This is a genomic window from Cohnella thailandensis, assembly GCF_014212135.1.
Classification (GTDB): Bacteria; Bacillota; Bacilli; order Paenibacillales; family Paenibacillaceae; genus Cohnella; species Cohnella thailandensis.
In genome coordinates, this window is record NZ_JACJVQ010000011.1 from 57,672 (window position 1) to 115,342 (window position 57,671).

Annotated in this window: 48 protein-coding genes (1 of these 48 only partly in view); 16 read left to right on the forward strand and 32 right to left on the reverse strand. The window is 59.7% G+C overall.

Annotated elements, in window-relative coordinates; genetic code table 11:
• A protein-coding gene (locus H7B67_RS13560) for a YhgE/Pip family protein (protein ID WP_185120386.1) crosses the window boundary here: on the reverse strand, positions 1 to 1,669 show its 5' portion. It extends 455 nt beyond the left edge of the window; 1,669 of the gene's 2,124 nt are visible here — the first part of the coding sequence; the start codon lies at positions 1,667 to 1,669; its stop codon lies beyond the left edge, outside the window.
• Between the two features lie 74 nt (positions 1,670 to 1,743).
• Positions 1,744 to 2,331 carry a TetR/AcrR family transcriptional regulator gene (locus H7B67_RS13565; protein ID WP_185120387.1) on the reverse strand — a complete coding sequence of 196 codons (588 nt, stop codon included), beginning with the start codon at positions 2,329 to 2,331 and terminating at the stop codon, positions 1,744 to 1,746.
• A 236-nt stretch (positions 2,332 to 2,567) separates the two neighbouring features.
• Between H7B67_RS13565 and H7B67_RS13570 the strand changes: the two genes are divergently transcribed.
• Entirely contained in the window at positions 2,568 to 2,948 is a 381-nt protein-coding gene (locus tag H7B67_RS13570) for a PilZ domain-containing protein (RefSeq protein WP_185120388.1), read from the forward strand.
• Between the two features lie 123 nt (positions 2,949 to 3,071).
• Here H7B67_RS13570 and H7B67_RS13575 read toward each other — a convergent pair whose 3' ends face one another.
• Positions 3,072 to 4,259: an RluA family pseudouridine synthase gene (locus tag H7B67_RS13575; RefSeq protein WP_245363584.1), complete on the reverse strand. Its 1,188-nt coding sequence runs from the start codon at positions 4,257 to 4,259 to the stop codon at positions 3,072 to 3,074.
• A 283-nt stretch (positions 4,260 to 4,542) separates the two neighbouring features.
• Here H7B67_RS13575 and H7B67_RS13580 point away from each other — a divergent pair, with 283 nt between their 5' ends.
• Positions 4,543 to 4,827, forward strand: coding sequence for a hypothetical protein (locus tag H7B67_RS13580; protein ID WP_185120389.1), 285 nt, complete (start codon positions 4,543 to 4,545; stop codon positions 4,825 to 4,827).
• A 46-nt stretch (positions 4,828 to 4,873) separates the two neighbouring features.
• On the opposite strand, the gene H7B67_RS13585 is transcribed toward H7B67_RS13580, so the two are convergent.
• The 3 genes from H7B67_RS13585 to H7B67_RS13595 all read right to left on the reverse strand — a co-directional run bounded on the left by H7B67_RS13585 (position 4,874) and on the right by H7B67_RS13595 (position 10,096).
• Positions 4,874 to 5,542, reverse strand: a complete 669-nt coding sequence (locus H7B67_RS13585; RefSeq protein WP_185120390.1) for a tetratricopeptide repeat protein — start codon at positions 5,540 to 5,542, stop codon at positions 4,874 to 4,876.
• 248 nt (positions 5,543 to 5,790) lie between these two features.
• Positions 5,791 to 8,340 carry an ATP-dependent helicase HrpB gene (hrpB, locus tag H7B67_RS13590; protein ID WP_245363583.1) on the reverse strand — a complete coding sequence of 850 codons (2,550 nt, stop codon included), beginning with the start codon at positions 8,338 to 8,340 and terminating at the stop codon, positions 5,791 to 5,793.
• A 397-nt stretch (positions 8,341 to 8,737) separates the two neighbouring features.
• Positions 8,738 to 10,096, reverse strand: coding sequence for a TolB-like translocation protein (locus tag H7B67_RS13595; RefSeq protein WP_185120391.1), 1,359 nt, complete (start codon positions 10,094 to 10,096; stop codon positions 8,738 to 8,740).
• A 128-nt stretch (positions 10,097 to 10,224) separates the two neighbouring features.
• On the opposite strand from H7B67_RS13595, the gene H7B67_RS13600 reads away from it, so the two are divergent.
• The gene (locus H7B67_RS13600; protein WP_185120392.1) at positions 10,225 to 11,181 is read left to right on the forward strand and encodes a D-2-hydroxyacid dehydrogenase; all 957 of its coding nucleotides are present in this window, start codon (positions 10,225 to 10,227) and stop codon (positions 11,179 to 11,181) included.
• 49 nt (positions 11,182 to 11,230) lie between these two features.
• Here the strand turns inward: H7B67_RS13600 and H7B67_RS13605 are convergent, their stop codons facing one another.
• The 10 genes from H7B67_RS13605 to H7B67_RS13650 form a co-directional block, all read right to left on the reverse strand.
• Positions 11,231 to 13,060 (reverse strand): DUF2264 domain-containing protein, encoded by a 1,830-nt coding sequence (locus H7B67_RS13605; RefSeq protein ID WP_185120393.1) that lies wholly within the window; start codon positions 13,058 to 13,060, stop codon positions 11,231 to 11,233.
• Positions 13,061 to 13,085: 25 nt separating this feature from the next.
• Positions 13,086 to 14,204, reverse strand: coding sequence for a glycoside hydrolase family 88 protein (locus tag H7B67_RS13610; protein ID WP_185120490.1), 1,119 nt, complete (start codon positions 14,202 to 14,204; stop codon positions 13,086 to 13,088).
• Between the two features lie 23 nt (positions 14,205 to 14,227).
• A complete protein-coding gene (locus H7B67_RS13615) occupies positions 14,228 to 16,114 on the reverse strand; it encodes a heparinase II/III family protein (RefSeq protein ID WP_185120394.1) in 1,887 nt (628 codons plus the stop codon).
• A gap of 171 nt (positions 16,115 to 16,285) precedes the next feature.
• A complete protein-coding gene (locus H7B67_RS13620; RefSeq protein ID WP_185120395.1) occupies positions 16,286 to 17,887 on the reverse strand; it encodes a helix-turn-helix domain-containing protein in 1,602 nt (533 codons plus the stop codon).
• Positions 17,859 to 19,700, reverse strand: coding sequence for a cache domain-containing sensor histidine kinase (locus H7B67_RS13625; RefSeq protein ID WP_342592500.1), 1,842 nt, complete (start codon positions 19,698 to 19,700; stop codon positions 17,859 to 17,861). Before H7B67_RS13625 ends, H7B67_RS13620 begins: the two co-directional genes overlap by 29 nt.
• A gap of 93 nt (positions 19,701 to 19,793) precedes the next feature.
• Positions 19,794 to 21,215, reverse strand: a complete 1,422-nt coding sequence (locus H7B67_RS13630; RefSeq protein WP_185120397.1) for an extracellular solute-binding protein — start codon at positions 21,213 to 21,215, stop codon at positions 19,794 to 19,796.
• A gap of 128 nt (positions 21,216 to 21,343) precedes the next feature.
• Positions 21,344 to 22,132 carry a carbohydrate ABC transporter permease gene (locus H7B67_RS13635; protein ID WP_185120491.1) on the reverse strand — a complete coding sequence of 263 codons (789 nt, stop codon included), beginning with the start codon at positions 22,130 to 22,132 and terminating at the stop codon, positions 21,344 to 21,346.
• Between the two features lie 81 nt (positions 22,133 to 22,213).
• Positions 22,214 to 23,173: a carbohydrate ABC transporter permease gene (locus tag H7B67_RS13640; RefSeq protein ID WP_245363582.1), complete on the reverse strand. Its 960-nt coding sequence runs from the start codon at positions 23,171 to 23,173 to the stop codon at positions 22,214 to 22,216.
• 106 nt (positions 23,174 to 23,279) lie between these two features.
• Positions 23,280 to 25,025: a hypothetical protein gene (locus tag H7B67_RS13645; RefSeq protein ID WP_185120398.1), complete on the reverse strand. Its 1,746-nt coding sequence runs from the start codon at positions 25,023 to 25,025 to the stop codon at positions 23,280 to 23,282.
• Entirely contained in the window at positions 25,022 to 25,996 is a 975-nt protein-coding gene (locus H7B67_RS13650; RefSeq protein WP_185120399.1) for a phosphotransferase, read from the reverse strand. The genes H7B67_RS13645 and H7B67_RS13650 overlap by 4 nt, the downstream gene beginning before the upstream one ends.
• 254 nt (positions 25,997 to 26,250) lie before the next feature.
• Between H7B67_RS13650 and H7B67_RS13655 the strand changes: the two genes are divergently transcribed.
• The 4 genes from H7B67_RS13655 (at position 26,251) to nagA (ending at position 30,354) form a co-directional block, all read left to right on the forward strand.
• Positions 26,251 to 27,195, forward strand: coding sequence for a transposase (locus H7B67_RS13655; protein WP_185120400.1), 945 nt, complete (start codon positions 26,251 to 26,253; stop codon positions 27,193 to 27,195).
• Positions 27,196 to 27,575: 380 nt separating this feature from the next.
• A complete protein-coding gene (locus H7B67_RS13660; protein ID WP_185120401.1) occupies positions 27,576 to 28,439 on the forward strand; it encodes a MurR/RpiR family transcriptional regulator in 864 nt (287 codons plus the stop codon).
• Positions 28,436 to 29,164 (forward strand): glucosamine-6-phosphate deaminase, encoded by a 729-nt coding sequence (nagB, locus tag H7B67_RS13665; RefSeq protein WP_185120402.1) that lies wholly within the window; start codon positions 28,436 to 28,438, stop codon positions 29,162 to 29,164. Before H7B67_RS13660 ends, nagB begins: the two co-directional genes overlap by 4 nt.
• Complete coding sequence (nagA, locus tag H7B67_RS13670; RefSeq protein ID WP_245363581.1) at positions 29,161 to 30,354, forward strand: N-acetylglucosamine-6-phosphate deacetylase; 1,194 nt, start codon at positions 29,161 to 29,163, stop codon at positions 30,352 to 30,354. Before nagB ends, nagA begins: the two co-directional genes overlap by 4 nt.
• Positions 30,355 to 30,415: 61 nt before the next feature.
• Here the strand turns inward: nagA and H7B67_RS13675 are convergent, their stop codons facing one another.
• Together H7B67_RS13675 and H7B67_RS13680 are read right to left on the reverse strand one after the other, a co-directional pair.
• A complete protein-coding gene (locus H7B67_RS13675; protein WP_185120403.1) occupies positions 30,416 to 31,177 on the reverse strand; it encodes an SDR family NAD(P)-dependent oxidoreductase in 762 nt (253 codons plus the stop codon).
• A gap of 16 nt (positions 31,178 to 31,193) precedes the next feature.
• Positions 31,194 to 31,511 carry a Dabb family protein gene (locus H7B67_RS13680; protein WP_245363580.1) on the reverse strand — a complete coding sequence of 106 codons (318 nt, stop codon included), beginning with the start codon at positions 31,509 to 31,511 and terminating at the stop codon, positions 31,194 to 31,196.
• Between the two features lie 144 nt (positions 31,512 to 31,655).
• Here H7B67_RS13680 and H7B67_RS13685 point away from each other — a divergent pair, with 144 nt between their 5' ends.
• Positions 31,656 to 32,732 (forward strand): LCP family protein, encoded by a 1,077-nt coding sequence (locus H7B67_RS13685; protein ID WP_342592498.1) that lies wholly within the window; start codon positions 31,656 to 31,658, stop codon positions 32,730 to 32,732.
• A 16-nt stretch (positions 32,733 to 32,748) separates the two neighbouring features.
• Here the strand turns inward: H7B67_RS13685 and H7B67_RS13690 are convergent, their stop codons facing one another.
• The 6 genes from H7B67_RS13690 to H7B67_RS13715 form a co-directional block, all read right to left on the reverse strand.
• Positions 32,749 to 33,015, reverse strand: coding sequence for a DUF1294 domain-containing protein (locus H7B67_RS13690; RefSeq protein WP_185120404.1), 267 nt, complete (start codon positions 33,013 to 33,015; stop codon positions 32,749 to 32,751).
• Between the two features lie 188 nt (positions 33,016 to 33,203).
• Entirely contained in the window at positions 33,204 to 36,593 is a 3,390-nt protein-coding gene (locus tag H7B67_RS13695; RefSeq protein ID WP_185120405.1) for an Ig-like domain-containing protein, read from the reverse strand.
• A gap of 286 nt (positions 36,594 to 36,879) precedes the next feature.
• Positions 36,880 to 37,707, reverse strand: a complete 828-nt coding sequence (gene cobS, locus H7B67_RS13700; RefSeq protein WP_185120406.1) for an adenosylcobinamide-GDP ribazoletransferase — start codon at positions 37,705 to 37,707, stop codon at positions 36,880 to 36,882.
• 39 nt (positions 37,708 to 37,746) lie between these two features.
• Complete coding sequence (gene cobU, locus H7B67_RS13705; protein WP_185120407.1) at positions 37,747 to 38,325, reverse strand: bifunctional adenosylcobinamide kinase/adenosylcobinamide-phosphate guanylyltransferase; 579 nt, start codon at positions 38,323 to 38,325, stop codon at positions 37,747 to 37,749.
• A gap of 64 nt (positions 38,326 to 38,389) precedes the next feature.
• Positions 38,390 to 39,439, reverse strand: coding sequence for a nicotinate-nucleotide--dimethylbenzimidazole phosphoribosyltransferase (gene cobT, locus H7B67_RS13710; protein WP_281067837.1), 1,050 nt, complete (start codon positions 39,437 to 39,439; stop codon positions 38,390 to 38,392).
• Between the two features lie 354 nt (positions 39,440 to 39,793).
• A complete protein-coding gene (locus H7B67_RS13715) occupies positions 39,794 to 40,285 on the reverse strand; it encodes a DUF1904 family protein (protein WP_185120409.1) in 492 nt (163 codons plus the stop codon).
• A gap of 154 nt (positions 40,286 to 40,439) precedes the next feature.
• Here H7B67_RS13715 and H7B67_RS13720 point away from each other — a divergent pair, with 154 nt between their 5' ends.
• Complete coding sequence (locus tag H7B67_RS13720; RefSeq protein WP_185120410.1) at positions 40,440 to 40,637, forward strand: hypothetical protein; 198 nt, start codon at positions 40,440 to 40,442, stop codon at positions 40,635 to 40,637.
• Here H7B67_RS13720 and H7B67_RS13725 read toward each other — a convergent pair.
• Positions 40,623 to 42,890 carry a GH92 family glycosyl hydrolase gene (locus tag H7B67_RS13725; protein ID WP_342592508.1) on the reverse strand — a complete coding sequence of 756 codons (2,268 nt, stop codon included), beginning with the start codon at positions 42,888 to 42,890 and terminating at the stop codon, positions 40,623 to 40,625. The two genes, H7B67_RS13720 and H7B67_RS13725, sit on opposite strands and share 15 nt — an antisense overlap.
• Positions 42,891 to 43,306: 416 nt before the next feature.
• Here H7B67_RS13725 and H7B67_RS13730 point away from each other — a divergent pair, with 416 nt between their 5' ends.
• Complete coding sequence (locus H7B67_RS13730) at positions 43,307 to 43,642, forward strand: PadR family transcriptional regulator (RefSeq protein ID WP_185120412.1); 336 nt, start codon at positions 43,307 to 43,309, stop codon at positions 43,640 to 43,642.
• Positions 43,639 to 45,081, forward strand: coding sequence for an FtsW/RodA/SpoVE family cell cycle protein (locus H7B67_RS13735; RefSeq protein ID WP_185120413.1), 1,443 nt, complete (start codon positions 43,639 to 43,641; stop codon positions 45,079 to 45,081). The genes H7B67_RS13730 and H7B67_RS13735 overlap by 4 nt, the downstream gene beginning before the upstream one ends.
• Before the next feature lie 7 nt (positions 45,082 to 45,088).
• Here H7B67_RS13735 and H7B67_RS13740 read toward each other — a convergent pair whose 3' ends face one another.
• Complete coding sequence (locus H7B67_RS13740; RefSeq protein WP_185120414.1) at positions 45,089 to 45,562, reverse strand: GlcG/HbpS family heme-binding protein; 474 nt, start codon at positions 45,560 to 45,562, stop codon at positions 45,089 to 45,091.
• A 420-nt stretch (positions 45,563 to 45,982) separates the two neighbouring features.
• On the opposite strand from H7B67_RS13740, the gene H7B67_RS13745 reads away from it, so the two are divergent.
• A complete protein-coding gene (locus tag H7B67_RS13745) occupies positions 45,983 to 47,434 on the forward strand; it encodes an RICIN domain-containing protein (protein ID WP_185120415.1) in 1,452 nt (483 codons plus the stop codon).
• 40 nt (positions 47,435 to 47,474) lie between these two features.
• Here H7B67_RS13745 and H7B67_RS13750 read toward each other — a convergent pair whose 3' ends face one another.
• The gene (locus H7B67_RS13750; RefSeq protein ID WP_185120416.1) at positions 47,475 to 48,623 is read right to left on the reverse strand and encodes an MFS transporter; all 1,149 of its coding nucleotides are present in this window, start codon (positions 48,621 to 48,623) and stop codon (positions 47,475 to 47,477) included.
• A gap of 92 nt (positions 48,624 to 48,715) precedes the next feature.
• Positions 48,716 to 49,615, reverse strand: coding sequence for a DUF72 domain-containing protein (locus H7B67_RS13755; protein WP_185120417.1), 900 nt, complete (start codon positions 49,613 to 49,615; stop codon positions 48,716 to 48,718).
• Positions 49,616 to 49,744: 129 nt separating this feature from the next.
• On the opposite strand from H7B67_RS13755, the gene H7B67_RS13760 reads away from it, so the two are divergent.
• The 4 genes from H7B67_RS13760 (at position 49,745) to H7B67_RS13775 (ending at position 53,935) form a co-directional block, all read left to right on the forward strand.
• The gene (locus H7B67_RS13760; RefSeq protein WP_185120418.1) at positions 49,745 to 50,938 is read left to right on the forward strand and encodes an amino acid deaminase/aldolase; all 1,194 of its coding nucleotides are present in this window, start codon (positions 49,745 to 49,747) and stop codon (positions 50,936 to 50,938) included.
• On the forward strand, positions 50,935 to 52,248 hold the full coding sequence (locus tag H7B67_RS13765) for a D-arabinono-1,4-lactone oxidase (RefSeq protein WP_185120419.1): 1,314 nt from the start codon (positions 50,935 to 50,937) through the stop codon (positions 52,246 to 52,248). The genes H7B67_RS13760 and H7B67_RS13765 overlap by 4 nt, the downstream gene beginning before the upstream one ends.
• Before the next feature lie 30 nt (positions 52,249 to 52,278).
• A complete protein-coding gene (locus H7B67_RS13770; RefSeq protein ID WP_185120420.1) occupies positions 52,279 to 53,442 on the forward strand; it encodes an MFS transporter in 1,164 nt (387 codons plus the stop codon).
• Positions 53,443 to 53,638: 196 nt separating this feature from the next.
• The gene (locus H7B67_RS13775) at positions 53,639 to 53,935 is read left to right on the forward strand and encodes a hypothetical protein (protein WP_185120421.1); all 297 of its coding nucleotides are present in this window, start codon (positions 53,639 to 53,641) and stop codon (positions 53,933 to 53,935) included.
• A 504-nt stretch (positions 53,936 to 54,439) separates the two neighbouring features.
• On the opposite strand, the gene H7B67_RS13780 is transcribed toward H7B67_RS13775, so the two are convergent.
• The 4 genes from H7B67_RS13780 to H7B67_RS13795 form a co-directional block, all read right to left on the reverse strand.
• Positions 54,440 to 55,372 (reverse strand): transposase, encoded by a 933-nt coding sequence (locus H7B67_RS13780; RefSeq protein ID WP_185120422.1) that lies wholly within the window; start codon positions 55,370 to 55,372, stop codon positions 54,440 to 54,442.
• 406 nt (positions 55,373 to 55,778) lie between these two features.
• Positions 55,779 to 56,417: a PAQR family membrane homeostasis protein TrhA gene (gene trhA / locus H7B67_RS13785; protein WP_185120423.1), complete on the reverse strand. Its 639-nt coding sequence runs from the start codon at positions 56,415 to 56,417 to the stop codon at positions 55,779 to 55,781.
• A gap of 123 nt (positions 56,418 to 56,540) precedes the next feature.
• Positions 56,541 to 56,738: a type II toxin-antitoxin system antitoxin gene (locus tag H7B67_RS13790; RefSeq protein WP_185120424.1), complete on the reverse strand. Its 198-nt coding sequence runs from the start codon at positions 56,736 to 56,738 to the stop codon at positions 56,541 to 56,543.
• A gap of 12 nt (positions 56,739 to 56,750) precedes the next feature.
• Positions 56,751 to 57,623: an SPFH domain-containing protein gene (locus H7B67_RS13795; protein WP_185120425.1), complete on the reverse strand. Its 873-nt coding sequence runs from the start codon at positions 57,621 to 57,623 to the stop codon at positions 56,751 to 56,753.
• Positions 57,624 to 57,671 lie beyond the last annotated feature (48 nt).

Consider the following 57,671-nt stretch of genomic DNA (forward strand, 5'->3'; position numbering starts at 1 on the left):
CGACCGGAGCGAACAGCATCAGCTTCGACAGATACCATCTCCAGCCGCTTCGAACCCGGCCGGCCGCGTCCCTGAGCGGCAGGATCACCGTCGACATGAGCACGCCGACATAGAGGCCCAGCGACAGGAAGTACGGAGCCATCCCCGTTCCGTAGTTCGGAATGTTCGCCAGTTTGTTCTCCGACAGCGATACCGGACCCGCGAACATCGCCGCCTGCTCGTCATTGCCGCCCAGCGACGAAGCTTCCTTCGATGCCTCGCCCAGCTTGCCGGCCAGCTCGGTCGAGCCGTCGCCCAGCTTCGCGATGCCTTCCTCCAGCTTCTCCGAGCCTTCGGACAGCGAGGACGATCCTTCGCTGACCGTGAGCAGGCCGCTGCCGGCTTGCTTCAGCCCCGCGCGAAGGGATTCCGTGCCGGCAAGCACCTGCTTCACGCCTCCGGACAGCTCCTTGGCCCCGGCAGACGCTTCGTTCAGCTTGCCGTTGAACGTCGCGAGCCCCGAGTCCAGCGTGCCGACCCCGCTCTGCAGCTGAGCCGCGCCGGATGCCAGCGCCTGCTGCCCCTCGCTCATTTGCTCGGCGCCGGAAGAGACGCTCGCGACGCCTTGCCGGAGCTGATCCGCGCCGGAAGAGACGGCTTCCGCCGCCGCGATCAGCTTCTGCAGCGCCGCGTCGTCCGCCAGCTCGCCGTGGGCCGCGGCGTATTGCTTCAAGCCGGCGGCCAGCTCGCTTGCGCCGCTCGCCACTTGCTCGCTGCCGCCCCGAGCGCTCGAGGCTCCGGCAGCCAGCGTCTTGCCGCTCTCCGCCAGCTGCCGCGCGCCCGAAGCGACGCTCGCGGCGGCCGCCTGCGCTTGGTCCGCGCCGGCCTGCAGCTGACTGCCCGCCGAAGCGAGCCCGTCAAGCCCTTCGGCAAGCGACGCGCTTCCGGAGTCGACCGTTTTCACGCCGGCCAGCAGCTTATCCGAACCGTCGGCCAGCTTGGCGACGCCCTGCTTCAGATCGACCGCGCCGCCGGTCAGCTTGGCCAGGTTGTCGTGAAGCTGCCGGGCTCCTTCCTGAGCGGACTTCGCCCCATCGGCCAGCTTGGCGGCGCCTCCCGCCGCTTCGCCGAAGCCGTCCGCCGCATCGCCGATCGAAGCGAATACCGTCTCGGCGTACGCCTTCGTGACTTCGTTCGACACCTTCTCCTTAAGGCTCTCGGCCGCTTTGGAACCGATCGTCGACGTCAGGTAATTATAGCCGTCGTCGACGTAATAGCTTAGCTGGGCAGCCTCCGGATTCTCGTTCTTCAGCGTCGTCGTCTTCTCCGAGAAGTCCTCCGGAATCACGAAGACAAGCGAATACTCGTGATCCTCCAGTCCCGCCATCGCCTTCTCCCAGTCCGCGACCTGCCAGTCGAAATCCTCGTTGCCCTGCAGCTCTTCCAGCAGATCCCGGCCAATATGAAGCTCCTTGCCGTCCATGACGGCTCCCTTGTCCTCGTTCACCACCGCGACCGGCATCTCGTCAAGCTTGCCGTACGGGTCCCAGAACGCTCCGATAAGCATCCCGCTGTATAGCAGAGGAATAACGATCAGTCCGACGATGGACAGCATCGCCATTTTGCTCCCCTTAAGCCTCTTTAGCTCTCCTCGGACGACACCGGCCTCTTGCGTCTTATTCCTCTTCATATCACTTAACATCCCTTTCTCATGGTACTAACTGACCAAATTCCTCATTCGGTCATTCTTAGGCAAAAAAAGGTTCAGCGAATCGCCAACCCTTCAAAACAATAGAACCGGAAGCTCTCGAGAATCTCTTCCTTGCCGAGCGGTTCGTGAAGGTGATGCCCTTCCGCCGTCAGCGCCAAATACATCTTGAGCATCATATAGGCGGTCAGCTCCGGCGAGCAGGGACGAATCTCTCCCTTATCGGACGCTTCCTTGACATGCCGGGCAATGTACCCGATGATCGCCTTCTCCACCTTCTCGAGGCCTTCCTTCGCCATCGGCGTGCCGATATCGCGTACCTCCTGCGACAGCTTGGCCGCGAGCGCATGACGATCCCGATAGTCGGATACCTTATGGAGAACGTTCATCAAGTTGTCGGCGAAAGGCAGCTTCCCGTCCTGCGTTTCGTCCGCCACGACCTTCAGCTCTTGGATGAGGCCCTTCATGATCTCTTCGAACAGCTCTTCCTTATTCGCGTAAAAAGTATAGATCGTCCCCTTGCCCACTTGGGCGAGCTTGGCTACCTGATCCATCGTCGTGCCCTTGTAGCCGAACGTCTCGAACGATCGGGCCGCGGCTTCCATGACCTGACGGCGCCGGTCCGGCTGCTTTCTCTCCGCCATGATCTTCACCCCCTCCAAAAAAACTGACCAAAATAATAATCCGGTCATTTCGTTCCCGTACCCTAAAATAGCACATCCGGGAACGCCATGCAAGAGCGGCGTCATAAAGTCCCAATTCAATACGGATCTTGTAGTCCTTGAGGACTTTTTCGTCTTTCAGAGATTGTTCAGAAAGGGATAATATAATACTCTTAAAAAAAATCACCTGGTACAAATTGGGTTTGGAGGTTCGGCAGATGAACATTTCGAGAAGAAACGAACCGTTTCGCTATGAGTTTACGCCCTCGGTTCCTTGCCTTATTCAGCTTTACGAAGTGAATAACAGTAAGTTGGAGAGCAAGCAGGGGCAGGCTCAGCTTCTCGATCTAAGCCCGAACGGCTGCAAGCTGGATACTCCGCTTAATTTTCGAACGAACCAGAATTCCTGCAAAGTGATCCTGACCTTCGATCTTATCCGGAAAATGAGCATTCGCGGATCGATCCAATGGCAGGAGCAGAAGGCGCATTCCTCCCATTACGGCATTCACTTCGAGGAGGATGCCAAGCAGGAGATTACGGAAGAGCTGAAGCAGTACGCCCGCAAGCAACGCGAAGAAATGGTCCTGCAAGAGGATTGACCTGCGAAAATAAAGAATGAAAGCCGCGCGGAGTTCGGACTCCGTGCGGCTTTCTTTGCGCGTTGCGTATGGTGTGTACGGATTATGCGCTTCGGGTTGCTGCCCGTTGCGTGCGATGCGGGACTACTTCCGAAGTTTCTCGAGCGCCTCGGCGAAGTCGTCCGGCAGCGGAGCTCGCGCGGACAGCTGCTCGTTCGTCCATGGATGACGCCAAATCAGCCTCTCCCCGTGCAGCGCCTGCCGCGCGATCAGCCCTCTTTTGCCCCCGTACATTCCGTCTCCGGCTAGCGGATGGCCGATCGCGGACAGGTGGACCCGAATCTGGTGCGTCCGTCCCGTCTCCAGCCGAAGGCGGACCAGCGTGTGATCGGCGAACCGTTCCACGACCTCGTAATGCGTCACGGCCGGATCTCCCGTCTCGCTTACCCTTCGTTTCGTCGAGTGGTGGCGATCCTGGCCGATCGGCTTGTCGATCGTCCCTTTGTCTTTCTCCAGAACGCCTTCCGCCAGCGCAAGATAGATTCTCTCGATGTTCTTCTCTCGCATCGCTTTGTCATACTGATAATGCGCGAATTCGTTCTTCGCGTAGAGGACGGGGCCCGTCGTCTCCTTGTCGATGCGGTGGATGTGGCGGATGCGGACGTTCTGGTTCGTCATCTCGTAATAGGAAGCCACTCCGTGCGCAAGCGTGCGACGCTGCCCATGTTCGCTCGGATGAACCTCGATCCCCGATGGCTTGTTCACGACAAGCGTAAAATCGTCCTCGTAAAGCACGTTCAGCTCCATCCAGTCCGAAGGAAAATCGATCGACTCCGCCGGAAATAGCCGCAAGCGGAGGTTCGAGCCTTGAAGCACGATCCCCTTGCCCTGCAGCAGCTTGTTCGCGAGCTTCGGAGCCAGCGGCGTCTGCTGCATCACCTTCTGGATCGGGGCGCCGACGAGCGAATCCGGCAAGCGAACGTCGATCCATTCTCCTTTGCGGCGTCCAAGCTTCAGGGGCTCCGCGTAGGAACGTACCAGCTCGCGATTGCTCATGGTCCTGACGTCTTGCTCGCCCTTGCGGGGTCTATCGCCGCTCGGCCGCCCCTGTCCGGCCATGCTTGTCCGGCCGGAGCCGCGGCGTCCTTCCGCTCGCCCTTCACCGCGCCAGCGGTCCCCGCTCCGCCCATCCCCTCCGCTCCGGGAGGCTCCTCTTTGCGTTCCGCCGTGGCCGCGCGTTCCGCCGTGGCCGCGCCCGCCGCTCTGCGAGCCGCCTCCTTTGCCTCCGCGCGATCCGCTTTGCTCCTGCCGATTCCGTCCGGCTCCTCTCATGCCTATCCACTCCGTTCTCCATCTTCGCCCCACAATATAAGGGATCGAGCCGGAGATGTCAAATACTCGCGGTTTCCCCTGATTTCGACAAGGGAACGAGCAAGCCGCAGGCCGCTTTTTCTGTCGAATGCAGCCTTCCATATTACGGTTTGTTTACAAATGATAGATTCGAGCCATCCCTACAAATTCCCCTAAAATAACACCGTTTCCACTTTGAGGAGAACGTGATAATTTGATGTCAGAGGGAGATTCCTTCTATTATAAATTGACAGGAGGATGGACGATGGACACGAACGAAGAAGTAGTCGTCGAAGAAGTTTTGGAAGCGGATGCACAATCCGAGTCCGACGTGGAAGAAGCGGCAGCCGAGCAAGAGGAAGCCGTAGAAGCGGTAGAAGAGGCTGCCGAAGAACCCGTTGCCGAAGCGCAAGCGGAGGAAGCGGAAGCAGCAGCCGAAGAGAGCTTGGAGGAGAGCTCTGAAGAGGCAGCTCTTGAAGACCAAGCGGAAGAACCGGCAGCCAGCGCTTCGGACGAGCAAGCCGAAGAGACCGAAGCGGCTCTGGACTGATTCTTCTTATCATAAAGAATGGGAGCCTAGCGGCAGGCTCCCTTTTCTATTTGGCGCGCATCATGCTCTTCAGCATCCACTTGCGCTCTTTTCTTTTCATATATTTCGGCAATGCCCGATAAATCGTCCTGCACTCTTGGAACGCGCTCTTCGCTTCTTCCTTGCTTCCCATCCTCTCGTAAACGAGACCTAGCCGGTAGTAGGCTTCGCAGGAGGAGGAATGAACGGTTTTGAACTCCTCAAGGTACTTGATAGCCTTGGCCGGATCGGATTCGGCGAACGCTTCCCCCAATCGGAGATAAGGAATGCCGTATTTGACGCGCGGACTGATCTCCAGCGCCTTAAGCATCGCCTGTTCCCCTTCCGGAAGGCGTCCAAGCCCCAGCTCGCTCAGCCCGAGATCGCTCCAATACTCCGCCGAGTGTTCCATGCGCGACTCGATTTCGCCGAGAATCTCGTTCGCTTCCCGGTATTTTTTGCCCTCGAGATACAGCCTCGCCAGCTCCGTCTTCGCCGACACGTCGTGCGGACTCATCTGGATCTGCCTTCGCTGCCTGTTGATCGCGCTGCGTCTTCGGAAAGGCCGGAAGAGGCTCGGAGACAGCCCGATGAACCTTCTCTCCAGAAAGTATAGGATGACCAGGATAACGATGATGGCCAAGAACGGATTGCCTAATATCCACCAGAGGAAACCGAATAGAAAAAATAGCTTCAACGCTCTTCTCCTCTCCCCTATGCAAAACGTCTCCGGATTGTAACGTCTCCGAATTGTAAAACGTTTCCTTGGATTCCGCTTTTCTCATGATATCATATCCCGGCGGGTTTGCATTGGACATCGTTTCTCGTTGGCTCGGGGCGTACCATTATCCCCTTCGATCCGGTGTCGGGAAAAGCCGCTGGCGTACCATTATCCCCTTCGATCCGGTATCGGAATAGCCGCCGGCGTACCATTATCCCCTTCCATCAGGAACCCGGCGGCCTTACCCGGCGCGTAGCGGTCGCTTCCATCGGATCGTCGGGCCAATAATGCTTCGGATATCTACCCTTAAGATCCTTGCGGACCTCGAAGTACGCGTTCGACCAGAAGCTGGCGAGATCCCTCGTCACCTGGACAGGCCGCTGCGCGGGCGACAGCAGGTGCACCGTCAGAGGCACTTTGCCGGCCGCGATGCGCGGGGTGTCCGGCAGCCCGAACATCTCCTGAAGCCGTACCGCGATAAAAGGCGCCTCCGGATTCGAATAATCGATCGGGATCCTTGAACCGCTGGGCACCGCGATATGAGTCGGGGCCTCGCGATCCAGCATCGAGCGAAGCTCCCAGGTGAGCGAAGACTCCAAAGCCTGCGTCAGGTTCAAACGCTGCAGGTCGGACCTGCTCTTCATGCCTCCGAGGTAGGGGCCGAGCCATTCCTCGAGGGTATCCAATAGCGCGGCGTCGGACCAGTCCGGCCAAGCGGGATCGTGGGCGGCGAGAAAAACGCCGCGCTCCTGGAGCTGTCGCGCGGAGCGACTCCAAGGGAGCATAGCGAGTCCCTCCTGGCGAAGCCCTTGAAGGAGCGCTTCCGCGACCTTCTCGGGGGACGGCTTCGCCAGGGGACGCTCGGAGAGGACGATCGCTCCGAGCCTGCGGACCTCCCGCGCCCGGACCGCCTGGGCTTCGGCGTCCCAGCGGACGGTCTCTTCCAGGCGGATCGAGGAGGCGAAATGCCGCTCGAGATCCGCCTCCGCCAGGGCCGCGGCAAGCTGTACGCGGCCCTCTTGGCCTTGGTCGTCGAGCTCCGCGACGACCAGGTACTCCGCTTGGGCGAGGAGCTGCCCCCCGGGCAGCTCGGCTCCGCGCCCGATGCTGAGCGTGTATCGGCCGGGCCCCCGGCGGCGGCCGATGCGATCCGGATACGCGAAGCCGAGCAGGACGCCCCATGCGTCCTCAACCGGCGCAGCCTTCGCTGGCGGAGCGCTCGCTGCTCCTATAGATTCCAGGGAGCGTCTCAGCTCCGAAGCTTCGGAGAGGAGCCTCGTGCGAACGCGCTCGTCGACATTGGCTCCGCCGTCGCGTAGCGCCCTGACGCGAAGGGAGATGTCCGCATTGCGGGCACCGTCTCCTTTAAGAAGATCGCGCTCGCCAAGCAAAGCGGCCAGCAGGCTGGCTTCCTCGATCAGCCCGAGCGGAGCCGATCGCAGCAGCATGTGCGCCAGACGGGGATGCACCCCGAAACGGGCCATTTGCTCGCCATGAGGGGACAGCTTCCCTTCCTCCGTTAAACCGCCCAACTCCGTCAGCAGCTCGCACGCCTGATTGTAAGCCGCCGGAGACGGAGGATCCAGCCACGCCAGATCTTCGGGGTTATCGACTCCCCAAACCGCCAGGTCGAGCGCAAGACCGGCCAGATCGGCTGCCAAAATCTCGGGCGTCCCCACCGGAGCCAAATGCCGATTCTCCTCTTCCGTCCATAGCCGATAACAGACCCCCGGCGCCAAGCGTCCTGCCCGGCCTCTCCTCTGATCGGCCGATGCCCGCGATACGGGGAGCGTCTCCAGCCTAGCCATTCCGGTTCGCGGCGAGAACCGGGGAACCCTCATGAGTCCGCTGTCGACGACGATCCGAACCCCCTGCACCGTCAGGCTCGATTCCGCCACCGCCGTGCTCAAAACCACCTTGCGCCTTCCCGCTTCGCTCGGCGCCAGCGCGCGATCCTGCGCCTCCTGCGGCAGGCTTCCGTGCAGCGGCGCCACGTCCACCGCGCGATCGGCCAGCGCCGCGCGAAGACGAGACTCGACGCGCCGAATCTCGCCCGCGCCGGGAAGAAATACGAGCACGTCGCCTTCCTCCTGCTCCGCGAGAGCTCTCAGGACGACCGCGGCCGCCTCCGCCTCGATCGTCCCTTCCGCCTTGCGAGACGCGTACCTCGTCTCGACGGGGAACATCCGGCCTTCGCTTCGCACGATCGGCGCTCCGTCCAGCAGCATGGCGACCGGCTCCGCCTCCAAGGTCGCCGACATCACCGCGACGCGAAGATCCTCGCGGAACAAAGACCGACACTGCAGCGCGAGAGCAAGCCCGAGATCCGCCTGAAGGCTTCGCTCATGGTACTCGTCAAAAATAACGAGTCCCGCTTCCTCCAGCGAAGGATCGCTCTGCAGCATTCGGGTCAGCACGCCTTCCGTCACGACCTCTATGCGCGTTTTCGGGCCCACTCTCGTATCCATTCGGACCCGATAGCCGACCGTCTCCCCCACCTTTTCCCCCAGGGTAGAGGCCATGTATCTGGCAGCATTGCGGGCCGCCAGCTTCCTCGGCTCCAGCATCACGATCTTCTTCCCGCCGAGCCAAGGCTCGTTCAGCAGCGCGATGGGCACCCTCGTTGTTTTGCCCGCTCCCGGCTCCGCGACCAGCACGACGCTTCCATGGTCCCTTAGCGCCTCTCTGAGCTCGGGAATCGCCTGCTCCACCGGCATTTGTGCCGCCATTTCTCCGTCCCTCCAGCTTCCGCCTCCCGGCAGCCGATCGCCCATGCTCAAGGCCGCCGATAACAATAAGAATGTCTTCACCTTATTACAGTTTGCCGGATCGATCAAGCTCCTCTTCCCCTGCCTAGATAACGGCAGCACAGGCTGGCACCAATCTCAAAGTCCACCGGCGTACCATTATCCCCTCCGATCAGGAGCACGCCTATGCGACACCCCCGGAGCCAAAGGGATAATGGTACGCCTAAGCCTTAAACAGAATGTACTCCGCTGCGACGAGGAAGATTATGGAAAAAATCGACAAACTAGCCGTTGCAACACGGACAAAGACGGCGATAGAGTGGCAGCAGCGAAGGAAACATCGATATGGAAAAGGAGCCGCATCCTCCGGATACGGCCCACGCGTCTAGTCCCCCATACGGCCAAGCACGCCGCTAAGCTCTCCTCAACGACTGTAAATGTCCAATACCGAGTTCCAGAAATACTGCTCGTAATAGGAAGGAGCCTTGTCCAGCTTACGGATCCAGACGGAAGGCTTCTGGGCGGAATCGTCTCCCAATAGGACGCGATTGCGATCGCCTCGGTCGGAGCGGACCCAAGCGAGCCTCGCAGGGGGTAGATAGGCCGGAGCAAAGTCTCCATAACCTCCGGGCGGGGAGGTTAACTTGGATTGGCGGCGGTCGCGGAGCTCGATAAGGACGAGGTAGGGAAGCGGGCGCTTGGCCGGGTCGGCCGTCCACTCCGATTCGTAGGACCGCGAAACGACGATTCGGTCGTTCCCTTCCCAAGCGAAGTCGCGATCCGCATAGCCTTCGGGCGTAAGGACGACAGGCTTGTCCGCGGGGACATCGACGACCTTTATCCGCTTGTTGCGCGTAGCTTCCCGCCCTTCCCCTTCGATGAAGGCAAGCTTGGCTTCGCCGGGGGACCACTGAAACCAAGCCTCGTTCCGGACCATGTAACCGACGCGCAGAAACCGCTTGCCGTCGGAGGACAGGACGCAGAGGGAGTTGGAGTCGGCCGAGAAAGAAGCGGTAGGCACCGCCTGGAAAGCGACCCAGCGTCCGTCCGAGGACCATTTGAATATTCCGTTTCCGATGGCGAAATTCCGGTCCGCCGTGAAGGGGATCGTGTATAAAGGATGAAGCTGTCCCGGTTGGTTCAGCCGAACCGTGCCGATGCGAATGGGTTCCCAGCCATCCGGCGCGGTACGCGGCACGGAGGAGACGATAAAGCCGCTGCCGTCCGGGAGCCAGCCGTAATTGCCGACTTCCTCTACGGCTCCCGAGGCCGGTCCCGCAACATCCGTCCCCGCTCCTTTGCCTCCTCCCGCACCCGCTTTTGCTTCTTCTCCTACTCCTTTTCCAGCCACTTTCCCATTCTCGGTCCCGCCCCCAGTCCCTTGTTCCACTGTGGTCCATAGGAGTTTGTTCTCCTCCAGATAGGCAAGCCTCCCTCCGACCGGGGACCATTGGAAGTTCGACCCTCCGTTGGCCGAGATCCGCCGCGTCTCCTCCTTTTTTACGTCTAACAGCCATAGCTCTTTCACTTCTTCCCCAACGGCATAAGCGACCCAGCTCCCGTCCGGCGACCACCTCGGCGTTTGCGCTCCGGAGCCTTGCCCGACTTGCTTCTCCGTTTTGCCGATAGCGATCCATAGCTTGCCGCCCCTTACGAACGCAGCCTTCAGCCCTTCGGCGTTCACGGAATTCTTCGGCTTCGCTTGGGCGTAATCGCCCGTTCCGAGCATCATGGCAAGCATCGTTGCGAGCATGCAGGCGATCATAACGATTTTGGTCTTCATGGCGGCCATCCCTTCGAAGGTTCGTTTCCCTGTTACGGTTGCCAGAAGACGGAAGGAGCATGCAGGTTGGGAAAATGAAGCCATAACCTTTACAATAGAGCTATAGCGGGCAAAGGAGGCTGTTCAAAATGGGTCTTATCGTCAGCATGTTCGGTTTTACTAAGGAGCAAGAGAACCAAATTCGCGAGGCGGCGCCGGGATGGGACGTCGCGTTCGGCAAGCCTCAGGAGATTACGGCGGATCAGTTCGCCGAAGCCGAGATCGTCTGCGGGTGGCATCCGGCGGCCGTCCAAGGAGGAGCGCTCGCGGAAGGCTCCAAGCTGCGCTGGATCCAATCGGGCTCGGCCGGGGTGGATAATTTTCCTTTGGACAAGCTTGAAGAGCGCGGGATTCTCCTGACGACCGCTAGCGGCGTGCATCCGGTTCAGATGGCGGAGACGGCGTTCGCGATGCTGCTGTCCTTCACGCGCAACGTCCACCACGCCATCCGCAACCAAGTCGCGGGCAAGTGGGATCGCGCCGGGAATTACGGCGAGCTCCGCGGACGCACGATCGGAATCGTCGGCGCCGGGCAGATCGGGACCGAGATCGCAAGAATCGCGCAAGCTTTCGGCATGAGGACGATCGGCGTTCGCCGCACGGGACAAGCGGCGCCTTATTTCGACCGGATGGCGAAGACGGAGCAGCTGGACGAGGTGCTCGCCGAGAGCGACGCGATCGTCAATATTTTGCCGGGGACGGACGAGACCTACCGGCTGTTCGGGTCCCGCGCGTTCGAACGGATGAAGAACGATGCTCTCTTTATCAACCTTGGCAGAGGGACGTCCGTCGACACCGAGGCACTGACGTCCGCTCTGCAAGAAGGCAAGATCGGAGGAGCCGGACTGGACGTCTTCGATCCCGAACCCCTTCCCGAAGGGCATCCGCTCTGGTCGCTCCCGAACGTTATCATTACTCCTCATATCGGAGGGATGACGGACCGCTACAAGGAGAGAATGGCGGACTTGTTCGTGGAAAATCTGAGAGCCTACCTCAAGGATGGAGCGCCTGCCAAAAACCGGGTGGATTACAAGCAGCGTTATTAAGAAGAATAAGCGACCCGCAGGGCCTGCATGCCCTCGGATCGCTTATTCGTTAGGGGGAGAATGCCCAGCTCTCTCCTCCGATGACGGACGCGATCGCGCTGTCCTGGCCGAGCGTGACGGCGAAGACCGAAGCGCCTGGTTCCTCTTGGCTTCCCGGTTCGCCGTACGCTTCGGAGACGAGCCAATGAACCCCCGGCTCGAGGCTCCCGAGAAGCATCGGGATGACCGTTCGCGGGTGCAGGACGTTCGTGTTCGGCTGCGCATGGACGGCCTCCGCGCGATCGTAGCCGGCGAGCGACACGATGGAGCTCGTGCCGAGCGAGCCGGAAGCGGTCGCCCGCAAGCCCTCCGCATGCTGGCGGGTATCGTCCTGCAAGCCGAGCGCGAAGCCTCCTTCCGCGACGTCCAGCGGACGGCCGGTCTCGATGCGGTGGACCCGAAGGTGGCGCGGCAAGCCCGCGACGATCCACGTGCGAACCTCCACGTCGGTCCACGGCTTCCATCTCGAGTAGAGGAGGCGGCCGTCGATCCGGGTTTCTTCATTCTTCCGCCGGACGCGGTAGAGGTTATCCCGCTCGCACAGGGCGAGCATCGAGTCGAACGCTCCCTGCGAGACGCCCCATTCGGCCTTCGGAACGCTGAAGCCGAAAGCCGTCGAGTAAGCGAACTTCTCGTACTTGGCCGAGGCGTGCGCGTGCTCGTTCGTTCCCGCGTGCCCGGCGTTGAAGGCGGCGACGTGGCCGCTCTCCTTCCGCCGGACGAGCACGAGATCGGCCGGCTTCTGGACGGACAAGGCGTCCAGTTCCGGCAGGGGGAGCTCCTCCGCGCTCCAGAAGGGGTGATCCTCGGCGAGCGCGAGCGGAAGGAACGTCTTCATCGCCCAGTACGGCGAGCCGGGCGAGTTGTACTGCTCGGCGACGACGAGGCTGGGGTAGCGATAGCCGATCGTCAGCACGCCGGAGGCATCGAAGATCGGCTGCCGGAACCACCAGCGGAGGTGCCGCAGCACGATTCCCTTCGCGACGCCGGCCGGGTAGCCGTCGACCTCCGCATAGGCGTAGGCGCTCCAGAACGCCGCTTGGGAGAACCGGTACGCCATGCTTCGTCCGTAGGGCAGCGCGGAGCCGTCCTCGGCGAACCAGTGGATGAACGACCGCGCGAACAGGGCCGCTCTCTCCCGGTAACGAGCCGCGCGCTCGGGATCCTCCTCTCCCATCAGCTTCGCGTACAGAAGCCCGTAATAGTGGATCGCGAAGGGGCCGTAATAATCGGCATGTCCGCCGATCCCGTCGGTGTACCACCCTTCCCCCGCGTAGAAATCGTCGATCCGGTTCAGATTGGCCGTTAGCTGCTCTTCGTCGCAGGGTAGACCGATTTTGCGAAAACCGACGTTCACGAGAACGCGGAAAAACAGCCAATTGCAGTCCCAAACCGGATGATGGTTGATCTGGTTCAGCCACTGGTAGAGGCGGTCTCTCTCAGGCTGCGTTAGCGGCTCCCAGATTTGCTCCGGGATAAGGGCGAGGGCGAAGCCGAACGCGGCCATCTCGACGAGCCGCTGGTCGTAATCGCGAATGTCGCCCCAATATTCCTCATGCTCCGGGTTCGTCCCGTTCGCGATGCCCCTCAGGCAGGTCGGCCACAGCTCGGAGCCGCCTCCGCCCGCAAGGAAGGGAACCATCCCCCACAGCACCCGGGAGAAGCCCTCCATTCCGGCGACGCCCGGCGAGTAGCTCGTACCGGTCTCTCCGAGCTCGATGCGGGCCGCTCCGTCGGAATAGAACGGCTGAAGGGGCATGCTGAGCTGCTCGAAAGCGAGCTGAAAATCGGCTCTCGTTCGCAGCGGGTTGTGTTGGACCGGATGACGCCTTTTCCCCATGTTCCACTCTCCCAGCCGACAAGTGTTATTGCCAGAAAATCGTATTCGTCCCTCTAAGCCTTGCAAGCCCTTCGACAAAGAAGAAGTCCCCGTAGATAAGCGGCACGTCGACGTTCTTGCCTTCCGGGTAGTGGCCCGTGCCGTGCAGGATAAGGCCCTCTTGCTCCGGGTTCTCCCAATCGCCGTAGTTGCGGTAGAGAGATTCCAGGATTCTCTCCGCCGCCTTGCGATAGCTGTCCGCTTCCCGCTCGCCGACCTGATCGGCGATAAGCAGCAGGCCGCTCGCGGCGCAGGCTCCCGCCGAGGAATCGCGATACTTCGTCGCCTCGGGCGGGAGGCGGAAGTCCCAATGCGGCACCGAATCCTCGGGCAACTGCGAGAGAAAGAAATGGGCGACGCGCTTGGCGGCGTCCAGGAAACGCCGCTGGCCCGTATGGTGGTAGGACAGCGCCAGGCCGTAAATCGCCCATGCGGTGCCGCGCGACCAAGCGGATTCCGGCGCGTAGCCCTGACCGCCAAGCGCTTGGATTCTCTCTCCCGTGGCGGAATCGAACTGAACGATATGATAGACGGAGCCGTCCGGCCGGACGAAATGGTCCAGCACCGTCTCCATGTGCGCCGCGGCAACGTGAGCGTATCTCGGATCGCCGCTCTCCTTGGTTGCCCAATGCAGGAGCGGCATGTTCATGCAGCAGTCGATGATCGCGATGCCGGAGTTGTCTTCCCCTTCGGACCAGGGGTTCCAGGCTCGGATGTAGCGGCCCTTGAGGTTAAACCGGCCCGCGAGGTAGTTCGCCGCCTGCAGCGCGCGGCGGCGGGAGTTCTCGCTGCCCGTCAGCCGGTACGACGCGATGCTCGTCAGCGTCCACATGAAGCCCATGTCATGGTCAAGCTTCTCGTATCGGTGCAGGACCTCGTCCAGACGGTCCTCGCAGCCTTCCGCGAGAACGCGGAACCGCCCGTTGCCGGTTCCTTCGTACAGCTGCCACAGCATCCCCGGCCAGAAGCCCGCGGTCCACCAGTGCGGCGCCTCCAGCGCGTAGGTGCCGTTCACGCTGGCGTGCGGGAAGCCCGTGCCGATCCGCTCGGCGATACGGGCGACCTTATTCGCGGCTGCTCTCCACGCTTCTTCCAGCCAGTCCATCCTCTCCGCGTTCTGCTCGATGGTCAATTCGTCTCCTCCGTTTTCTCAAAGTCGAATCGCAGCTCGATCTTGAAGTTCGGCTCGCGGCTCTTCTTCACGAAGTCGAGCGCATGCCAGGTTTCCTCGCGGCCCATGTGGCCGCGATAAGTCCGTCTCTCCGAGCGCGCTTCCAGCTCGCTCGGATCGTACGCGATGCGCAGCGCGAAGCCCGCCTCGCCGCGCAGCAGCACGCTGCCGCTCTCCGCCTGCGGGGAGAGGCGGGTCACGATTCTCTCCGCCACGCTCTCCGGCGGCGCGGAGAACGCGTACTCGTCCGTCAACGTGAGCGACGGAAGCTCCGCCTTCCGCCAGACGAAGCTCCGGACGAGCGAGGTCAGCGCCTCCTGCCGATAGGCGGAGCTCATCTCGATCGCGAATCGCGCCTCCTCCTCGCCGCAGACGGCCTCGAGGACCGTCCCGGCGCTCTCGCGCCCGGGGAGCTGCCCGGCTCCGTTCACGATCGGAACCGCGTGGCCCTGCGAGCCGTTGCAATCGTACTCGTAGCGCCGGGGCCCGAAGTAATCGGCCGTGTATTCCCCGCTGCCGAGGTCGGAGACGAACGTCTCCCTTCCCGCGAGCAGGATAAACTGGCCGATGTCGTTGTGGTTGTGGGGCTCGTCGTTATGCCCCCCCTTCGCGGCGAAGCCGAACGTCCCGGCCCCCGTCCTCTGCCGGGACACGAGCCACTTGGCGTCCTCCAGGTACTCGTCCGCCGTCGCCCAGTCCGATCCGCCCTTCGCCGGATCGAACCAGAGGAAGCCCCGCAGGATCGGCGCCCAGCGGCTGCAATGGTCTTCCGTATACGCCGCGCGCAGCTCGGCCGGGGGCACCTCCGCGTCCGGATACCGCTCCGCAAGATAATGCAGCAGCCCAAGCGGCAGCTTCTTCCGGGCGGACGAATCGGAGAAGTTCACCGCCAAATCCCCCGCTAAGTAGCTCTTCTGCGGGAACGTCGCGATGCGGCGCACCTTCTCCGGAGCGAACAGGTCCGCCTTGCCTCCGGTCCTGCGGTACAGCAGGTCGGCAAAATAACAGTAATAGCCGAAGCCGTAAATCCAGTAATTGATCCCCTCGAGGCAGGCCCCGTCCTCCCCGAAGCCTTCGAGGTAGCACTCCACGCTGCCGATCGCCCTCCCGATGACCGCCGCCAGCCGCGGGTCGCCGCTTGGCATCGTCAGCATGGCGGCGCTGGCGATCGAGCCCGCGCAGACGGCCGACCAGTTGTGCGTGAACGTCTCCCAATGGAAGCCCGGCCCTTCGAGATACGGCCGGAAAATCCGCTCCTCGAGCTCCCGGCTCATTCGCTCGCGGATCAGCGGAGGCAGCCTGTCGCCGAGCAGCACGGCGATCTCGCTTAACGTAAAGCCCGTCTCCGCCGCGAACAGGTCGACGTGGACCCGGGCGTTGGAGTCCGGCGCGTGCGCGGGCACGGACCACGTGTACTCGTCGCAGATCGCCCAGATGGCGTCGGCGAGAAGCTCGCCGTATTCCTTCCGCTCCGGCTCCAGCAGGGCAAGCAGGGCGAACGTGTTCAGCCGCCGTCTCCGCTCGAAGTATGCGCTCTCATATTCGCGCCGGGTGCCCTGCTTTCGGTATAGCATGAACAACGAATAGGGCAAATCCGGCGTCGGAGCCTTTTCCAACCGGACGAATTCCTCGCGAATCTCGTCGATCGTCGCCTTGTGGTCGGGCGAGGCGGCAAGCCTCCGCCAATAGGCCTCTCTATCGTCCTCTTTAATCCCGTATAGCGCGAGGCCGGTTACGTTCGACTCGATCAGCGCCCTCCGAAGAGCTTCCCCTTCGGGAACGTATTGCCTCAACGTACCCGGCGTGCTTTCCTGCTTCTCCTTCGCGATCTCCGCTTCCCTCATCCGTCCGTTCCACTCCTTCTCCGTCTCTCCTTATTAGGCGAAGGGACCTTGTCCTTCCCGTTATCTAAAATTGTATAGAAGTTAGCCCCCGGGTCCACCAGGATTTTTTCCACTTTTTCCTGTCATTTTGTCTCTTCGCGCCTCGCGTCCCAGTCCCTCGTCCCTTGCCTGTCAGCCCCGGTATTCCGCCGGAGTGACCCCCGCGTGCCCCTTGAACGTCTTGATGAAGTAGCTCTGGTTGTCGTAGCCGAGCATCTCGCAGATCTCCCCGACGGTGCGGTTCGTCTGGTCGAGCAGCTCCTTCGCCCTCTCCATCTTCATCCGGGTCACGTACTCGATGAAGGTGATCCCGACCTCCTTCTTGAACAGCCGGCTGAAGTAGCTCGCGTTCAGGTGCAGCTGCTCCGCCACCTCGTCCAGCCCGATTCTCCGGTGCAAATTCAGCGAGACGAACCTGCACGCCTCGGCCACCTCCGAGCGCCTTGTCGTCGCGGCTCCGGAGCCCCGGGTCTCCAGGATTCCCCGGAGATGCCCGGTCAGCCAGTCCCGGAGATCGCCCAGCGAGTCGATGTCGACGATCTCCTTGTGCAGCGTGTCGGCCGTGTAGCTCGAGCGCAGGGATTGGAGCGAATGAAGCTTCAGCTTCAGGTCGAGCAGCAGCTTGAGCACCCAATCCTTCACCGTCTCGGGCGGATATTCCCGCTGCCGAATGACCTGGATCCAGCGCCGGACCGCTTCTCCAGCTTCCTTCTCGCCCTTGCCGACGAGGACGTCGCGAAGCTCCCGGCTCGCTTCGTCATATCGCTCGAACAGGTCCTCTCCGGCGGCGGGCAGCTCCCTGCGCTTCGCGATTTCTCCCTCCGCGAGATAGAAGCGCTGCTCCGCGCTCCCGACCAGCTCGCCGAGCTCCTGCTTCAGCGCCTCCGGCGTCCGGCAGCCCTCTCCGACGATGAAGGACATCCGCAGCTTCAATACGTTCCGCAGCGTCTCTTGAACCTGCTCGAGAACCTTCCTCGTTTGCTCGTAGATGTTCGTCTTCAGGCTCGGCTTATAGGAGAACAGCAGCAGCGAGCGCCTAACGCCGTAGCCGACGTGCTGCACCCTCGGCTCCATCCCCTCCAGCACCTCGTCGAGTACGTTGCCGATCGCGAACTGGAGCGTCTGCTCCGAGGTGAACCGCGGCTTCGCCTGCCGGAAGTTGTCCAGGCAGCCGACGACCGGAAGGCAGGCTTCGCCCTCCAGCAGCAGGCCGTAGTCCTTCGCTTCCCGGCGCCACTGCTCCGGCGAGAGCAGCGGCTGCTCGATGAAGCTCTTCAGCGCCTTCTCCTTGCGCAGCCCCTTCGACTCCGTCGCCAGCTGCTTGAGCCGCGCCTGCTCCCAGTTCATTTGCTTCTCCTCGTCGAGGCTCGCCTTGAACAACGCGAGCTGCTTCTCCAGGTCCGCCGGGTCGAGCGCGTCCTTCAGGAAGTACTCCTGCACGTTCAGCCGCATCGCCTGCCGGGCGTATTGGAACTCGTCGTGGCAGCTTAGGATGGCGATGCGCAGAGCGGGCTTCTGCTCCTTCATCCGGGAGACGAGCGTAAGGCCGTCCATCTCCGGCATCCCGATGTCGGTGATCAGAATGTCCGGCATCTCCGCCTGGGCGTGCTCCCACGCGCTCCGGCCGTTCTCGTGCATTCCCGTCAGGCTCAGGCCCAGCCTCTCCCAATCGATCGCTGTCGAGAGGAGCTCCAGCACGGGGTAGTCATCGTCCGCCAGCATCACTTTGTACATCGGGGGTCTCCTCCTTAAGCGGGATGTTCATTCGAATGACGGTACCGATGCCCGGCTCGCTGCTCATGCTCATCCGGAAAGCGTCCCCGAACACCATCCGCATCCGTTCCGCGACGTTGTCCAGGCCGATGCCCGAGAAGCCGCCGCCCTCGCGCTCCTCCGTCGCCGCCGCGCGGGCGGCGGCCGCTTCGAGCCGGCTGCTCACCGCAAGCAGCCGATCCGCCTCCATGCCCGAGCCGTCGTCGGAAACGACGAGGCGCAGGAAGCCCGGCGCCATCTCGGCCCGGATGGCGATCGTGCCGGCCTGCTGCTTGAGCCCGTGAATAAGAGCGTTCTCGACGACCGGCTGCAGGAAGAAGCGCGGAACCTTCGCCAGGAACGCTTCCTGCGGAACGTCCAGATGGAGCTCCACTTCCTCCTTCTGCCGCAGGTTCATCAGCTCGACGTAGCTGGCGACGAGATCCAGCTCCTCGTGAAGGAAAATCTCGTCCTTCTCCTTGCTGATCGTCATGCGAAGCAACTTGGACAGCGAGCTGATCATCTTGGCGCTGTCCGGGTCTCCCTTCATGAGCACCTTCATCCGGATCGAATTCAGCACGTTGAACAGGAAGTGCGGATTGATCTGGGCCTGAAGCATCCGCAGCTCCGCCTTGCGCTTGCGCGCGTGCGTGTCGGACACCTCGGCGATCATCTCCTTGACCCTATCCATCATCTGGTCGAAAAGAAACCCCAGCCGACCGATCTCATCCTTGCCGCGAACGCCGGAACGAACGTCGAGATTGCCTCTTTGCACCGCGCTCGTCACTTTGCCGAGCCTGACGAGCGGCTTCGTGAACGCGCGCAGCAGCGCGAGCAGCAGCAGGAGGAACGCGACGAAGGAGACGATCTGAAGCAGGAAGACCCGGTTAAAAATCGAGCTGATGTCGACGATAGCCGCTTGGTAAGGCTGCACGGAGACGAGGCTCCAGTCCGTGAACGCGATCGATTGGCGCGCGATAAGCACCTTCTCCCCGCCGATCCTCGCGATCGACCAGGATTGGTCGCCGTCGCCGGAAGGTCCGTACATGGACATTCGGCCGATCTTGGCGCTGTCGGCGCTGGATACGACCCTCCCCGCCCCGTCGATCATCTCCAGCTCCTGTCCGGAATTGAGGCGGCTGAAGATGCCGCTGATCTGGTCCTCCATCGCCGTCACGACGATATACCCGTAAATGTCGGAATTCTCCAGCCGGAGCGTCCGTCCGACGGACAGCTGGTAGGGATGATCCAGCTTCTCCAGGGCGAAGCCGGTCGGCTCCGCTCCGGTCCAATACGAATGGAAGCCCCGAAGCTCCTGAAGCTTCGGGAACCACGGTTCCTTCAGGAGGTTCTTCGGATTGTAGTCCTCCACGGAATAGTTCGTGAACGAGCGGCCGTTCGCGAGCAGCACGGTTACGAACGTCTTCTCCCCGAGAGCCGTCAGGCTGTCCAGCTGGTCGCGAACGCGGCTCGCTTCCGTGAACTCCTCGTAGCTGTTCCAGCCCGGCTCCCCTTCGGCGGGAGCTTGCTTAAAGTAAGAGTTCAAGTCCGAGCTGACCTGAATATAGTTGGCGATGTTCAGCATGTTCTTCAGAAGGTTCGTGACCGAGCCGTTCACGAGCTCCATCGAATCCTGAGCGTTCGAGACCGCCTGCTTCTTCACCGCTTCCTGCGTTAGAAAGTTATAGGTTAATAGAGTCAAGAAAGCGGGTACGAGAATGCAGACGATCGAAGCCGCCATCAGCCGCTGACGGACCGACCGAAGCGTGAGCCACTCCCTGATGCGATGCCGCAAGTCGAACTCCTCCCGTCCATGCTCGTGCCCCATGCTCCGCGGGGCCAAAAAAGGGGGCGATAGCGCCCCCGCTTGACCCGATTATAGCAGACGTTACTTTTTGTTCGAATCGATTATTTTCTGCACGCGCTCCTGCGAGTTTTTGACCGTCGTGTCGATGTCCTGGTTGCCGAGGATCAGCTTCTCGTATTCCTCGTTGACCGCTTTGTACACTTCCGCCTGATAGGAAGCCGGAGGCACGATCTGCGACGCCTTGGAATTGACGAGCGTATCGACGAGGGATTGCTTGTCGACCTTCTCCGGATTCTTCGTGCCGCCGAGGATCGTGTCGATGATCGAAGCGACCTGCTCGCTCTTCACCTGGCTCCAGGCCGGAATGTTCTTGCCTTGCACGATCTGGCCTTCCGTCGTGTACCAGCGGACGAAGTCGTACGCTTCCTGCTTATGCTTCGAGCTGGCGGCGACCGCCACGTAGTCGGTCGTGACCGGCGTGTAGCCGATCGGATCGGACGGGTTGTTCTTCGGGAACGGGGCGACGGCCACGTTAAACGTCAGAGGCACCTTCTCCGTGCCGCCGATCTCCGTGTTCATCCAGCTGCCGATCGTCAGCATGCTCGCGGATTGGTTGAAGAACTGAGTCCGGTAAGCCAGCTTCTGCGAGATGATGTCCGAATAAGGAACCGACGATTGGTCTTCCTTCTCCATCTTCACGCGAAGCTCGAGCGTCTTCTTGAAGTTCGGGTTATCCAGGTTGGAGGAACCGTCCGCCTTCAGCAGGTCGGAATCCGTCGGCTGGTTCTCGAGCATGAGCTTCAGGTACTCCAGCCAGCCGCCGTTCTGAGGGCCGTGGAAGTAAGTGCCGTAGCGCTTGCTCGCGCCTTCGCCCTTCGTCAGCTGCTTCGCGTAGCCGGCGTAGTCGTCCCAGGTCCAATCCGTTGGGACCTTGAGCCCGGCTTCGTCGAGATGATCCTTGTTCAGAAGCACGTACCAAGGGTTGAACTTGCCCGGAAGAGCGTAGACCTTGCCGTTCAGGTGGGTGTCGACCTTGTAGTCCGTCTCCACCTGATAGCCGTCCTTCGCGATGAAGTCGTCGAGCGGCTCCGCCATGCCGAGGGAGACGCGCTGCGCGTAGCCGGCCGGGTCGCTGAACATCAGGATGTCCATGACTTCGGACGAGGCGGCCGCCAGATCCAGCTTCTTGGACGCTTCCTGCGTATCGCCCTTCTCGCTGAGTTGAACGAGCTCGACCGTAATGCCCGGGTGGGACTCCTCGTAAGCGTTCAGCGTCTGCTTCCAGTTGTAAGCTTCCTCCGTGCCGTACGTGTATAGCCTCAGGTTCACCTTCTGCGCCGGCTCGGACGGGCTCGCGCTCGGGCTGGAGCTCGCTCCCGAAGCGGGAGCGGAGGCGGACGGAGACGCGTTGCCGCCGTTGTCGTTGTTGCCGCCGCAGCCGGCGAGCAGGCCGATGGCCATCAGGCCCGCGACCGTGCCGGCCGCCATTTTTTTCTTCATCATCGTTAAGACACCCTCCTCGAATAGGCACTTCTGATGGGACATCTCAAATTATAGAAGGTGACACTTTCTACCTCATGACACAATATTTACTTTATTTAAACTATTTTGACTACTTGTGATCGCTTACATCAGCCCTTGACGCCGCCCAGCGCGATCCCTTCGATGACGCTTTTCTGGCCGATCACGAACACGATGAACAGCGGCAGGATGGCCGAGACGGCGGCCGCCATGATAAGGGAGTAAAACTCGCCGCTCATGGACGTGAACTTCTGCATCGCGAGCGTAAGCGTGAACAGCTTGTCGGAACGGAGGAAAATCAGCGGGTTCTGGTAGTCGTTCCACGTCCAGATGAAGCGCAGGATCGCATAGGTCGCGACGGCCGGCTTCACTAGGGGGAACCCGATTCGCCAGAAAATCCGGAAGTGGCCCGCGCCGTCGATCTTGGCCGATTCGATAAACTCCTGGTGAACCCCCATGAAGAACTGCCGCAGCATGAACGTGCCGAGAACGCTGAAGCTGCCGATAAGGATAAGCCCGATGTGGCTGTCGAACAAGCCGATGTTGCGGTACAGGATAAATTGCGGGACCAGAGTCGCCTGGCCCGGCACCATGTACGTGGCGAGCACGATCATGAACAGGTACTTGCCGGCCTTGAACTGCACCTTGGAGAAACCGTAAGCCGCAAGGCTGGAAACGAAACAAGAGATAAGGGTTGTCGCTAGCCCTACTTTAATAGAATTCCAGTAATACCGGTAGAACGGATAGTCCCCGAACCAGACCTCCTTATAATTTTCGACGATGCGCCAATGCTTCGGGATCCACTGAATCGGATATGTGAACACTTCCGTCTCCAGCTTGAAGGAGGTGACCAGCATCCAGACGAACGGAAGCAGGAACAGGATGCTTAGGGCGAACATGAAGACCGTAACCAATCCCCGCCGCCAGTCAAATTTCGTTTGCGTAACCAATGCCGCCTCTCCCCTTCCTTTTTGCCGCGATTAATAGTTGACCCATTTTTTCTGCAGCCCCCATTGTCCGATCGTGATCAAGAGAACGAAGAGAAACAGCACCGCGGACACCGAGGAGGCGTAGCCGATCTTCAGGTTCGTGAACGCTTGATCGTACAGGTACCAGACCATCATGCTCGTGGAGCCGATAGGTCCCCCTTGCGTCATGACGGCGATCACGTCGAAAATTTTAAAGGTGGAGATGATCCCGGTGATCATGAGGAAAAAGGTGGTCGGCGAAAGCATCGGGAACGTGATCCGGCGGAACTTCGTGAGCGCCCCCGCCCCGTCGATATCGGCGGCTTCGTACAGATCCCGCGGAATCGATTGAAGCCCGGCGATATACACGACCATGTTGAAGCCGATGGAGATCCAAACCGAGATCATCATGATCGAATACAGAGCGTAATTCGGATCGGCGATCCACTTCGGAGGATTCGAGAAGCCGATCGCCTTCAGCATCTCGTTGATCGGCCCGTAGGAGGGCTGGAACAGCACCTGCCACACGACCGCGACGGCGACGATGTTCGAGATGTAAGGCATGAAGTAGGCGACCTTGAAGTAGCCCTTCAGGTACACGTACCGGTCGATGAGAATCGCCAGCACCATCGAGATAATCAAGTAGATCGGCACGCTGAGCAGGAAAATCAAGTTGTTCCGCACCGACTTCAGGAACAGCGGGTCGTCCAGCAGGCCCTTGAAGTTGTCGAAGCCAATCCAGGCGATGCCGTCCCAGCCGGCCACGAAGTTCCAATCGGCGAAGCTGAGCACGAACGTCGCCAATATCGGCAGAAGCACGAGAATCGACACCCCGAGAAGCATCGGGCTGACGAACAGGAAGCCGGCGATCGTCTCCCCCCGCTGCAGGGATTTCTTCCTCTTGGAAGCCGCCGGCGGTGCCGGCACGGACGGCTTGGACTTGCCGCTTGCGGCAGCTTGCTGCACCATCATGAACACCTCAATCTGTATCGGATAAGTGGAAGTGTCCTCATTATAAGGAAAAATACCGCCACCCAAGTGACGGTATTTTGATCATCTTCGCTCTCATTTTGACTTTCTAGGGACGATACTCCCCGAAGGAGATCGCCTCTCCGTTCACGGTTCGCGCCGGCTTGTCCGATTCGCCTAAAGCGAGCCTCAGCCGGTCGCCGCTTAGCGTCGTATAGTCCGCCTGCAGCCTGCCTGGAGCCTCGACCGTGAAAACGATCGGCGCTTTGCCGCGCAGCTCCGCGAACTCCTCCAGGCTGCCGATTCCGAGGCGCTCGGCCTCTTCCAGCGAGAGCACCTCCATCGCGATGCCGTTCGCTCCCGCGAGGCCGTTCGCGCTTCGCGTTGCGCCTCCGCCACTTAAGCTGCCTTCCTCATCGCCCGTTTCCTCGCCGCCTGCTCCGCCATTTTCCCCGATCCCGCTCGTAACCTCGAAGCGGTCCTTCCGCTCCTCCAAGCGATATTCCTTCATCAGATGGATGGAGAAATACACGTTCTCCGCCTGTCCGAACAGGGCCCTCGGCTCCTGCAGCCATCTTCCCTTCGGAAGCACTCCGATCACGCGGCTGTCCGCCCCATCCGGAATCGGATACAGCGCCAGGATCGCGTTCCGATGGTAAAGCACCTCCGCGTATCCGCTCTGATGGCGGGGATCCCCGTCCGCAAAACCTTCTCCGGGATGAAAAAAATACGCCTGGTTGATCGTGTCCTCCTCCGCGTCCGACAACGGCAGCGTCACGTCCCATCTTAGCTGCTCGTTATCGAACTCGTCCGCCCGCTCCCAGGCTCCCCCCGCGGCGTAATGCTCGGTTATGTAGACGTATTTATGAATCGGACCGCCCGAGTCCCGGTTTGCTCTCGCGGAACGCTTGACCTCGGCCGGCTCCTTCCGGTTCATCGCGAGACGCCTCGCTTCCCGCGGTGCCTCGTAGAACAGGACCCCCGCGTACTCCGTTCGCGGCATCTCCTCCGGCAGCAGAAAATCCCCGTATTGCACGTAATCGAACAGCACGTTCGAATCCTTAGGCATATCGTGCGGCCATCCCCGCGAATGCGGCCCGACCCACGCTCCCTTTAAATAATACAGCGAGCGTTCGTTCCACAAATAATCCAGCATCTCCTCCAGCTCTCCGTGGATCTTAGGATCCTCGTTCATCTCCCAAGCCGCGGTAAACGCCTGCACCCAATGCCAGAACCAGGGAAGCGAGCCGTATTCGGACATTCCGTTCTCGCGGATATGCGCAAGCGTCGCCGTGAGCTCGCGATGCCCGTCCCGCGCGAGCTCCGGGTCCTTGAACAGCTGGCCGTAGATCAGCTTCGCCGCCGTATACTTCGCATCATGGTGGCCGAAGTGCTTCTGCCCCTTAACGAAGAACCGGCTCGCATAAATATGGCGGAAAGCGCCCGCGAATGCAATCCGCAGCTCCGGCTCGAACTCCGAGGCGTAAGTCCGGAAGAAATACGCCATCAAGACGCTCATGAGCTCGGCCGGCAGCGGATGGGCCTTCGCTTCCAGAGGCGAAGGCTCCAAGCTTAGCGGCCAATGGCCGTAGGTCTCGCTTTTCTCGTCCCGATCCTGCAGTTGGAGCACGTTCAGCAGTACGCCGGTCGCCTTCCGCTTCGCCGCCTCCTTGTCGAATGGCGCCTTCAGGCTCTCGTCTACCGCGGCCGCGAACAAATAAGACGCGTAATAATAGTTGTCCCGAATGTCCCGGTGAAACCAGAAGCCGCTGTCCCGCAATTCCGTCTGGAACGCCTTGCGGGCAATCAAATAAACGATCTCTCTTCGCCTTAAGTCGAACTCATCCCTCTTCATCTCTCTCTTCCTTTCGTTCCGTTCAGGAATCTCTGCCAGCCCTCCGCCGCGTTACGTTTCGCCCATTCGACATGGTTCCGATCTTCATATTGACGATAGGCGCATTCGATCAGCAGGATTAGATCCAAATAGAGGTCGTATAAGCTTCTTCTTAAGCTTTCTTCGCTGCTCAGAGCGCCTCGTCCATAGCCTTCATAGAAAGCTCGGGAACCGTTGAAATGGCTGAAATAATGCTCGATAAGCGGATCCGCCCACATCGCCCTCTCGAAGTCGATGATTCCCGTAACCCGCCCATCCTTTACGAAAACATTGCCGTCCCACAGATCCCAATGCGCCAGCCTAGGCTCCGACACTTCGTCTAGCGCAGGCATGGCTTTCGCGATCTGTTTCCTTATCTCCTCGTAAGAAGCAGGCAGCTCCACTCCTTCGTCTTCTCCGTCTAGCAGCACGTTTTCCATCATTCGCCCGAAGGCCGTCCTCCAGGAATCCTCTTGCGAAGCCTCATCGGCGTACAAGCCGAAACGTTCCCCCTTGAGCTCGTTGATCAATCTGTTGTATTGCCCTATCTCCTTCTCTACCTTCTCTTTCTCGTCCGGAGGCATGCCGTTCCTAAGTTTCGCATAGGGCGTTCCAACGAGGTGCTCCATCACGAAGTACTCTACCGGCACGAGGGTTCGGGAGACGTCGTATTCGTAGATTCTCGGGACCGGGACCGTGCCCAGCTCCGCGATCCTCCTCATGACCTCGACCTCCGCCCTCATGAGATCCTTCTCGTACCTCATCAGCTTGACGTCCGGCAGCGGCGCGGCTTTCAGCACGACCTTTTTCCCGTCGCTCATTGTAAGCTCGTACGCCGCGTTCGCCCATCCATCCGTGAGCTCCTTCGTTTCTGTTAGGGTTTTCCCGAAAATCCGGTCGATGATCTCGCTTAGCTGCCGATTGTCTAATGTTATCTTATTGACGCCTTTCACCGTTCCCCCTCCTCCGTCTTTGGAACCGCTTTTATCCTTATGCTTCATCATACGCCGTTATTTTCTTTGCACAAGTCCCTTTTGATCAATGGGGGAGGGGGGGCGCTGGGCAGTGTGTTCCAAGAAGGTCTCGGGCATACCATTATCCCCTTCGATCCGGTAAATTTTACATAAAGTTTACCATTATAAGATTGATATGAGAACATTTGTTCGATATAATTTAGATGTAAACTCCCCCGAAGGAGGACAGCCCCATGGACCAAAGCACCGCAATCGCAGACGAATTCAACCAGCAATTCCCCAATGAACAAGCTTGCGCCGCCGCGCTTTACCAAGCGAGATGGCCGAAGGGCTTTCGCTGTCCGGCATGCGGTTCCCCGCGCTTCTATATCTTGAAGTCCCGGAGACGTCCGCTATTCGAGTGCGCGTCGCCCCGCTGCCGTCGCCAGACTTCGGTCACAGCCGGCACGATCATGGAAGGCAGCCGCACTCCCCTATCCAAGTGGTTTCTCGCGTTCCGCTTGCTTTCTCAGTCCGGCGGAATCAGTTCCGTCCGCCTTTCCCGCCTTCTGGATGTAACCTATAAAACAGCCTGGCTGATCTCGCACAAAATCCGCATCGCGATGCAGCAGGAAGAGGAATCGGAGCAGCTCCAAGGCTTCGTTCGGATCGAGCCCTTCCATTATGGATTGGTTTACTATATGGACGCCCTGCAGCCCCTTGTTCTAGGCGCCGCCATGGACTCTCAAGGGAATCCCTCCAGAGTACTGATGCATCAGCCCCATCCAAGCGAAGTTAACGATAAGTCGAGGAAAATAAATCCGGACGGAATCCAATCTTTCGTGCGCAGCAGAGTCTCCGAGCATGCCGCGGTCGTTCATCGCAGCCAGGAGTCGAGAACTCCTAAACCGCTGATGACCCTTAAGTATGCTGTCGGATACTGGCTTAATTCCACCTTCCATGGAATCGGAGCCAAGCACCTGCAAGCCTACTTGAACGAGTTCTGCTTCCGGCAGAATGCGTCGTATCGCGGGCACGGGAGCCCGTTCGGCCTGCTCCTGAACTGGTGCGCCACGACTCGCCGGCAAACCTATCGGACCATCACCCGGCCTCGCCCTGTCCTTACGGTCCCTTGGATTACCCAAGGATTAACGAGAAATCAGTGGAGAGGCAAGCATTTAACCCTTCTTTGCTCCTAAGCGAGAAGCAGCCTTCTCCTCAAATTCCAGCGCCTTCTGCCTCTCAGACCATTGAGCTCTATTCTCTTATCCCATTCCCTCAGGGAACTGCACCCTGCAGCCGTTACGCGCTCCCTACGGAGCTTGCAAATTATCGCTTCCTTAATGTGTCGTTCATGTCTCCCCATTTCATCAACTAGACGGTTCCAACTCCTTCGCTACCCATAGGGCCTGCCTTTACCTGATTCAAAGGGATAATGGTACGATTTTAACAAAAGGAAGGAATACCGTTATTGTCTTTTTAACGAAAGTGAGCTATCTTAGAGAAGTAAATATGAAAATGATTTTCTTTACATCAGCAAAATTTGTGTAATTAATTTTCTTAAAGGGCAGTGGGCACGATGAGCATTTTGAGCGCGATTAAGGAGAGGTTGGACACGCTCCATCCGAAAGAGCGGGAGCTGGCGCAATTTCTGCTGGAGAATCCGCAGCAGGCGGTGCAGATGACGATCCTGGAGATCGCGCAGCATTCGGGAAGCAGCACGGCGACGGTGTCGAGGTTCTGCCGGACCTTCCACTTCCAGAACTTCGCGGATTTCAAAATGAGGCTGGCCGCGGAGGTCGCGCAGCAGCCGGCGGCGATGCAGTACCAGGATATCGTGGCGGGAAACCCGCTATCCGAGATCGTGTCCGCGATAACGGCGAATCACCTTCGCTCGATCACGGATACGACCAGGCTGCTCGATATTCAGCAGCTGACCGCGGCCATATCGGCGCTGCATTCGGCGAACCGGATCGATCTGTACGGCTCGGGAACGTCGGGGATGATCGCCCAGGATTTTTTCCATAAGCTGATCCGGATCGGCAAGGCCGCCAACGCGTTCTCGGACCCCCATCTTCAGATCACCTCCGCGACCTCGCTGACGAAACGGGACGTTGCGGTCGGAATCTCTTATTCCGGGGAGACGCTGGAGACGATCAACGCGCTCCGGTGCGCGACCGAGCAAGGGGCTACCGCCATCTCCATCACGAAGTTCGGCAACACCACGTTGGCCGACCAGGCGAGCATTCGCTTGTTCACGTCCTCGGCCGAAGCCGGAATGCGCCGCGGTGACATGGCTTCGCGAATGGCCCAGCTGCACGTGGTCGACATTTTGTTCACTGGTTTGGTAAGCGAGCACTTCGACGAGTATGTTCCTCGGCTCGAGCGCTCGTTCCATATGGTTACAAGATATACAGGCAAAGAGGAGAGGGAATCCAAATGAACGTACTGATCTTCGATTCCAACGAGAAGCTTAACGAAGCCGGAGCCAATATCATTACCAGCTTGATCCAAACAAATCCCCGCGCCGTTCTCGGTTTGGCGACCGGAGGAACTCCCGTTGGCGTGTACGAGCAGGTGGTGAAAGATTACGATAGGGGCTTGGTCAGCTTCAAAAGCGTCAAGACGTTTAACCTGGACGAGTACGTCGGCCTGCCCGAGGACCATCCGGAAAGCTACCATTCCTATATGAACCATCATCTGTTCCGGCACATCGATCTGCCGGCCAAGAACGTTCACATTCCGAACGGCAACGCGGAGGACTTGGAGGCGGAGTGCCGCAGCTACGACGAGAGGATCGCCGACGCCGGGCAGATCGATCTGCAATTGCTCGGCCTTGGGCACAACGGCCATATCGGCTTTAACGAACCGGCGCATGCGCTCATTCGCGGAACCCACATCGTCGACCTCGCCGAAGAGACGCTGAAGGCGAACGCCCGCTTCTTCGACAGCATCGACGACGTTCCGAAGCAGGCGCTGACGATGGGAGTCGGAACGATCCTCAAGGCGAAGATGATCCTGCTGATCGTACGCGGAGCGGATAAGGCGGAGATCGTTCACCGCGCGCTGACCGGTCCGATCACGACTGACGTTCCGGCTTCGCTGCTTCAGACGCATCCGCACTTGGTCGTGCTTCTCGACCAAGAAGCCGGGAGATTGATGGCATGAGCGGGGATCCAGCGATGAGCACGACCCTGATTGTCCATGCATCAATCGTTACCGCGGAAGAAGTGATAACGAATGGATGGCTCCTGATGCAAGGCGGCCGGATCGAACGGATCGGCCGCATGGAGGATGGGCTGCCTGAGGGAACGAAGAGCCTCGAGCGCATTGACGCGCAGGGAGGCTGGCTGGTTCCCGGCTTCGTTGACGTGCACGTTCACGGAGGCGCCGGGCACGACTTTATGGATGCGGATCAGGCAGGCTTGGATGAGATCACCCGCTTCCACGCGAACCATGGGACGACGAGCATTCTGGCCACATCCCTGACCGCTTCGCGAGACGAGCTGACGGAGGTGCTTCGCCGGGTCGCCGAATACCGCAGCCGGCCGATGCCGCATGCCCAGGTCGTCGGCGTTCACTTCGAAGGTCCGTTCATCAACCCGAAGTGGAAAGGAGCCCAGAACCCGGACTATATTCTGCCTCCGCAGAAGGAATGGCTGGCGGAATGGGTGCGCGAGTTCCCGGGGCTCATCAAGATCCAGACGCTCGCGCCGGAGTCGGAGGGCGCGCTCGAGTACATCGAACAACTCGCCCGGAACGGCATCGTGCCTTCGTGCGGGCATACGGACGCTAGCTATGACGAGGTGATCGCCGCAGCGGACCGGGGCCTTCGTCATGCCGTCCATACGTTCAACGCGATGAAGCCGCTGCACCATCGCGAGCCCGGCACCGTCGGCGCCGTGCTGACGGACGACCGCATCATGGCCGAGGTGATCTCGGACGGCCATCACGTGCATGCCGGAGCGATCAAGCTGATCGCCCGCGCCAAAGGGCCGGACAAGGTCATCCTGGTCACCGACGCCATGGCCGCGGCGGGAATGCCGGACGGCGACAATTATGACCTGGGCGGCTTGCCCGTCGTCATGAAGTGCGGAGTCGCCCGCCTGAAGGAGTCGGGCAACCTGGCCGGCAGCACGCTGACGATGATCTCCGCGTTCCGGCACATGGTTCGCGCGGTCGGCGTCTCCGTCTCCGACGCCAGCAAGATGGCGAGCGGGAATCCCGCCCGCCAGATCGGCATCGACCGGGAGACCGGCTCTCTCCAAGCCGGCAAACGGGCCGATGTTCTCCTGCTGGACGCCGACCTGGAGCTGAAGCAGGTATGGATCGGCGGAAAAAGGCATACGGAAGAGTAACGCAAACGGCGCTCCTCGGTTGAGGAGCGCTGTTATGCGTTCGGCTGGGCTGGCGGTTCCGTCAGATCGAAGGCATGACGTTGCCGCCGCTCACCGGAATGTACGCCCCCGTGATGAAGCTCGCCAGATCCGACGCGAGGAATACGACCGCGTTCGCGATCTCCTGGTCGGTTCCGCGCCTCTTCAGCGGCACGCTCTGCTCGTACCCTTCGCTGCGCTCCGTGCCGTTCGCGCGATCGCGCTCGCTGATCGTCCAGCCCGGCGCGACCTGGTTCACCGTGATCTGATGCTCGCCGACTTCCTTCGCCAGCACCCGGTAGACGCCGTCCATTCCTCTTTTGCCCGCCACGTACGCCGATTGGGTCGGGAAGTTCTGCATCGAGCACTCGGTGTTGATGCCGATGAAGCGTCCGCCCTTCTTCTCGATCATCGCGGGGATAAAGGACTTCGCCAGATACACGCTCTGCATCACGCACGATTCGAATTGGCTCGCGTAGTCCTCGGCCGGCTGCTCCAGCACGGAGGTCCACTGGTATTGCACGACGGCGTTGGCGACGACGATATCCGCTTGGCCCAAGCCCGCCTCGACCGCTTGCTTCATCTCCTCGACGGAGCCTTGCTTGGTGATGTCCGCTTTAACCGCGACGGCCCGTCTGCCCATGGCTTCGATCGCGCTCTTCAGCTCCGCCGCCTTCGACTCGTTACTGTGATAATGCAGGGCGACATCCGCGCCGCATTCCGCAAGCGAACGGGCGATCACTCGTCCGAGCTCTCCCGTCGCGCCCGTCACCAGGGCTACTTTTCCCGATAGATCAATCTTCATGCCGCAGCTCTCCTCCTTATTCCTTGATTTGAAAATCGATCTCGAGGAAGCTCTCGACCTCAAGCTCCCAGCGCTCCTTGACGAAACCGACATGCGACGGATGCTCGTTATAAAAGTCGTAGTCGGCCTGGCTGGCGAAGTCCATCGAGAAGCCGTAATCGTAGTCGTTCTTCGCGCTCACCTGCGAGAAAACGCCGAAGTTCGTCACGGTCGGAATGGAAGTCAGGATCGCTTTGCCGTCGGCCAGAAACTTCTCGGCTTCCTCGGAGCCCGGCGCATGCTTCAGGTTAAAAATAACCATATGACGGATGGATGGCTGCTTCAGCTCGCTCATGGTTTCAATCCTCTCTATTCTTATTTTGTTAGTTATTCTGCACCTATATTATCATAACAAAGACGCTACCGCTCCGATTTCGCAACTAATTTCTTCCTTCGTCGTCTATTCTGTGGGAATGATTTCTAACCGGAGGTAGGATTCGTGAAAAGAAGATTCGCAAAGCTCCCTAAGAAATGGCGCATGACGATCCTGGTCGGCTGCTCTGCCTTCTGCCTGCTGTTCGTGGCTGTCGCGGCTTATGCCGGCTATATCTACTATAAAGCTTCCAACGCGATCCACCTCATGTCGGAGTCTCCTCCGCCTTCGCCAAGCGCCCTCCCCGGAGGACAGCCGACGGAACCGGCGGAAGAAGCCTTCGAGACGGAACCCGCCTACGACCGGAGAGAGCACGCGATCACCTTCCTGCTGGCCGGGGTAGACAGCCGCGCGGGCAGCGGAGGAACGCTCAACACGGACGTTCTGATTCTGGCGACCCTCAACAAGGACACCCAAACCGCCAGCCTGCTCTCCCTTCCGAGAGACCTTCAGCTGAAGCCCAAGGACCTCTCCTCTCACAAAGCAAACTATTATTACGCTTATTACTACATGCAAGACAAAGACACCGCGATCGCGAATACGAAACGGTTTTACAGCGAGCTGTTCGACTTTCCCATCGATTATATGGCCATCGTGAATTTCGACGCCCTTCGCAAAACGGTCGACGCGGTCGGCGGAATCACGATCGATGTCGATATGGACATGAAATACCGGGACACGGCGGACGGCACGGACATCGATCTGAAGAAAGGCGTCCAGCATGTCGACGGCCAGAAAGCGCTGGACTTCGTGCGTTACCGCAAGTCCAACGGAGGCACCCAGGAGTCTTCGGACATCGAACGCAACGCCCGGCAGCAGCAGGTGATCTCCCAATTGGTCGACGAGCTCTCCTCGTTCCAAGGCATCACGCAATGGGGCAAGGTGCTGGATATCTTGGGAGCGAACGTCCGGACGGACGTTCCGGAAGACGTGCTCCGGTCCTGGATCGTGAATTACGCGGAGATGAAGCCTAATCAAACGAAGAGCATCCCGGTCGAGACCGCTTGGGTATACCCCTACATTGTCGCGGACGAGACGGATATGCAGAATGCGGTCGCCACGCTCCGCGCCGAGGCCGGGCTGCCGGAGAGTACCGAGTTTCGCGCGGCGGACGTCGTCGGCGTAAGCAACCTGCATGAGTAAGCCGTCAAGCCGGGATTTAGAGTTGAAGCAATAGATAGACGCACGCGGCGTTCACGACGAACAGAGCCGGAATGCCGTAAACGAAGGAAGCGTGCTTCGTCTTGTGACGGTAGGTGCGCATTCCAAGCCAAGCGCCAAGCGCGCCGCCTATCGCGGCATAGAAGAAGAGCCTCGCTTCGGGGACTCTTCTTTTTTTGGTTTTGGCAAGCTGCTTGTCGTGGCCCATGATTCCGAAGGAGAGAATGTTGACGATGAGAAGATATAGGAAGAGAATGCTAGGCATGAATACGAGATCTCCTTTCCCCGCCGCCATATCGGACGGCTGCCTCCATTATGAAGCATAAGAGCCCCTTGCGCAAAACGGCCGGTTGCAGAAAAAGGAGGGCCGCATGGGCCCTCCCCGAAAACATCGCGTAGAGTTCGACTGCTGTCGACAAAGGCAGCTTAAGAGAGTTAGATGAGCCTAGCGAATCACTGGACTCCGAACGTGAACTTCGCGTTTCGATCCGGAGACAGACGGTTGTAATCCTTGATCGCGGAGGCTCCGGCGTCGGTGTACTCGATCTTGCCGATTTTGCCCGAGGGCATGGCCGGCACCTTCAGCACGATCGACTGCCCTTCCAATCGGCCCTCCGAAGGCTTCAGCTCCTGGCCGTTCACCTCGATGCGGAAGAAATCCAGTTGGTTCGAATAGCCTTGAATCGGCTCGCTGAACGCGATCGAGATCGTCGTTCCCCTCGCATCGACCTTGGCGATCGAAGGTCGGGCATTCTCGGTGCCTGAGGCCGAGAAGACGTAAACGTCGCCGTTGTCGGAGCTCTTGAGAAAGGCCCCTTGATCGTCTCGGATCTTCCCGGTCGAGTCGTACTCCAGCCTGTAGCCCGAGCCCGGCTTCAGGGGATCGAGCCGGTCCGCGTTCAGGTGCACCGAGATGGCGCGGCGGTCCCCCGTCAAGGCGTAAACGGCATAGTCGTTCGGCTGGATTCGAACCTCGTCTCCGTTCGAAACGGCGAACAGCCGGAAGCCCTTGGCGTCGTCGAGACGAACCGGCTCGCTCAGCTGGATCTCGAACGTGTAGCGATCCGCGGACACGAGCTTCGTCACGCGCGGCGCTTCATTCTCCGCGGAGGTTCCCGCGAACGCGACCTGATAAGGATTGGAGCCGTCCTCCGTCCGCATCGGGTTCCAGCCCGCTCCGTCCTTGATGCTGTCGCGGAAGCGCAGGCGGTACGTCTTGCCGGACTGCAGCTCCTCGCTGAGGTAGAGAGTCGCCTCCGTCACGACGCGATTCGTATCGTTCACGCTGTCTCCTGCGATGCCGATCCTCGAATCGTCCTCGCGCAGGAGAACGAAGCCGGACGGATCGACGCCTCGGACGGGCTCGCTGAACGTTACTTTTACGGCGGTTTTGTTTATGGCGGCAATGCTCGCGACGGAAGGAGCTTCGTTCTTCTTCTCCGTTCCCGGGAACACCTTCTGGTTCGCTCCGCCTTCCGTCGCCAAGCCGTCCAGATCCGTGATTTGCCCGACGTACGCATGGCCGGGAACGAACAAGGAAGGATTGCCCGACTGCTTGGTCCTAAGCTGAATCAGTACCGCGTTGTCCGTTCCGGGCTTCCGGGTCACGTATTCGCTCCACTCGCGCACGTCGACGTCGCGGTTGTTGTCCTTCAGGATCGTCAGGTCGAGAGTCGCGACGTTCGAGTCGTACAGCGCCCGGCTGAAGGTCGCCTGCACGGTGTTCTGATTGACGACCTCCAGCTTCTGAAGGGCGATCGAGCCCGCCGTCTCCCGGTCGCTGCCGACGAATTGAATGCGCGTATCCGCGGCGATGGGATTGCCGCTTAAATCCTTCACCTGATTGACGACGACCGCGTAAACGCCTCCGGCGGTCTGCGCCTCCGTCGTCAGCGTCACCGTCCTTTTGCTATCGTCGTATGCCGCGCCCTTGACGGCTCCGAGATTGCCTTCGAACCGATAGTTGCCCGCATACGAAGCGGAAGCCTGATCCAATCTCTCGCCGAAGGTCAGCACGACCTGCCGCGCCGTGTTCTGGATGCCGACGACGGTCGGCGGATCGCGATCGACAAGGCCTCCGAAGTACAGGTTGGTCGCTTTATCCATCCAATTTCCCGCCAAATCGGAGATCCCTTGAACGGTAAGGGTGTACAGCACCGCATCCGTCTGCTGCGTCGTGGTCAGGATAACCGTGTCCCCGTCGCCGCTCAGGATGGCGTTCGTCACGCGAAGCCCGTTGTCGATGACGTAGTTGCCGACGTTCCTTGCTTGATCGGCGTTGATTTTCTCGCTGAACCGGACCTCGACCGTCGAATCGCCCAACACGCCGACGGATTTGACGTAAGGCTTCTCGTGATCGTTTATGCCTCTGAAGACGATATCCTTCTGCGTGTTCATGACATTGCCGGACAGATCGGCGATGCCCTTGATCGTGAGCTTGTATTCCTGTCCGTCGCGCTGCTCGCTCGTGGTCAGCGTGACGGTCCTGCCGTCGCTCGCCAGGGTGGCGCGAGTAATCCTCAGGCCGTTGTCTGCGCTGTAGTTCCTCACGTTCTTCGCGTCGTCCGCGTCGACTCTCTCGCTGAAGACCACCTGGATCGTCGAATCGTTCCGTCCGGTCACGGAGACGACGGACGGCCTCGAACGGTCGTCATCGATCCCGTAGAAATACAAATCGTTGCGAGCAGCCATCGCATTGCCCGACAGATCCTGCACGCCGGAGACGGAGAGCCGGTACCTATAGCCGTCCTGTTGGGCGCCGGTCGTGATCGTGACGGTCCGGCGGTCGTCGGACGCTTTGAAGTCGTAAAGGGACAGCCTGCCTTCCGTAATGCCGTAATGGTCCGGATCCTCGGCCGTCTGTTTATTGACCGGCTCGGAGAACGTAATCCGGATCGTGCGGTCTCCCAGGTTCTCCAGGCTAGTGATAACCGGAGGAGAGGTGTCTCCCGGCGGATAGGTCGTGCCTCCGCCGTTGCCTGCCCAGAGCGCGGAATAGCGCCAGCCCGTTCCGTCGATCGTCAGCGTGTAGGTCACGTCTCCCTGCTGCGGTCCGGTGGAAACGGTCACGACCTTGCCGTCGGAAGAGAGGGTGACGGACCGAATCGCGATGACCGTGCCCTGATCGTCCTTGAGCGAGAAGCTGGACGCGTCGACCTTGCTTACCGCCTGCTTCAGGGTCACCTGAATCAGGCTGTTCGCCAGCGGCTGAACCGTGTTCACCTGCAGCTTCTCGGCGTTCATCTGCTGATAGGCCGCGTAAGCGGCTTCCACCAGCAATCCCCGGGTCGCGGCGGCCGTATAATCGGACCGGGCGGAGATAAACTGATGGTCGAGCGCCAGGCTGATCGCTCCCCTCGCCCAGAGCGATGCCTTGCCCGTGACCTTGGACGATCCGGTTCCGTTGAAGCCATAGGCCCGAACCAGAACGGCGGCGAGCTGCTCTACCGTTACGTTGGCGGTCGGGGAGAATTGCCGATTCCCCGTTCCGTTCATGAGTCCGGCCTTATTGACGGCTTCCACCTCGCGATAAGACCATCTCGTCTTCAACACGTCGTTGAACGAAGGCTTGGCGGGACTTGCGTCCGTCATCCCCCAGAGGCGGAACAGCACCGCGGCGAATTGCTCGCGGGTCATCGTCTGGCTCAGCCCCGCGCTCCCGTCTCCAAGGCCGTTGAATATTCCTTTGGACTTCAGCACTTCGAACTTCTGCTCCGTCGTAAGCGGGTCCGCTCCCGATGCGAGGGACGGAACCGCTAACGACAGGAGAAGAAAGGCGATCAACAGCTTGCGAACGATCGGCAACCTGGCCCTCGTCGTCCGGACTTCCCTCTTAGACGTCATAGCTTGACCTCTGACCTCCTTGGTCCGCGGGCTTTGCAGCCCGCTGTTGTGAATGCTGCATATAAAACGCAGAATCGTTACGCAATGTTTCGCCGACAAAAAAGTTGGGCTCTATTGCCGATATCTAGCAATTTCGCGATAATATCAGGACAAACAACAAAAAAAGCCCTTCAGCGAAAGGGCTTTGAAGGCTTGCTAGAGAGAGTAATAGAGACAATTCGTAACATTATGTTGAGTTTTGATAGGAAATTTTTTTTGGGAGACGCGTTTTAGAGGGGTTATTTCGTCAAAGCGCGTGCTTCACGTAAACAAGGAGCGCGATCAAAAGCGACAGCTCGATCAGCTCGTTGAGGGCGCCGTAAACGTCGCCGGTCAGGCCGCCGAGCTTGCGCGTCGCGGCGGCGGCGAGCGCCGCGCCGACCGCGTAGGCGATGGCGGCCGCGAGAAGCAGGGCGAGCGCCGCGCCCGCGGGGCTCCAGGCGCCGAAGGCCGCGAGCGCGGCGCTCGTGAGAGCGGCCGAGAGAAGCGCGGCCGCCCACGCTTGCCCGGCCTTGACGGTGCGGAACAGCCCGCCAAGGCCGGCCCCTTCCGCGCGGGCGTAAGGCCAGCCCGCGATGGCTGTCACCAGGAACGATCGGCTCCAGATCGGAATGACCAGAAGGCCGAGCGCGGCGAGCTCGCCCGGCGCTTCCAGCAGGGAAGCGAGCAGCGCCGCCCGAAGCAGCACGGCAAGGGAGCCCGCCACGACGCCCATCGCGCCGACGCGGCTATCCTTCATGATCTCGAGCATCCGCTCGCGGGACCGGTGGCTCAGCAGGCCGTCGGCCGTGTCCATTAGCCCGTCCATGTGCAGGGCGCCGGACAGCCCGACCCAGAGCGCGGCCGTTAGGACGGCCGCGGGCCATGCAGGCAGCGCATAGGACAGCAGCCATCCGCCGGCTGCCAGGATGAGGCCGATCGCGAAGCCCGCCGCGGGATAGTACGCCGTGCTCCGGCGAAAATCCTCCGCCTCATGGGACGCCGGAGCCATTCCGCGCGGGACGGGCAGCCTCGTCAGAAACTGAAGCGCCGCGCCGAACGCCCTTAAATTGCGTGTCAGAATCGAAACCGCCATTGCTCGCTCAAGCCTTTCTTCCAAGGGTAATCCGGTTGCTTAATCCGTCCATCGATACGCCAGGCTTTTCAACTCGAGGGGAATGCCCGCCGTCACCAGGAACACTTCCTCGCTGATGGCCGCGATCCGTTGGTTGAGGATTCCGGCCAAATCGCGAAATAATCGGCCGAGCGGATACTCCGGCACGATGCCGTCGCCAACCTCGTTCGTAACAAGAATAGCTTGGCCGGGGTAGCGGCTCAGAGCGTCCGCGAGTCCTTCTATCCGCTTCAACGCCCGCTCCTCCGCCCTCTCGCCTTCCTCGTTCTCTTCCTCCAGCAGAACGTTCGTCAGCCACAAGGTCAGGCAGTCGACCAGCACGAGCGGAGCTGGTTCGCCCGTAGCCTCATCGGCTAACCTATTCAGTCGGCCAGGGAGCTCCATAGGCTCCTCCACCGTCTCCCATCGGAAACCGGAGCCATCCCTTAGATTGCGATGCTTGTCGATGCGCCGCTCCATGCCTTCATCCAAAGCTTGCGCCGTCGCTATGTATATTCCGCTGTCCGCCCTTTTCGCGGCGTATTTCTCGGCGAAGGAGCTTTTGCCGCTTCTGGCTCCTCCGGTCACTAGTACGACCATTCCGGCTGATTCTCCTTTTCCGCGCATGCAATCTCTTCTTGCCGATCCTGTCCCCGCCGCTCGCCTATCCCCGCGATACTCCCGCGCTGTCGAATGTGGCCATCTCGCGCAGAACGTTGCCCGCAGCGTCGATAAGCGGAAAAGCCAGCACGGCGCCGCTCCCTTCGCCTAGCCTCATTTTCAGACTAAGCATAGGTTCGAGCCCCAGTTCCTTCAGCGCAACCCGATGTCCTTTCTCTTCGGAGAGATGGGACGGGATCAGGTACTCCTTCGCCGCCGGAGCGATTCGGCAGGCGGCGAGCGCCGCGACCGTCGAGATAAATCCGTCGATGACGACTGGACGGCGGTTCGCCGCGGCTCCGAGGACAAGCCCAGCCAAACCCGCCAGCTCAAGTCCCCCGACTTTCGCCAAAACGTCAATCGCGTCGCTTGCGTCCGGCACGTTGAGAGCGATCGCCTTGCGAATCGTCGCCTGCTTGCGCTTCATCCCGGCATCGTCGATGCCCGTTCCCCGTCCGACCGCGTCCTCCGCGTCGACATCGGACAGGACGGACAGCACCGCCGCGCTCGGCGTCGTATTGCCGATCCCCATCTCGCCGGTCGCGAACAGCCGAATGCCTTTTCCCGCCAATATCTCCGCCAGCTCGATGCCGATCTCGATCGCTCTCTCCGCTTCCTCTCTCGACATCGCCGCTTCCCTCGCCATGTTCGCGGTCCCTTGCCGCACTTTGCGGGAGATCAGCCGATCGTCCTCCAGCTCGCCTTTGACCCCGATGTCGACGCAGACCACCTCCGCGCCCGTCTGTCTCGCGAGAACGTTGATGGCCGCCCCTCCGGCGAGGAAGTTATGAACCATCTGCCTGGTCACTTCCTGCGGGAAGGCGCTCACTCCCTCCTCGCACACTCCGTGGTCGGCCGCCATGACGACGATCGCCTTCGCCATCGGCTTCAAGTCCGCGTCCCCGGTTATCCCCGCCAGTTGGACGGCCAGTTCCTCCAGCCTTCCCAGGCTTCCCGGCGGCTTCGTCAGTCGGTCCAGCCTCCGGGCCGCTTCCCTCATCGCCTCTTCGTCCAACGGGAGGATCCTTCGGATTGTTTGCTCTATTTTTAACAAGGGAATCCTCTCCTTGTGTTTATTGGTAATATTAGCCATATGGGTGAATGTTGTTCTTCAAATTTGGCTCCGGCGTACCATTATCCCCTTCCGTAAGGAAGGGGGTTGTTCGGATTTTGCCTGAGGCGTACCATTATCCCGTTGAATCCGGTGGGAGGGGAAAGGAGGGGGACCGGTTTCTGAACAAAGGGGAGAGTGGGTTCTGGGTCACGTTCGTTGGCGAACATCGCTAGGCGTACCATTATCCCCTCGGTTCAGGGACAATGTCTACTTTCCTTTACCAGAGCCAATGGGATAATGGTACGCCTGACCTCATTTCGAAACAGGACACCCGCCCCCCTCCCACCTGCCCGCCTACTCCCTCAAAGCCTCGCGAAGCTTAGTCGACATGCCGCCCGAAGAGGACTGGAGAGCTCTGCGGGCTTTGCTCAAATCCTCCGTCAGCTTCCGGTTCGCCGAACGAAGCTTCGTTAGCTCTTCCTCGTAGGGTTCCGGAAGGCGGTCAGTCCCGGAAGGAGAAAAGCTCTCGCCATTGGCATAGTAGTTCCTCTTCTCGTAAGTGCGGAAGGCAACCTCGAGCTCCGCCAGTCCGCAGCCGACCCGAAGATACCGATCCACCGCGAGGGCGAAGCGATCCTGGGCTTCCAAGCCGCGGTCGAACCAAGTCACCTCGACAAAAGGATACGAAGGGACGATTTCGCCGTCGAACACCGCCGTCGTCATCAGGCATTCCAGCATTATATTGTCGGGCGGACATTCGCAGATCGCAGCCAGCTCCGCCACGAGCTCCCGGCTAACGGCCTTCACTTGCTCCGGTCCGATTCCTCTGATCCATAAATGGGGCATCTATCCTAGTCTCCTTATCCTGCATATCCACTTTCATCGCTTTCTTCATCATAACGCGATTATTAGCTGGCCGCTACCCGTAGCTCATTCGCCGAATGTGCCTTATACTGAGAGAGGAATCCCAATCAGGAAAGTTAAGGAGAGTGTTCTATCCATGAGTAAGAGCCAGTCGAAAAAGAAGAGACTCAAGCTGGAGCGCGACGGAGCGCTGAACCCCGAGCAATTGCGCAACCAATGGCAGCGCAAGCCCCGCACGCAAGTTCAACCGAATCGCAAAGCCGAACAGCGCCGATCGCATTGCCGCCGGAAGGACGGGAGCGATGGCGCTGTTTTTACGTTACGGGCGTCTTAAGCTCATGGAGTACGGCAGGGCTTCGTCCGGATACCAACGATCCGAAGGCGCGGCCGACATTCGAAACCGAAGCGTCGCTCCCCCGAGCAAATCCTCATGGAGAACGTACAAGCGATCCCAAGCCTCGCCGTTCACCTCCAGCGCACTCCAGTAAGGCTTATCCGGGCCGTTGCCTTCCGCCTCGATCGCCATCTCCGCCCCATTTTCCAATGTTATCGTCAGCCTTCCGAACAACGGACTTCCGAACACGTACTCTCCCGTTCCCGGACAAAGCGGATAGAGCCCGATCGCGTTCCATACGAACCAAGCGCCCATGCTTCCGTTGTCCTCGTCGCCCGGGAAGCCGTCCGAGCCGGAGCCGAACAGCTCCTCCATCGCCCGTCTTGCCCAATGCTGCGTGCCGGAAGGAGCCCCGATCGCCGCGTACATATAAGGGATATGCATGCTGGGCTGGTTGCTGAGGGCGAACTGCCCGAAGTCGACGGCCGCCATCTCCGACATTTCGTGTATCTCCATCCCATAGCCGCCTATCGCAAAAAGAGGCTTCATCGTCATCAGCTCGTCGAGCTTGGCCTTCAGCGCTTCCCGCCCGCCGATCAGCTCCGCCAAGCCCGCGATATCGTGGGGCACCGCCCAGCTGCATTGCCATGGCCCTCCTTCGCAGTACGCTCCTCCCCATGCCAAGGGATCGAATGGTTCCTGCCAGCTTCCGTCCTCGCGCCGCGCCCGCATGAAGCCGACCTCCGGATCGAATAGCAGGCGGTAGTTGCCCGCGCGCTCCCGGAACATTCCGGCCTCCTCTTCCATGCCCAGCTCCTTCGCGATGACGGAGAGGCTGAAATCGCCGTAATGGTAATCGAGCGCGTTGCTGACGCTCTCGTGGAACCGGTCGGACGGCAGGTAACCGAGCCTTGCGTAATCCGCAAGACCCCTGCGGCCCAGCTTCTCTTCTCCCGAGTCCAGGGTCGCGTGCTTTTTGAGCCCTTCGTAGGCCGACTGTCGATCGAAGCCGTTCAATCCCTTCGCGAACACGTCCGCGAAAGCGGCGTCGACCAGCGTTCCGGGCATCGCGCTCCGTTCGCCGGGAGACGGCCATTTCGGCATCCAGCCGCTCTCCTTGAAGACGTTGACCCACCCCTCGGCCATTTCGGCCAACAGGGTAGGGTACAAGAGGCTGTACAGAGGAAGGCTCGTGCGATAAAGATCCCAGAAGCCGAAATCGACGTACATCGGTCCCTTCCTTATGCTCCCGTCGAACGGGCTGTAGTGAACCTGCCCCTTCTCCGGATCGTTCTCGTGGATCGCGCGGGGGAACAGGTTTACCCGGTATAGGCTGGAGTAGAAAATCCGTTTTTTCTCCTCTGAGTCCTGCCCCTCGTCCTCGATCCGAACGACCGACAGCCGCTTCTCCCAGGCTTGTCCGGCCTCCTCCCGGGCTTGATCGAAGCTCTTGCCCGCAAGCTCGTTCCTAAGGTTCCGCTCCGCTTGCTCCAAGCCGATGAACGAGGTGCCGACCGCGATATTGACGATTCCGTCCCGGGAAGGACGGATCCCGACGAACGCGCCGACTTTCTCGCCGCTCCCTTCGAGCTCCGGAGCGGTTGCGTGCTTCCCGTCGAAGACGCCGCTGCTCTCCGGCAGCAATTCGCAATCGAACTCTATGACGAAATGCAAAGCAAAGTTGTCCGGCAGCTCTCCGTTATGGCCCTTCACGCAGCCGCTTACCCGGCGGGCGGCCGCGTCGATCCGGACGGACGAGTCTCCCTTCTCGGGCGCCAGCAGGAGCCTCGTCTCGGAAGCATCGCCTTCGAAGCAAAGCCGAATCCTGGCCCCGCTCTTCGATGGAGTCAGCTCCATCGTCGCCTGGTAACGACGAAGATAGGCACGAATATAGTCCGGCGCGACGGTCAGCTCTTCCGGCCGGAAGGAGGCCGACCGCATGTCCGGCGAAGTTCGGAGCGGTCCCGTCTGCGGCATCAGCGTGAAGCTGCCGTAATCCCCGATCCACGGACTCGGCTGATGGGTCAGCCGGAATCCCTGAAGATGGCGGTGCGACGGATGGTAGAACCATCCCCCTCCCGCTTCGTTCGTCTGGGGACTCCATGCGGCCATGCCGTTCGGGAGGGCCGCGAGCGGGAGCGTATTCCCATTGGAAAAAGGATAAACGGACTCGGTTCCCTGCAGCGGGTTCACATAGCGCAATAATCCGGTATCAGTCATCTGGTGTCCCTCCGCAAGCTTAACTTGAGCGATAGGCGAGAATGTCGCCCGGCTCGCCCCTTATTCTAACACGGGTACGCCGCGGTTGCCCGATGCTTCCGGCATTTGCTTCCTCGGAGACGAGGTCTATTACGGGGGAGTGGCGCGCAGGAGCTTGTTCTCCTTTTGCGCCAGGCGTACCATTATCCCTTCGGATCAGGAGCCACTCTCATGCTCCTATACCGGAGCGAAGGGGATAATGGTACGCCGGAGAACAAAACAGAACACACCTCCGTGACAGGTGGAACTTTCTACCAAACCCCGTGAAACTGGGCATATACCGATAGGGAGGGAGAGCGGATGCCGAGGATCGTTCCCACTGTTTGACAAGCCTTCCTCCATCCGCTATTCTATACCTAGATTTACGATGTATCGAGTATCTAGGCATAAGCCCAGCTAAGGAGGACCGCATGAAGATCAGCAAAGAACTTATGAAAGGCAGCACCGTCATCCTGATTTTAACCCTGCTGGACCGCAAGGAGATGTACGGCTACGAGTTGACCAAGGAACTCGAAACAAAGTCGGGCGGTCTTTTTGTCTTGAAGGAGGGCACCCTCTATCCCATTCTCCACTCGTTGGAGTCGGATCAGATGGTCGAAGCATACTGGGACGAGCAAGGCACCCGGCCTCGCAAGTATTACCGGATCACCGATAAGGGACGTTCGCAGCTGGAAAACAAGAAGCGAGAGTGGAGTCTCTTCAGCGGAGCCGTCAATCGAGTTCTTGGCGAGGGGGGAACCCCATGACGGACGCCCGCATCCGAGAACATAAAGCGATCCAACGTTACCTGGATGAAGTATGCGAACAGGTTCGAGCCAAAGAAATGCATGAAGAGATTCGGCTCGAGCTGACGGGGCACCTGGAGGAGCTCGCCTATGAGAAACTGGAATTAGCCGGAGAAGACGATGACAGCCTGGGAAAAAGCAGCCCTAACGACGAAGCGGTAGAGGAAGCGATCGGACACGCTATAACGCAAATGGGCAATCCGCAGACGATAGGCAAGCGGCTTCACCGGGTTCATAAGCCGAAGACCGACTGGAGTCTCCTGACGCTCGCGGCCCTGTTGATCGGCATCGGGCTTATGGCTATGTATGCTTTGCAAGAGCTGGCCGATCCCGACAATGCGGTTTCCTGGTTCCCGCTGCTGTCGAACAAGCTTCGATTCGTTGCCATCGGCGCTGCGTTACTGCTTGTTCTTTATTTCGCGGATTACCGCAAGCTGAAGACGCTCCGTTGGCCTATCTATGCCGTTGCGGCGGGATTGTTTATCCTTGCTCGAATAGGGCCGATAGGCATACAAATGAACGGAGCGTACAGTTGGATCATCATCGGAGGAATCGGCCTCGACGTATCGGCTATCGCTCCTTATTTGTTTCTGATCGCTTATGCGGGTTATCTTGCATCCGAGAAGCCGGCGTCCGCATCCATGGTCGGCAAGCTCCGGGAGTACGGCAAAGAATTGGGGCTGTTCTACGCGATGCCTGCCTTTCTCTACCTGTTGGTGCCTTCGCTAGTTTCGCTAGCCGTTCATTTCGTCGGCGCCTCCGTTCTTTTGCTCACTCGCAAGCAGGGCTGGAAGCGGCTTCTCTTTTACTGCACGTTCTTTTTTTCCGCCCTTGCTTTTGTGATCTTCGCAGCGAGAGGGTTCACGTTGAATGGAGCGCGCGGTTCGATCATGTACCAGAGATGGCTGAATTACCTTCACCTGCTGGTCGGCGACAAGTCCGCCGAACCCTTGCCTTCCCGGGAATTCATCCGGTCCGCCGGGCTCTGGGGACATGGCTTCGGCAGCAGACTGGAAGGACTGATTTACCCGTACGGCGAGAACGTCGTCGCCTACCTCGTGGGCTCGCTCGGATGGGCCTTCGGCATCGGTCTCGCGGCGCTCGTCGCCGCATTCGTCTTCCGCTCCGTTCGCATCGCCAACCAGTCGAAGGATCCCTTCGCCCGGCTGCTCGTTATCGCGCTCAGTTCCGTTCTGGCCGTTAAGCTCGTCTGGACCCTGCTCATGTCCGTCGGCCTGCTTCCCTTTGTCAGCATGGCCATGCCGTTCATCGGCTATAGCGGCTTGCAGACGGTTATCGAGATGGCCGCCCTCGGACTTCTCCTCAGCGCGTTCAGGCGCAAGGACAGCATTCCGCTGCCGAGGAGCGAAGGGATCGAGCAAGCGGCGCCGCAGAGATAGACAAGATTCACCTCTTGATGTCCGCCTGCGCCAGCACTTCATATTCAGCTCCGAGATGGGCCTGCAGCGCCTGCAGCGCGGCGACGCCGACGGCGATGTCCTGCTCTCCGCTGCCGCCGCTGACGCCGATTCCTCCGATCACTTCGCCGTTCACCACCACCGGGAACCCGCCGACGAAGATGGCGAACTTGCCCGGCATCATGGCGTGAATGCCGAACGCCTCGCCGGTCACGGTCGCCGGCCCTCCCGGCTGATTGAACAGGTGCGTGGAGCGTTTGTGTCCGCTCGCGGTGAACGCCTTTGCGATCGCCAGCTCCGGCCCCGTAATGCGCGCGCCGTCCATCCGCTCCAGCGCCATGACAATCCCTCCGTCGTCGACGACGCAGATCGTCTCCGGCACGTTCGACTCCTGGGCCGCCCGCTTGGCGGCTTCCAGCATGATCTTCGCTTCCTCGAGCTCCAATCGCAGCACCGATCTCAACCGATTGCCTCCTCTGCCGCTTAACGATACTCGGTCTTTGGTATCCCATTTTATGAGCAAAAGAGATCCCCTTATGACTCTCCATGCTCTCCCTCAGTTCTCCCTTAACTCTCCCTTAACTCTCCCTCAGCTCTCCCCATGCTCACCCTCCCGCTCGCCCTTTCCCACCGGCGGCATCGCCTATTAGTTCATAGAGCGCGCCATTGTTCATAGTCTGGTCGAGTTCCGCACGCCATTTCGCGCGATTGTTCAGTTTTTCCTCCTCGATGTTCCTGTTATATTGATCGTAAGGCAGGCTGCAGACTGCCGGCCATCCCGCATTCCATCCGCGAAGGGAAAGGAGGGAAATGACAACGCCTCTTGTGTAAGCGGTATCATTCGGCTTTATCCTGCTTGTCCATTTTGAGAGGAGGAAAAGGAATGGAACGCTGCTTCAAACTCACGATCGCGCTAATTGTCGTTCTGGCCACTTTCGTCGGTTTCGGAGGCTTCGCATCGGCTGCGCCGGTCACGATCACGAATAACGGCTTTCAATTCAAGGATACTTCCGGCAACGTCATCCAGGCGCACGGCGGCGGCGTGATCAAGGTCGGAAGCTATTACTATTGGTTCGGAGAAAATCGCAACCCGGACGGCACGTTCAAAGCGGTCTCCTGCTATCGGTCCGCGGACCTGAAGAACTGGGAGTTCCGTAACGACGTGCTGACGAGCAGCTCCGCGGCGGAATTGAACGTCTCCAATATCGAACGTCCCAAGGTCATCTACAACAGCTCGACGAGCGAGTACGTGATGTGGATGCATTGGGAGAACGGGGTCGACTACGGTCAGGCGCGCACCGCCGTCGCCTACTCCAGCACCGTGGACGGCAACTACACGTACCAAGGCAGCTTCCGTCCGCTCGGCTACGACTCCCGCGACATGACGGTGTTTAACGATAACGGTACGGCTTACCTCATCTCGGCAACCTCGGTCAACGCGGACCTGAACATTTATCGGCTGACGTCCGACTTCCGCGGAGTCGACTCGCTCGTGCAGACGCTCTGGCCGGGCCAATACCGCGAAGCTCCGGCCATGTTCAAGCGCGGCAGCGTCTACTTCCTCGTCACCTCCGGCGCGACGGGCTGGTCGCCGAACCAGCAGAAGTACGCGACGGCGACAAGCATTAGCGGCACGTGGAGCAGCCCGGCCAACTTCGGCAACGGCAACGCCTACAGCTCGCAGGCCGCTTATATCCTTCCGGTCGAAGGCTCCTCAACGACATCTTATTTGTATATGGGCGATCGCTGGGCCGGAGCCTGGGGCGGCAAGGTGAACGATTCGGAATACGTCTGGCTTCCGCTTACGTTCCCGTCCAGCACCTCTCTGTCGATGAGCTGGGCCGATTCCTTGACCATCGACGCCGCGGCGGGAACGATCTCCGGAGCGGTCAGCCCGCCCGTGAACGCGTCGTCCTACTACAAAATCATCAACCGCAACAGCGGCCTGCTGCTCGGGGTGACGAGCGGGGCGACGACGGACGGCGCCCAGATCGAGCAATGGTCGGACGGCGGCTGGACCAGCCAGCACTGGCAGTTCGTCGACGCGGGAGGCGGGTATTACAAGATCAAGAACCGTAACAGCGGCAAAATCATGGACATCAGCGGCGGCTCTACCGCGGACGGGGCGAATAATATCCAGTACGCGGACAACGGCGGCCTTAACCAGCAGTTCCGCCTTATCCCCGTCGGCTCCGGCTATTACAAGATCATGAACGTCAAAAGCCGCAAGGTTCTCGACATTACGGGGTCCTCCGCCGCGAACGGAGCGGACTCTATCCAGTACACCGACAACGGCGGCACGAACCAGCAATTCTCCTTCTCCGCGACGAGCTGACGGCAAAGCCCGGGCGACGCGAATGTCGTCCGGGCTTTTTTTACGCGGTTTCGGTTTCTTTTCTGCGCCGGATAACCGACAGGCTGAACAGGAAGCCCGCCAGCGCGAGCCCGGTCATGATTCGGTACAGAACGGCTCCGCCGAATTCGTCGAACAGCCAGCCTCCCGCCGTCGAGCCCACGATACCCGATACCCCGAAGAACAGCAGGGTCAGCATCGTCTGCCCCGTCGACTTCCACTGTTCGGGGACGATCGAGTACAGGAATTGCATGGAGCCCACGTAGAATAGCACGAACGTGAAGCCCTGAAGCACTTGAAGCAGAACGAGCATCAGCGCGCCGTCCGCAATCGAGCTGAGCAGGAATCGCACCACGTACAGGCCCGCCGCGATCGCCATCACGCGCCCTTCCCGGCCCGGCTTGATCAGCCTCGCGCTGACCGCGAACAGGAGCGTCTCCGTGATCGTCATCGTGAACCAGGCGAACCCGGTCCATTGCACGTTGCCCCCGAGCTCCTCGATATAGAGGCCGATGTACATGTCGTTCATTTTGTGCGGGATGGCCACGATCAGCACCAGCAGGAAGAATGCGAGCGTGCGCTTCTGCAGGACGAAGGAAGCCAGATGCTTGAAGGCGGTCGGCTTCGAGGACGCCGGCACGTCGCGGACCCCGAGCCCTAACGCGAACGTAAGCACCGCGACCGTCAGGAAAATCCACGCCAGGCTGTCGATTCCCCACCATTTAAGGAGAGACCCTGCCACGATCGAAGTAACCGAGAAGCCCATCGAGCCGAACGTGCGGATGGAGCCGAAGCTGATCCCTTCCCTCTGCGAGGTTTGATAGTTCAGCGTCTCCATCAGCGCGTCCGACGGAAGGAAAACGACGTTCATCAGAACGACGAGAGCCGTGAACAGCCACAGCTCGTCGCTCTGGAACAGAAGCGTTCCGACAAGCGCGGACAGCAGGAAGAGCAATAGAAGCACTTTCTTGATCGTGCGGAACTTATCGCTGATGATTCCCCACACCGGCTGCGAGACGATGCAGACGGCGCTGCCCAAGCCTAGGATCAAGCCGATGTTCGTGCCGGAAATTCCGATTTTGCTGGCATAGACGGGCAAGAAAGAGATAAAGAGAGCGAAAAGAGAGAAATAGAACACATTCAAGGTTCTTAGCCGAACTGCGATAGACATGACTCCATAACTCCTGCTGCCATTGTTTTGAGAGAATAAGCTTGATTATAGCCTGCCTCTCTTTATCCGCCAAGAGTTATCCTCTCTCTCCCTCACAGCGAATCGAACAAATCCAACTGCTCCGGCTCGGGCTCCTTCGGTTTCTCCGCTTCCCGCTCCAGCGGATCCTTGCCCTCCGGCGTTCGCTGGCCGAGCATGGCCATGAGCAGCTTGGCGTTATCCGCGGCGTCTCCTCCCGAGTTGTTGTTGAAGATCACCCCGATCGTCCCGCTCTGGCGCTCCAGCTCCTCCAGCTGCAGCCTCCAGCCCGCCAGCTCCTCCGGGCTGTATCGGTAAAGGTAGCGCACCGCGCGCCAATCCGCGCCGCCTCCGTTGTTCCACCCGGCGCTATTCCGCCCGTGGAACCGAACGATCGTGTAGCTCGGGTCGGTCGCCGCTAAGATCGTCGGGATAGAGCCCTCCCCCGCCTGCGGCTCGTCGCAGACGCTGTGGATCCAACCTTCCTCGCGCATGAACCCCAGCGTTTTCTCCCGATAGGACGGGTGGAACCAGCTCTGATGCCGGAACTCCAAGGCGCAGGGGATCCCTTCCATTCTCCGCTTGGTTTCCCTCAGCAGGCTCACGGCGTCGCGGGTGCAGCCGAACCACGGCGGATACTGGAACAGCGCCGCCCGCAGCTTCCCTCTCTCGAGCAATGGAGCGAGCGACTCCCGAAAAGCCGCATACATCGTATCCGCTTCTTTATAGTAAGGCTGGCCGCGCTGATGCCCGGTCATCTCCTGATAGGCTTTGACGATAAACCCGAAGGACGCCGGCGTCTCGTCCGCCCACTTCGCCATTCGCTCCGGCGGCTGGATCGCATAGAAGGAGCTGTCGACCTCCACGAGAGGAAAATGCTTGCCGTACGTCGGAAGCTTGTCCTTGCTCTTGGGAGCCGAAACGTACAGGCTGTCGTGGTCTCCCCATCCCGCGAGTCCGATCTCGATCGGCACGTAAATCCCTCCTTTGCTTACTCTATTATTCTACCCTCAGGGAGAGTCGAGTAACATATTTACTAGGAAAAAAGGGATTCGTCTGGCCATAGAGAATTGTGTAAACAAATAAGAGCGGCGAGGTGCAGGATGAGCGTCCCGGAGTACAGTTACTATAAGCGCGTGTTCGAGGGCCTTCCGACGCCCTATGCTTATTTGGACCTGGATTTGTTCGATGCGAATGCCCGGGCGATCGCGGAAGCGGCCGGTGACAAGAAAGTCCGCATCGCCAGCAAGTCCATCCGCTGCGTCGACGCGCTTCGCCGGATCCTAAGCGCCGGCTCCGTCTTCCAAGGGATCATGTGCTTCACCGGCCGCGAGGCGGTCTGGCTCGCGGGCCAAGGCTTCGACGACCTGCTGCTCGGCTATCCGATCTGGAACCGGGACGAGATCGAAGGCATCGCAAGGCTCGTCCATGAAGGGCATTCCATCGTGCTCATGGTCGACTCCATGGAGCACGTCGAGCACATCGAACGCATCGCTCAGGCCGCGGGAGTCCGGATGCCCGTCTGTCTCGACATCGACATGTCCTCCACGTACCCGGGCCTTCGCTTCGGCGTGTGGCGTTCGCCGCTCGGCGGCTGGCGGCAAGCGAGGCCGATCGTCGAACGCATCGCCGCCTCGAAGTCGGTTCGCCTCGACGGCATCATGGGCTACGAAGCCCAAATCGCGGGCCTCGGCGACAATATTCCCGGCCAAGCGCTGCAGAACCGCATCGTCCGGCTGCTCAAGAAGCGCTCCATCGTCGAGGTCGCCAGGCGGCGCTCCGAAGTGCTGGAGGGCATTCGCTCGCTCGGGCTTCCGCTGCGCATCGTGAACGCGGGCGGAACCGGAAGCCTCGCCAGCTCGCGCCTGGAGCCCGGCGTCACCGAGATCACCGCCGGTTCCGGCTTTTACTCGCCGCTGCTGTTCGACGCTTACCGCGGGTTCCGCTACGAACCCGCCGCCGGCTTCGCCGTCGCCGTCGTCCGCAGGCCGGCGCCTGGCGTGTACACCTGCCTCGGCGGCGGCTATGTCGCTTCCGGCGCGCCCGGCAACGAGAAGCTGCCGAAGCCTTATCTGCCGGCCGGGATGCGGCTGATGCCGAGGGAAGGAGCCGGGGAAGTGCAAACCCCGCTTCGTTACGATGGCGCGGAGCCGCTCGCGATCGGCGATCCCGTGTTTTTCCGCCATGCGAAAGCCGGGGAATTGTGCGAACGCTTCGACCTTTTGTACGCCGTATCGAACGGTACGATCGTAGGCGAATACAAAACCTATCGCGGGATGGGGGAGTGTTTTCTATGAGTACTCAGACGCAGCGCTGGAGCAACTGGTCCGGCAGCGCGGTCGCGAATCCGACGCAAGTTCTATACCCGACTAGCGCGGAGGAGATCGCCTCCATCGTTCGTTCCTGCCGCAAGGAAGGACGCTCCCTTCGCGTCGTCGGCTCCGGTCATTCCTTCACTCCGGTAGCGGCAACGAACGATATTTTAATCTCCCTGGATCGTCTGCAGGGAATCGTCTCCGCGGACGCTGACAGCCGTACGGCCACGGTCTGGGCGGGAACGAAGCTTAAGCTTCTCGGGGAGCTGCTTCATGGCGAGGGCCTTGCCCAAGAAAACCTGGGCGACATCGACGTTCAATCGATCGCGGGAGCGGTCAGCACGGGAACGCACGGAACGGGCGCCGGCTTCGGCAATATCTCCACGCAGGTAATCGGAATGACGATCGTCGACGGCAACGGAGACATTCGGGAGGTGGATGCCGAGTCCTCACCCGACACGTTCGGAGCGTTCCCGGTGTCCCTTGGCGTCCTCGGCATCATCGTTCAAATGAAGCTTCGGCTGCGCCCCGCCTACAAGCTCGAATATCGCAGCAGCCGTATTCCTTTGGCCGAATGCTTGGAGAGACTGGACGAGTACCGGAACGGCCATCGTCACTTCGAATTTTATTGGTTCCCCTACGCGGAGACCTGCCAGCTCAAATTCATGGACGAATCCGAGGATAAGATCACCTCGCGCCCCGTCCGGGATTACCTCAGCGAGATGGTCATCGAGAACGGCGTCTTCGGCGCCATGTCCGGGCTCTGCCGGCGGTTTCCCCGCCTGACGAGAACCGTCAGCCGCATCAGCGCGTCGAACGTCCCGGTGTTCCGCAAAGTCGAGTACAGCCACCGGATCTTCGCGACCAAACGGCTCGTTCGCTTTAACGAGATGGAATACAACCTGCCCGCCAGCGCCATGGCGAATGTCGTCCGTGAGATGCGAGAGGTCATGGAGCGAGGAAAATACGCCGTGCATTTTCCGATCGAATGCCGATACGCCAAGGGAGACGACCTATGGCTAAGCCCCGCGACCGGAAGGGACTCCGCCTATATCGCCGTACATATGTATAAAGGGATGCCATACCAACCATACTTCGCCGCCATGGAAGAAATCTTCCTTAGGCATGGCGGAAGGCCGCATTGGGGCAAGCTGCACACGCTCTCGGAGTCTCAGCTCCGCGAACGCTATCCGCGTTGGACGGACTTCCTGGACCTGAGAAGCCGGATGGATCCCGCCGGCCTCTTTCTGAACGAACACTTGAAGAAGCTATTCGTTCCCTCAGCCGAATAAGCAACCATCCTGTCCCAAGGAGCGATTGCGATGTCCTCCGGTACCCGTTGGTCCGTCTTGCTGGCATATGCTCTGCTCGCCGGCGCCACCCAATTGCTCTGGGTGACCTACACCCCCATAACGACGGATGCTGCTGCAGAATGGGGCGTCTCCGTCGACGCGGTCGGCTGGCTCGCCCAAGTCTACCCTCTGCTCTACGTCCTGCTTGCCATCCCCTTCGGCTACTGGGCGGACAAAAAGTTCAACCGCACGCTGGCATGGGGAGCCGGTTTAACGGGAATCGGGGCGCTCGTCCGCATCGTTCCGGGCTACGAATACGCTCTTCTAGGCCAACTGCTCGTTTCCGTCGCGCAGCCGCTCGTTCTCAATGCGATCAACAAGCTAGCCGCCAAGTACGCCAAGCCGTCCGATCGTCCCGCGGCTATCGCTATCGGCTCGGCCAGCCTCTTTATCGGAATCCTCGTCTCCTCGGCGACATCGCCCTTCTTGATGGAGGCGGGCGGGCTTTTTACCGTCCATCTGGTCCAAGCCGTTGTCGCCATCGTCTCCGCGATCCTGTTTCTTATCGCCATTCGCAAGCCCCCGCTCTATGAGATTTCGAACGAAGAAACTCCCTTTTTCTCCTCGCTTCGTACCATCTGGTCTTACCCGTTCGTTCGGCTGTATAGCCTTCTCTTGTTCGCCGGATTCGGATTGTTCGTCACCCTAACCACTTGGCTTGAGGTGCTCTCCGAAGCGATCGGCATCGCTACCACGGACGTCGGTCTCGTCATTGGCGCCATGACCTTGGCCGGTATTGTCGGTGCCGCGATCGTTCCCGACTGGGCGGACCGGGGAACAAGAGCCCGATACGTGCTCGCCGCCTCGCTCGCAACCAGCGCCGCTGCCCTGGCCGCCTTAGCGATCGGGGGTTCCCTATGGCTAATCTATGCCCTCTTCTCTTTAACGGGCTTCCTGCTGCTAGCCAATTTGCCGGTCATTCTAACCTCCGCCGCAAGACTATCCCCTCCTAAGGAGGCCAGTACCGTCGCAGGAGTCCTGCTCATGTTCGGCAACCTCGGCGGCATCGTCCTGACCTTGGCCGTGCAAATCCTGCTCGACCATCGCCTTCTAGCTATCGGAGTCTTGATCGCGATCGTTCTCTTAACTCTCCCCTTCGTCCCCCGGATCCCCGCTCGCCCGAAGGGAAAATAACCTCCGGAGCAACAACTCTTACCGATACGACAGCCGAACCGCCATGAACTCGATTAGTTTTCTGTAATATTATTGTAAAAGATGTCGATTCTTGATATTTTAGAATGGAGTTTGATGCCCAAAAGCTTGCACGGACAATGCCTCACACATCAAATGGAGCTATCGAACCGAACCTGCCGCCAAGGAGGACGTTCGAATGAATTTCTCGCTCTACCTCGGTCACACCTTTCTGCAAAGAACCCTTCACTCCATGCAATTCACTCACCTGTTCGTTCGAGTCAAACTCAAGCAGTTGGTCGTCTACTCCATCGAAGACGGCAAAGAAGCGCCTCGCGCGATTTTCACCCAACTCGACCGCCATGAATACACCCTCAAGATCGTCGGCCCCAAAGGCACTCACCAATTGACTCCCTTCGTCGGCACTCTCGCGGAGCTCATTCCGATCCTAACGACCAAGCTCCACTTCGTTCTCGTTCGTTGGATCGAGCACTAAGGCCCCACTATCCCTTCGACTCAGAAAGGACAAAGGGTGGACGGACGGCTTGCGGGGTTGCGGGGTTGCAGGGTTGTCGAGGTTGTCGATTCTCGAGATTGTCGGGAGTGTCGGAGTGTCGGGATCATCTAAATCATCAGGCAGTATGGGTTCGGGGTATTCGCGGGTTCGGCAGATTCGCCAAAGTCGACGCCGCCTCCCCTTCTCCCCCCTTATCTCCGAAACTCCATCCGAACCCACTATCCCCTTGCTTCAGAAAGTTGAAGCTGAACATCTAAATAATGTTTGCAGCAATAAGGAGGGGTATCAGGTGGGTCATCAGTTAGTGAGTCAGTTAGGGTGCCAGTGGGTCAGTTGGCTTATCAGTTATCGCTTCAACAGCTGACCTTCATGCAATGCTGCCAGATAAGCTACAGGTGAGAGCGCCTATTTCAAGCATTCGTTTAGTGGTCAGCTCAGCCTTCGATCCGCCATTGTAGAGTAACCGGCCAACTAGAAGTGCTTTTACGCGCCCAATTTTCGTAGGTGATACGATTTCCATTTCCCTTTAGACTCGAAAGCATGCCAAGCCACGGGAAGGGTACGCCTAGGCCTTGTTAAATAGCTGTATGTAATTTTTGCGGTCGTGGCGCACCAAGCGAGCAACTGCGGAAAGACGGATCCGCCATGCTCTACAAATCCCTCGTTGGCTCGAAAACTAAACTCGTCCAAGTACGCCTGAAGGTGCTTTGCCCCGATTCCGCAGAAAGTATATTTCAGCCAATTGCGGATCTCACGCCGAAACGAACCGAGCACCGGATGAGCCTTAGCATAAAAAAGAACTCTAGTCACTTTTGAACTTTTGACCCCTTCGAATTGAAAAGCTTCGTAACCCGCCTTCGCAATCGTTCGTTCGGGAAGCCGCAAATGGTCGGGATCGGGCTGCTGAAGCTTAATTCGCTGCAAATTCCCTTCTTCATCGAAGGAACCGCCCATTAGAAGGGGCTGAATCGCATCTGGATACAGACTTATCCCATACCCGAACGCTTCCACTCGTACGTTATCCTCCAGTTTCACGGAGTGTTCCGATTCGCGCATGGCTTCACGGATTTTATGCGACATGAGCCATGCCGTTTTGTAGGTGACCTCAAGCAACTCGGCAAGGCGAACCGAGGTTATCCCGCCAGGTTGAGACAAGAGATAGATGGCTTTGAACCACTTCGGAAGAGAAGTCGAGCTGCCGGCCATCACGGTCCCGGCGATCAATGAGGTCTGGTGGCGGCAGGACTTGCATTCATATAAAGGAAGCCGGCGCGTACGAGTTAAATAGTAGTGGGGATGCCGGCAGATCGGACACTTGAAGCCCTGCGGCCAACGAGATCTAAACAGCGCTTCCACGCAATTCTCCACACTGGAAAACCGTTCGCAAAAAGCCTCAAAGCTCATCATCTCCGACATCTGTCGTTCCTCCCCGCATCGTCCTTTGACCTCATTTTACCAAACATATGTTCTTATTTCAACTAAAATAACCACTTTATTTCCACAATCGAAGGGGTTGATCAGGGGGTTAATCAGAGGGTGGTCAGAGGTTGGTCAGGGGGTGGTCAGGGGGTGGTCAGGGGGTGGTCAGGGGGTGGTCAGGGGGTGGTCAGAGGGTAGCCTGTTCTGATCGGGTGGGATAGTGGTTTTTTTGCGGAGTTGGGAAACGACGGTTGGGCGGCGATGGGCGACCTCCCCTTCTGAGGCAAGGGGATAGCGGGTTCTGAGCAACATTGGAGATGCGGAGGAGACAGGAGAAAAGAAAAAAAAGCAAAAAAAGAAGCCGGGAGATCCCGACTTCGCACGTCATAGCGCAGATCGCATTTTAGAGCAGATATAGGAGAATCGCGAAGAAATGGACGACCGAGCCGGCGAGAACGAAGAGATGCCAGACGGCGTGGTGGTAAGGGAAGGCGCGCCAGACGTAGAAGATCGTGCCGAGGGTGTACAGCACGCCTCCCGCGATAAGGAGGTTCAATCCGGTCGGGCTCATCGCGTTCTGCAGCGGGCCCCAGGCGAAGACGACCATCCAGCCCATCAGCACGTAGAAGAGCGTCGATAGGTACAGGAAGCGTTTGGTAAAGAAGGCTTTGAAAACGATGCCGGCGACGGCGATTCCCCAGACGATTCCGAAGAGAGTCCAGCCGAGCGGGCTTCTCAGGACGGTCAGCATGATCGGGGTGTACGTCCCGGCTATGAACAAGTAAATGCAGGAATGGTCGAAGGTCTCGAATAAGTCCTTGACCTTGCCTTCCCGAAACGAATGAACGAGCGTGGAAGCGACATAGAGCATGAGCATCGTGACTCCGTATACGGTAAAGCTGGTCACGTGCCAAGCGGTGCCTTTGAGGCTGGCAAAAACGATAAGCAGCGTCAGTCCCGCGATGCTGAGAGCGGCTCCGAGTCCGTGGGTGACCGCGTTGGCGACCTCTTCCTTCCTGGAGTAAACATACGTGTTGGCCATATTGCGTACCTCTCCCCTCTGTTTGGGCTCCATGATAACCATTATACGCCCGAATGCGCCCAGAGGTCACTTGTCCATTCCATGACGAAACGGGGAACCCGGATAGGATCCCCCAAGATCTGCCTAGTTATCGCTCTCTTCGGCAGGGAGCGACGGATTCGGTTTAGGCCCCGGCAATCTTCCCGCGCGGCGCACGGCCTCCCGGAGCAAATATTCGATATGGCCGTTCACGCTGCGGAATTCGTCCGCCGCCCATCTCTCCAAGGCTTGGTGCAATTCGGCATCCAGCCGCAGCGGAAAAGCTTTTCTCTCCTTGGCCATGACATCTCACCTTCAACCGTACATCGTACCCGTATTGATTACCGGCGTGGCTGCTTTGTCGGAGACGATCGTGACGAGAAGATTGTTGATCATGGTCGCGCGGCGCTCGGGATCCAGCTCGACCCCGTTATCCTCCAGCTGGCGAAGCGCGGAGTCGACGATGGAGACGGCGCCTTCCACGATGCGCTGCCGCGCCGAGATAATCGCCAGGGCTTGCTGGCGCTGCAGCATCGCGTTCGCGATCTCCGGAGCGTACGCCAGGTGGGTGAGCCTCGTCTCGAGAACCTCGACCCCGGCTACGCTCAATCGCTTCTGCAGCTCCGAGGACATCTCCGCTCCCACCTCGTCGGCGTTGCCGCGAAGCGAAGGGCCGTGCTCGTCGTTGAACGTATCGTATGCGTAATGCGCGGCGATATGGCGGATCGCGGTCTCGCTCTGGATCTCGACGAACTTCTCGTAGTTGTCGACGTCGAACATGGCCTTGGCCGTATCGACGACGCGATACACGACGACGCAGCCGATCTCGATCGGATTGCCCTCCGCGTCGTTCACTTTAAGCGTCTGGGAGTTGAAGTTGCGCACCTTAAGCGACAGCTTCGATTTATGGGTGAACGGGATAACCATCCACAGACCGCTATCCGACACGGTCCCTTTGTACCGTCCGAAAAACGTAATAACCTTCGCTTGGTTCGGCTGAACGATGGTTAACGCGGTAGACATGATGAAGAAGAGCACGAGCAGCACGATGCCGCCGGCAATGAGTAATGGAGACGGCTCGGTTTGCTTATCCAATGCGATAAAGCAAGCAATTCCTCCGGCTAGGAACAGAAGCGACAGCAGCAAGGCAGCGAATCCGTTCATTTTCCAGGCGCTTTTCGTTGTCATAGGCCACCTCATATCTATTTGATATTAATATGATATCACTTTTGGAAT

Coding starts and splice junctions, on each gene's coding strand:
- H7B67_RS13605 (WP_185120393.1), bottom strand. CDS start 13,060: ATGGGGAAAAGGCGTCATCCGGTCCAACACAACCCGCTGCGAACGAGA.
- H7B67_RS13580 (WP_185120389.1), top strand. CDS start 4,543: ATGGACACGAACGAAGAAGTAGTCGTCGAAGAAGTTTTGGAAGCGGAT.
- H7B67_RS13640 (WP_245363582.1), bottom strand. CDS start 23,173: ATGATGGTGCAGCAAGCTGCCGCAAGCGGCAAGTCCAAGCCGTCCGTG.
- H7B67_RS13630 (WP_185120397.1), bottom strand. CDS start 21,215: ATGATGAAGAAAAAAATGGCGGCCGGCACGGTCGCGGGCCTGATGGCC.
- H7B67_RS13790 (WP_185120424.1), bottom strand. CDS start 56,738: ATGGCCAAGGAGAGAAAAGCTTTTCCGCTGCGGCTGGATGCCGAATTG.
- H7B67_RS13645 (WP_185120398.1), bottom strand. CDS start 25,025: ATGAAGAGGGATGAGTTCGACTTAAGGCGAAGAGAGATCGTTTATTTG.
- H7B67_RS13615 (WP_185120394.1), bottom strand. CDS start 16,114: ATGAGGGAAGCGGAGATCGCGAAGGAGAAGCAGGAAAGCACGCCGGGT.
- H7B67_RS13595 (WP_185120391.1), bottom strand. CDS start 10,096: ATGAAGACCAAAATCGTTATGATCGCCTGCATGCTCGCAACGATGCTT.
- H7B67_RS13565 (WP_185120387.1), bottom strand. CDS start 2,331: ATGGCGGAGAGAAAGCAGCCGGACCGGCGCCGTCAGGTCATGGAAGCC.
- H7B67_RS13760 (WP_185120418.1), top strand. CDS start 49,745: ATGAGCGTCCCGGAGTACAGTTACTATAAGCGCGTGTTCGAGGGCCTT.
- cobS (WP_185120406.1), bottom strand. CDS start 37,707: ATGGCGGTTTCGATTCTGACACGCAATTTAAGGGCGTTCGGCGCGGCG.
- H7B67_RS13715 (WP_185120409.1), bottom strand. CDS start 40,285: ATGCCCCATTTATGGATCAGAGGAATCGGACCGGAGCAAGTGAAGGCC.
- H7B67_RS13675 (WP_185120403.1), bottom strand. CDS start 31,177: ATGAAGATTGATCTATCGGGAAAAGTAGCCCTGGTGACGGGCGCGACG.
- H7B67_RS13660 (WP_185120401.1), top strand. CDS start 27,576: ATGAGCATTTTGAGCGCGATTAAGGAGAGGTTGGACACGCTCCATCCG.
- H7B67_RS13655 (WP_185120400.1), top strand. CDS start 26,251: ATGGACCAAAGCACCGCAATCGCAGACGAATTCAACCAGCAATTCCCC.
- H7B67_RS13775 (WP_185120421.1), top strand. CDS start 53,639: ATGAATTTCTCGCTCTACCTCGGTCACACCTTTCTGCAAAGAACCCTT.
- hrpB (WP_245363583.1), bottom strand. CDS start 8,340: ATGGGCGATCGGCTGCCGGGAGGCGGAAGCTGGAGGGACGGAGAAATG.
- H7B67_RS13745 (WP_185120415.1), top strand. CDS start 45,983: ATGGAACGCTGCTTCAAACTCACGATCGCGCTAATTGTCGTTCTGGCC.
- H7B67_RS13610 (WP_185120490.1), bottom strand. CDS start 14,204: ATGGACTGGCTGGAAGAAGCGTGGAGAGCAGCCGCGAATAAGGTCGCC.
- trhA (WP_185120423.1), bottom strand. CDS start 56,417: ATGGCCAACACGTATGTTTACTCCAGGAAGGAAGAGGTCGCCAACGCG.
- H7B67_RS13680 (WP_245363580.1), bottom strand. CDS start 31,511: ATGAGCGAGCTGAAGCAGCCATCCATCCGTCATATGGTTATTTTTAAC.
- H7B67_RS13690 (WP_185120404.1), bottom strand. CDS start 33,015: ATGCCTAGCATTCTCTTCCTATATCTTCTCATCGTCAACATTCTCTCC.
- H7B67_RS13600 (WP_185120392.1), top strand. CDS start 10,225: ATGGGTCTTATCGTCAGCATGTTCGGTTTTACTAAGGAGCAAGAGAAC.
- H7B67_RS13575 (WP_245363584.1), bottom strand. CDS start 4,259: ATGAGAGGAGCCGGACGGAATCGGCAGGAGCAAAGCGGATCGCGCGGA.
- H7B67_RS13635 (WP_185120491.1), bottom strand. CDS start 22,132: ATGTTCGCCCTAAGCATCCTGTTCCTGCTTCCGTTCGTCTGGATGCTG.
- nagB (WP_185120402.1), top strand. CDS start 28,436: ATGAACGTACTGATCTTCGATTCCAACGAGAAGCTTAACGAAGCCGGA.
- H7B67_RS13570 (WP_185120388.1), top strand. CDS start 2,568: ATGAACATTTCGAGAAGAAACGAACCGTTTCGCTATGAGTTTACGCCC.
- H7B67_RS13695 (WP_185120405.1), bottom strand. CDS start 36,593: ATGACGTCTAAGAGGGAAGTCCGGACGACGAGGGCCAGGTTGCCGATC.
- nagA (WP_245363581.1), top strand. CDS start 29,161: ATGAGCGGGGATCCAGCGATGAGCACGACCCTGATTGTCCATGCATCA.
- cobU (WP_185120407.1), bottom strand. CDS start 38,325: ATGGTCGTACTAGTGACCGGAGGAGCCAGAAGCGGCAAAAGCTCCTTC.
- H7B67_RS13765 (WP_185120419.1), top strand. CDS start 50,935: ATGAGTACTCAGACGCAGCGCTGGAGCAACTGGTCCGGCAGCGCGGTC.
- H7B67_RS13750 (WP_185120416.1), bottom strand. CDS start 48,623: ATGTCTATCGCAGTTCGGCTAAGAACCTTGAATGTGTTCTATTTCTCT.
- H7B67_RS13780 (WP_185120422.1), bottom strand. CDS start 55,372: ATGTCGGAGATGATGAGCTTTGAGGCTTTTTGCGAACGGTTTTCCAGT.
- H7B67_RS13720 (WP_185120410.1), top strand. CDS start 40,440: ATGAGTAAGAGCCAGTCGAAAAAGAAGAGACTCAAGCTGGAGCGCGAC.
- H7B67_RS13795 (WP_185120425.1), bottom strand. CDS start 57,623: ATGACAACGAAAAGCGCCTGGAAAATGAACGGATTCGCTGCCTTGCTG.
- H7B67_RS13770 (WP_185120420.1), top strand. CDS start 52,279: ATGTCCTCCGGTACCCGTTGGTCCGTCTTGCTGGCATATGCTCTGCTC.
- H7B67_RS13620 (WP_185120395.1), bottom strand. CDS start 17,887: ATGTACAAAGTGATGCTGGCGGACGATGACTACCCCGTGCTGGAGCTC.
- H7B67_RS13735 (WP_185120413.1), top strand. CDS start 43,639: ATGACGGACGCCCGCATCCGAGAACATAAAGCGATCCAACGTTACCTG.
- H7B67_RS13730 (WP_185120412.1), top strand. CDS start 43,307: ATGAAGATCAGCAAAGAACTTATGAAAGGCAGCACCGTCATCCTGATT.